43 protein-coding genes, 1 pseudogene and 1 riboswitch (1 of these 45 cut by a window edge) are annotated in these 47,097 nt (G+C 55.0%); of the genes and pseudogenes, 30 read left to right on the top strand and 14 right to left on the bottom strand.

The genetic code is table 11. From position 1 onward, the window contains the following. The 3 genes from GE107_RS14045 to GE107_RS14035 all read right to left on the bottom strand — a co-directional run. Positions 1 to 1,672: methyl-accepting chemotaxis protein (locus GE107_RS14045; protein WP_219640584.1), on the bottom strand; the 1,672-nt coding region annotated here is incomplete at its 3' end. Between the two features lie 281 nt (positions 1,673 to 1,953). Further along, a complete protein-coding gene (locus tag GE107_RS14040; RefSeq protein ID WP_219640583.1) occupies positions 1,954 to 3,681 on the bottom strand; it encodes a methyl-accepting chemotaxis protein in 1,728 nt (575 codons plus the stop codon). Positions 3,682 to 3,805: 124 nt separating this feature from the next. Further along, entirely contained in the window at positions 3,806 to 4,147 is a 342-nt protein-coding gene (locus tag GE107_RS14035; RefSeq protein ID WP_219640582.1) for a winged helix-turn-helix transcriptional regulator, read from the bottom strand. A gap of 169 nt (positions 4,148 to 4,316) precedes the next feature. Here GE107_RS14035 and GE107_RS14030 point away from each other — a divergent pair, with 169 nt between their 5' ends. Further along, entirely contained in the window at positions 4,317 to 5,267 is a 951-nt protein-coding gene (locus GE107_RS14030; RefSeq protein ID WP_219640581.1) for an aldo/keto reductase family protein, read from the top strand. A gap of 240 nt (positions 5,268 to 5,507) precedes the next feature. Here the strand turns inward: GE107_RS14030 and GE107_RS14025 are convergent, their stop codons facing one another. Continuing rightward, the gene (locus GE107_RS14025) at positions 5,508 to 6,695 is read right to left on the bottom strand and encodes a M20 family metallopeptidase (RefSeq protein WP_219640580.1); all 1,188 of its coding nucleotides are present in this window, start codon (positions 6,693 to 6,695) and stop codon (positions 5,508 to 5,510) included. A 289-nt stretch (positions 6,696 to 6,984) separates the two neighbouring features. Here GE107_RS14025 and GE107_RS14020 point away from each other — a divergent pair, with 289 nt between their 5' ends. The 7 genes from GE107_RS14020 to GE107_RS13990 all read left to right on the top strand — a co-directional run bounded on the left by GE107_RS14020 (position 6,985) and on the right by GE107_RS13990 (position 13,600). After that, the gene (locus GE107_RS14020) at positions 6,985 to 7,971 is read left to right on the top strand and encodes a Gfo/Idh/MocA family protein (protein ID WP_219640579.1); all 987 of its coding nucleotides are present in this window, start codon (positions 6,985 to 6,987) and stop codon (positions 7,969 to 7,971) included. Positions 7,972 to 8,025: 54 nt separating this feature from the next. Then, the gene (locus GE107_RS14015) at positions 8,026 to 9,066 is read left to right on the top strand and encodes a helix-turn-helix domain-containing protein (RefSeq protein ID WP_219640578.1); all 1,041 of its coding nucleotides are present in this window, start codon (positions 8,026 to 8,028) and stop codon (positions 9,064 to 9,066) included. Next, a complete protein-coding gene (locus GE107_RS14010) occupies positions 9,063 to 10,157 on the top strand; it encodes a Gfo/Idh/MocA family protein (protein ID WP_219640577.1) in 1,095 nt (364 codons plus the stop codon). Before GE107_RS14015 ends, GE107_RS14010 begins: the two co-directional genes overlap by 4 nt. 204 nt (positions 10,158 to 10,361) lie before the next feature. After that, positions 10,362 to 11,267, top strand: coding sequence for an AraC family transcriptional regulator (locus GE107_RS14005; protein WP_219640576.1), 906 nt, complete (start codon positions 10,362 to 10,364; stop codon positions 11,265 to 11,267). Between the two features lie 393 nt (positions 11,268 to 11,660). Next, positions 11,661 to 11,996, top strand: a complete 336-nt coding sequence (locus GE107_RS14000) for a hypothetical protein (protein WP_219640575.1) — start codon at positions 11,661 to 11,663, stop codon at positions 11,994 to 11,996. Positions 11,997 to 12,010: 14 nt separating this feature from the next. After that, on the top strand, positions 12,011 to 12,526 hold the full coding sequence (locus GE107_RS13995) for a DinB family protein (RefSeq protein ID WP_219640574.1): 516 nt from the start codon (positions 12,011 to 12,013) through the stop codon (positions 12,524 to 12,526). Positions 12,527 to 12,617: 91 nt separating this feature from the next. Beyond that, a riboswitch (ZMP/ZTP riboswitch) is annotated at positions 12,618 to 12,696 on the top strand. 58 nt (positions 12,697 to 12,754) lie between these two features. Then, on the top strand, positions 12,755 to 13,600 hold the full coding sequence (locus GE107_RS13990; RefSeq protein ID WP_219640573.1) for a bifunctional 5,10-methylenetetrahydrofolate dehydrogenase/5,10-methenyltetrahydrofolate cyclohydrolase: 846 nt from the start codon (positions 12,755 to 12,757) through the stop codon (positions 13,598 to 13,600). Positions 13,601 to 13,703: 103 nt separating this feature from the next. On the opposite strand, the gene GE107_RS13985 is transcribed toward GE107_RS13990, so the two are convergent. Continuing rightward, positions 13,704 to 14,117 (bottom strand): VOC family protein, encoded by a 414-nt coding sequence (locus tag GE107_RS13985; RefSeq protein WP_219640572.1) that lies wholly within the window; start codon positions 14,115 to 14,117, stop codon positions 13,704 to 13,706. Between the two features lie 397 nt (positions 14,118 to 14,514). Here GE107_RS13985 and GE107_RS13980 point away from each other — a divergent pair. The 6 genes and pseudogenes from GE107_RS13980 to GE107_RS13955 form a co-directional block, all read left to right on the top strand. Continuing rightward, positions 14,515 to 14,841: pseudogene (locus tag GE107_RS13980) on the top strand (class I SAM-dependent methyltransferase); the annotation flags it as partial. 109 nt (positions 14,842 to 14,950) lie between these two features. Then, positions 14,951 to 15,883: a phosphotransferase gene (locus tag GE107_RS13975; protein ID WP_219640571.1), complete on the top strand. Its 933-nt coding sequence runs from the start codon at positions 14,951 to 14,953 to the stop codon at positions 15,881 to 15,883. Positions 15,884 to 15,950: 67 nt separating this feature from the next. After that, positions 15,951 to 17,336, top strand: a complete 1,386-nt coding sequence (locus GE107_RS13970; protein WP_219640570.1) for a glycosyl hydrolase family 18 protein — start codon at positions 15,951 to 15,953, stop codon at positions 17,334 to 17,336. A gap of 312 nt (positions 17,337 to 17,648) precedes the next feature. Then, positions 17,649 to 18,044 carry a DUF1801 domain-containing protein gene (locus GE107_RS13965; RefSeq protein WP_255570460.1) on the top strand — a complete coding sequence of 132 codons (396 nt, stop codon included), beginning with the start codon at positions 17,649 to 17,651 and terminating at the stop codon, positions 18,042 to 18,044. 150 nt (positions 18,045 to 18,194) lie between these two features. Further along, positions 18,195 to 19,094 (top strand): RCC1 domain-containing protein, encoded by a 900-nt coding sequence (locus tag GE107_RS13960; RefSeq protein WP_219640568.1) that lies wholly within the window; start codon positions 18,195 to 18,197, stop codon positions 19,092 to 19,094. 372 nt (positions 19,095 to 19,466) lie between these two features. Next, positions 19,467 to 19,877: a DUF1801 domain-containing protein gene (locus GE107_RS13955; RefSeq protein ID WP_219640567.1), complete on the top strand. Its 411-nt coding sequence runs from the start codon at positions 19,467 to 19,469 to the stop codon at positions 19,875 to 19,877. 20 nt (positions 19,878 to 19,897) lie between these two features. On the opposite strand, the gene GE107_RS13950 is transcribed toward GE107_RS13955, so the two are convergent. Next, positions 19,898 to 20,293 (bottom strand): DUF2243 domain-containing protein, encoded by a 396-nt coding sequence (locus tag GE107_RS13950; protein ID WP_219640566.1) that lies wholly within the window; start codon positions 20,291 to 20,293, stop codon positions 19,898 to 19,900. A gap of 265 nt (positions 20,294 to 20,558) precedes the next feature. On the opposite strand from GE107_RS13950, the gene GE107_RS13945 reads away from it, so the two are divergent. The 4 genes from GE107_RS13945 (at position 20,559) to GE107_RS27150 (ending at position 22,534) form a co-directional block, all read left to right on the top strand. Further along, positions 20,559 to 20,909 (top strand): ArsR/SmtB family transcription factor, encoded by a 351-nt coding sequence (locus GE107_RS13945; protein WP_219640565.1) that lies wholly within the window; start codon positions 20,559 to 20,561, stop codon positions 20,907 to 20,909. Further along, positions 20,906 to 21,391 (top strand): SRPBCC family protein, encoded by a 486-nt coding sequence (locus GE107_RS13940; protein ID WP_219640564.1) that lies wholly within the window; start codon positions 20,906 to 20,908, stop codon positions 21,389 to 21,391. Before GE107_RS13945 ends, GE107_RS13940 begins: the two co-directional genes overlap by 4 nt. 49 nt (positions 21,392 to 21,440) lie before the next feature. After that, on the top strand, positions 21,441 to 22,238 hold the full coding sequence (locus GE107_RS13935) for an alpha/beta fold hydrolase (protein WP_219640563.1): 798 nt from the start codon (positions 21,441 to 21,443) through the stop codon (positions 22,236 to 22,238). A gap of 89 nt (positions 22,239 to 22,327) precedes the next feature. After that, positions 22,328 to 22,534 carry a DUF1905 domain-containing protein gene (locus tag GE107_RS27150; protein ID WP_219640562.1) on the top strand — a complete coding sequence of 69 codons (207 nt, stop codon included), beginning with the start codon at positions 22,328 to 22,330 and terminating at the stop codon, positions 22,532 to 22,534. A 47-nt stretch (positions 22,535 to 22,581) separates the two neighbouring features. Here the strand turns inward: GE107_RS27150 and GE107_RS13925 are convergent, their stop codons facing one another. Then, positions 22,582 to 24,513 carry an ABC-F family ATP-binding cassette domain-containing protein gene (locus GE107_RS13925; RefSeq protein ID WP_219640561.1) on the bottom strand — a complete coding sequence of 644 codons (1,932 nt, stop codon included), beginning with the start codon at positions 24,511 to 24,513 and terminating at the stop codon, positions 22,582 to 22,584. A 152-nt stretch (positions 24,514 to 24,665) separates the two neighbouring features. Then, positions 24,666 to 25,118, bottom strand: coding sequence for an SRPBCC domain-containing protein (locus GE107_RS13920; protein ID WP_219640560.1), 453 nt, complete (start codon positions 25,116 to 25,118; stop codon positions 24,666 to 24,668). Positions 25,119 to 25,242: 124 nt separating this feature from the next. Here GE107_RS13920 and GE107_RS13915 point away from each other — a divergent pair, with 124 nt between their 5' ends. Then, positions 25,243 to 26,058: a helix-turn-helix domain-containing protein gene (locus GE107_RS13915; RefSeq protein ID WP_219640559.1), complete on the top strand. Its 816-nt coding sequence runs from the start codon at positions 25,243 to 25,245 to the stop codon at positions 26,056 to 26,058. Between the two features lie 76 nt (positions 26,059 to 26,134). On the opposite strand, the gene GE107_RS13910 is transcribed toward GE107_RS13915, so the two are convergent. From GE107_RS13910 to GE107_RS13890, 5 genes are all read right to left on the bottom strand, one after another. Then, positions 26,135 to 27,280, bottom strand: a complete 1,146-nt coding sequence (locus tag GE107_RS13910) for an ABC transporter permease (RefSeq protein ID WP_219640558.1) — start codon at positions 27,278 to 27,280, stop codon at positions 26,135 to 26,137. 1 nt (position 27,281) lies between these two features. Further along, the gene (locus GE107_RS13905) at positions 27,282 to 28,406 is read right to left on the bottom strand and encodes an ABC transporter permease (RefSeq protein ID WP_219640557.1); all 1,125 of its coding nucleotides are present in this window, start codon (positions 28,404 to 28,406) and stop codon (positions 27,282 to 27,284) included. Positions 28,407 to 28,421: 15 nt separating this feature from the next. Further along, positions 28,422 to 29,357, bottom strand: coding sequence for an ABC transporter ATP-binding protein (locus GE107_RS13900; RefSeq protein ID WP_219640556.1), 936 nt, complete (start codon positions 29,355 to 29,357; stop codon positions 28,422 to 28,424). Positions 29,358 to 29,484: 127 nt separating this feature from the next. After that, positions 29,485 to 30,591, bottom strand: a complete 1,107-nt coding sequence (locus GE107_RS13895) for a sensor histidine kinase (RefSeq protein WP_219640555.1) — start codon at positions 30,589 to 30,591, stop codon at positions 29,485 to 29,487. Between the two features lie 14 nt (positions 30,592 to 30,605). After that, complete coding sequence (locus GE107_RS13890; RefSeq protein WP_219640554.1) at positions 30,606 to 31,322, bottom strand: response regulator transcription factor; 717 nt, start codon at positions 31,320 to 31,322, stop codon at positions 30,606 to 30,608. 223 nt (positions 31,323 to 31,545) lie between these two features. Here GE107_RS13890 and GE107_RS13885 point away from each other — a divergent pair, with 223 nt between their 5' ends. The 11 genes from GE107_RS13885 (at position 31,546) to GE107_RS13835 (ending at position 46,120) form a co-directional block, all read left to right on the top strand. Continuing rightward, positions 31,546 to 32,628, top strand: a complete 1,083-nt coding sequence (locus GE107_RS13885; RefSeq protein WP_219640553.1) for an outer membrane lipoprotein-sorting protein — start codon at positions 31,546 to 31,548, stop codon at positions 32,626 to 32,628. Positions 32,629 to 32,764: 136 nt separating this feature from the next. Next, positions 32,765 to 33,529 (top strand): tyrosine-protein phosphatase, encoded by a 765-nt coding sequence (locus GE107_RS13880; protein ID WP_219640552.1) that lies wholly within the window; start codon positions 32,765 to 32,767, stop codon positions 33,527 to 33,529. Between the two features lie 40 nt (positions 33,530 to 33,569). Then, a complete protein-coding gene (locus tag GE107_RS13875; protein ID WP_219640551.1) occupies positions 33,570 to 34,508 on the top strand; it encodes an LCP family glycopolymer transferase in 939 nt (312 codons plus the stop codon). Positions 34,509 to 34,522: 14 nt separating this feature from the next. Then, the gene (locus GE107_RS13870; protein ID WP_219640550.1) at positions 34,523 to 35,278 is read left to right on the top strand and encodes a YveK family protein; all 756 of its coding nucleotides are present in this window, start codon (positions 34,523 to 34,525) and stop codon (positions 35,276 to 35,278) included. After that, positions 35,262 to 35,972, top strand: a complete 711-nt coding sequence (locus GE107_RS13865; protein WP_219640549.1) for a CpsD/CapB family tyrosine-protein kinase — start codon at positions 35,262 to 35,264, stop codon at positions 35,970 to 35,972. Before GE107_RS13870 ends, GE107_RS13865 begins: the two co-directional genes overlap by 17 nt. Positions 35,973 to 35,976: 4 nt before the next feature. Continuing rightward, positions 35,977 to 37,464 carry a hypothetical protein gene (locus GE107_RS13860; protein WP_219640548.1) on the top strand — a complete coding sequence of 496 codons (1,488 nt, stop codon included), beginning with the start codon at positions 35,977 to 35,979 and terminating at the stop codon, positions 37,462 to 37,464. Beyond that, complete coding sequence (locus GE107_RS13855; protein ID WP_219640547.1) at positions 37,461 to 38,225, top strand: WecB/TagA/CpsF family glycosyltransferase; 765 nt, start codon at positions 37,461 to 37,463, stop codon at positions 38,223 to 38,225. The genes GE107_RS13860 and GE107_RS13855 overlap by 4 nt, the downstream gene beginning before the upstream one ends. A gap of 10 nt (positions 38,226 to 38,235) precedes the next feature. After that, positions 38,236 to 39,486: a polysaccharide pyruvyl transferase family protein gene (locus GE107_RS13850; RefSeq protein ID WP_219640546.1), complete on the top strand. Its 1,251-nt coding sequence runs from the start codon at positions 38,236 to 38,238 to the stop codon at positions 39,484 to 39,486. Continuing rightward, positions 39,483 to 41,048, top strand: coding sequence for a murein biosynthesis integral membrane protein MurJ (gene murJ / locus GE107_RS13845; protein ID WP_219640545.1), 1,566 nt, complete (start codon positions 39,483 to 39,485; stop codon positions 41,046 to 41,048). Before GE107_RS13850 ends, murJ begins: the two co-directional genes overlap by 4 nt. Further along, positions 41,032 to 43,026 (top strand): stalk domain-containing protein, encoded by a 1,995-nt coding sequence (locus tag GE107_RS13840; RefSeq protein WP_219640544.1) that lies wholly within the window; start codon positions 41,032 to 41,034, stop codon positions 43,024 to 43,026. The genes murJ and GE107_RS13840 overlap by 17 nt, the downstream gene beginning before the upstream one ends. A gap of 19 nt (positions 43,027 to 43,045) precedes the next feature. Next, the gene (locus GE107_RS13835; protein ID WP_219640543.1) at positions 43,046 to 46,120 is read left to right on the top strand and encodes a M4 family metallopeptidase; all 3,075 of its coding nucleotides are present in this window, start codon (positions 43,046 to 43,048) and stop codon (positions 46,118 to 46,120) included. 190 nt (positions 46,121 to 46,310) lie between these two features. Here the strand turns inward: GE107_RS13835 and GE107_RS13830 are convergent, their stop codons facing one another. Then, positions 46,311 to 47,097, bottom strand: the 3' end of a protein-coding gene (locus GE107_RS13830; protein ID WP_219640542.1) for a glycoside hydrolase family 88 protein. 956 nt of this gene lie beyond the right edge of the window; the window shows 787 of its 1,743 coding nt (coding positions 957–1,743); its start codon lies beyond the right edge, outside the window; its stop codon occupies positions 46,311 to 46,313.

Here is a 47,097-nt window from a genome sequence, read left to right as displayed (position 1 = left end):
CGGAGGCTTTGGCGATGTTCTCCGTAAGGGCGAGCTGCTGTTCCGTGGCGGACGCGACGTTCTGCGCCTTGCCTGAAATCTCCCGAGCCGAGGAAGACGCTTGCTCCATGCTGGCGAGAACTTCCTCGGAGCTGGCGGACATCTGTTCCGTGACCGCGGAATTGTCCTGGGTCTGCGCGGCGACCTGCCGGATCGAGAGCAGGATGGATTGGAAGCCTTGCGCCGCTTCTTCCATGACCGCGGATCCTTGCTCGGTTTGCCCAATCGTCCTCTGCATGTGTTCCGACGATTTCCCGATTTCTGCCCGCGTTTCATCGATCAGCGCGTTGATGACGCCGGCCGACTCCAGGGAACTGGCGGCGAGCTTGCGGATCTCCGCGGCGACGACGGCGAATCCCCGTCCGTGCTCGCCGGCCCGGGCCGCCTCGATGCCGGCATTAAGCGCCAGGATGTTCGTCTGGTTCGCGATGCCGGTGATCTTCTCGGTAATGCTGCCGATCCGCTCGGACTTCTCGGTCAACACGGCGATGGTATGGCTCAAGCTCTGAATGGAAAGCGCGATCTGCTCCATCTGCGATTTCAGCTTCAGCAGCTCTCCGTTGCCTGCCTCGGCTTGCCGGCTCGTATCCGCGGAATGGTCGGAGATCGCTGCCGTGCTCTCGGCGATCCGCTGCACTCCGATCGTCATTTCCGCGATCGCTTTACTCGATTCTTCCGCGATCGTCGTCTGAATATCGACCAGCGACGTCACTTCCTGGATATTGCGGGCTACGTGCTCGGCCGACGAGGCCGATTCGCGGGCGCCGACGGACAATTGTTCGGATGCCGAGGATACCGATTGGGTATGCTCTTTGATTCGACCGACCAGCGAGCGGATGTTCGCGGTCATGACGTCGACCGATTGCAGGATGTTGCCTAATTCGTCCTTCGGGTACCGGTTCTCCGCGGGGGTGCGCAGATCGCCTTCCGATACCCGGCGGGTTCTCAGGAGCACGGCCTGCACGATCTTGCTGATCTGGCGGATGATCCGATAGCCGAGCAGAATGAGGATGATCCAGGTAAAGGCAAGCGTTGTATAGGTATAGGCGCTCATGCGTTTCTGATCTTCCATCTGCTTTTCGATCTCGGATTGCGAGAAGCGGTCGATCGTCGTGCCGAATGTATCGATCTCCGAGCGGACTTTCGCGTATTTTTCAAGCAATTCGGCTCCCTTATTGTAGGGGAACGAATTATTGGCGATGTTCTCGGCTGCAATGTTTTCCCATTGATTGAAATGCTGCATCACCTGCGTAAGCGTTTCGCTCAGCGGCTTTCCGTCTTCGGAAACCAGTGATTTTTCCAAATGGCGGGATTCCAGAAGGTCGCTCGTCTTCTTCAGGCCGTCCTTAACCCTGGCGGTCCGCTCCCGGAACTCCTGGGCGGCGTCCTCTCTTTCTTTATCCGAGGAAGCCAGCCGGACGGATTGGTAGGAGGAGAGAGATTGGGAAATGTCGCGGTCGGCATTCAGGACATAAGTCGAAGCCGTATAAACCGTGTCATACAGAGTGTCGGAGATCCGGCTGATGTTGGAAGAGTTCGTTTGCAGCAAATACACCGACGTGCCGGCGAACAGAACGAGCGGAATCGTTAACAACAAGATCAATTTGGAACGGACGGAAAGACGGTTCAGCATTGTTCTCTCCTCATTTCTCGAATCGTCACGATTTCTACTGAAATAACGATAATATTACGACAAATTTATGAAGCTAGAATAAGGCTTCGGAAAGGATGAGGTAAATTTCGTCATCTTGCCCAATTGGCCGTCGATCATTTCGTCTTTTCGACAATTTGGTCAAGAACTTTCTCTTGAGAGTCAATGTATATTCCATCGTCACCGGAACGAACAGCACGACAAAAAGAACCGCAATCCTGCCGGGGATCCGGTTCTCCTTGTCGGGGCCATGAACATGTGGACTAAACTTTAAAAGAATTCATCGATTCGTTCAGCTCCGTTACGATTTCCGCGAGCTGTCCGGAGGCTTTGGCGATGTTCTCCGTAAGGGCGAGCTGCTGTTCCGTGGCGGACGCGACGTTCTGCGCCTTGCCTGAAATCTCCCGAGCCGAGGAAGACGCTTGCTCCATGCTGGCGAGAACTTCCTCGGAGCTGGCGGACATCTGTTCCGTGACCGCGGAATTGTCCTGGGTCTGCGCGGCGACCTGCCGGATCGAGAGCAGGATGGATTGGAAGCCTTGCGCCGCTTCTTCCATGACCGCGGATCCTTGCTCGGTTTGCCCAATCGTCCTCTGCATGTGTTCCGACGATTTCCCGATTTCTGCCCGCGTTTCATCGATCAGCGCGTTGATGACGCCGGCCGACTCCAGGGAACTGGCGGCGAGCTTGCGGATCTCCGCGGCGACGACGGCGAATCCCCGTCCGTGCTCGCCGGCCCGGGCCGCCTCGATGCCGGCATTAAGCGCCAGGATGTTCGTCTGGTTCGCGATGCCGGTGATCTTCTCGGTAATGCTGCCGATCCGCTCGGACTTCTCGGTCAACACGGCGATGGTATGGCTCAAGCTCTGAATGGAAAGCGCGATCTGCTCCATCTGCGATTTCAGCTTCAGCAGCTCTCCGTTGCCTGCCTCGGCTTGCCGGCTCGTATCCGCGGAATGGTCGGAGATCGCTGCCGTGCTCTCGGCGATCCGCTGCACTCCGATCGTCATTTCCGCGATCGCTTTACTCGATTCTTCCGCGATCGTCGTCTGAATATCGACCAGCGACGTCACTTCCTGGATATTGCGGGCTACGTGCTCGGCCGACGAGGCCGATTCGCGGGCGCCGACGGACAATTGTTCGGATGCCGAGGATACCGATTGGGTATGCTCTTTGATTCGACCGACCAGCGAGCGGATGTTCGCGGTCATGACGTCGACCGATTGCAGGATGTTGCCTAATTCGTCCTTCGGGTACCGGTTCTCCGCGGGGGTGCGCAGATCGCCTTCCGATACCCGGCGGGTTCTCAGGAGCACGGCCTGCACGATCTTGCTGATCTGGCGGATGATCCGATAGCCGGATAGAAGCACGACGATCCATATCGCGATTAAGGACAAGTAGGTGGACAGATTCGTTTGGTCCCGCTGCTGCCTGATTTCGTTGATTTGGCTTTGCGTATAGGCATCGATGATGTCGGTAAACTGATTGACCCCTTCGCGGGCCGTCAAAAACTTCGCCTGCAGTTCCTGCTCTTTCTCTTTGGGGAAATTGTTTTTCTGGATATTTTCTTTCGTCGCGAACGCCCACTGGTTGTAATTCAGCACGACCTGGGTCAGGACGTCCATGTAGGGCCGTCCATTCTCGCCTTTCAACTTTTCCTTAAGATTGTATTGGGTGATGAGAGCCGCCGCTTTCTTCAGACGATCGTTGACTTGCCCCACGTTTTCCTGATAATCCTTGAGGGCCGTTTCGCGGGCGCTGCCGGTATACAATTGGATCGCTTGATAGGCTGCCAACGATTGGTACATGTCCCGGTCGGCGTTCAAAACCAGGTCGGAGCTTTTGTAAGTCGTTTCGTAAAGCAGGATCGTCATTCGGTCGATGTTGGAAGAGTTCGTTTGGAGCAAATAAACGGCGGTCAGGGCGAACAGGAGGAGCGGAACCAGCAGCATAAGAAGCAGTTTCGTTCGAACGGACAGTCGGCTCACCATCGTTTTTCTCTCCTCGCGTTTTCGCTACGAATAGGGTAATGTCGTCTACCTTATCATATAGCGAGAATGCGAGAATTTACAGGGGAAAATCAGGAATTCAGGAAGATATTCGGGAATTTTGCCTTCATGCCCATTTGGCCGCCCACAATTTCATTTCTTTAACGATTTGGTGCAGATCTTCCCCTTTGGGAGTGAGCGTATATTCCACGGTTACCGGAACGGTCGGGTACACATGCCGGGTCAGCACGCCTTTCTCCTCCAGATGGCGCAGCGTGGTGGTCAAGGCCCGCGGGCTGACCGCCGGGATCCGGCGCTGCAGTTCCCCAAACCGGCGGGTGCCGCAGAACAGCTCGCGAAGGACGAGGAACGCCCATTTGCCTCCGAGCACATCCAGCGTTTTCTCGATGGAGCATTCGATGATCTCGGGAGTTCTCGGCACGGTAGATGATGGAGTGGTGGTAGTCATGGAGGACGCCTCCTAAAATAAAGTTAGTTCGTGTATTTCGTATAGTTAGCGGCATTTGCGTTCATGAAGTGAGAAACGTTTCACTTCTTCTCATTGTAAAGGCGGAAGCGTAAAATGTCATCTAGAACCGGTTGTCTGCAAGATGGCCGAAAGAAGAGGAGGAATTGCCGTGCAATATCGCAGAATGGGCCGATCCGGCCTGAAAGTGAGCGAGATCAGTCTGGGAAGCTGGCTGACGTACGGAGGTTACGTCGAGCAGGAGAGAGCCGCGAACGCGATCCGAAGGGCATACGACCTGGGGGTCAACCATTTCGATACCGCGAACGTCTACCACCGGGGCGAAGCCGAGAAGGTGATGGGGGCGGTGCTGAAGGAGTATCCCCGGGACAGCTACGTGCTCGCGACGAAAGTTTTCTGGCCGATGGGCGACGGTCCGAACGACCGCGGACTTTCCCGCAAGCACGTCACGGAGCAGCTCCACGCGAGCCTCAAGCGGCTGGGCACCGACTACGTCGATATCTACTATTGCCACCGGTTCGATCCGGAAACGCCCCTGGAAGAAACGTTGCGTGCCATGGACGATTTCGTCCGCCAAGGCAAAGTGCTGTACGTGGGCGTGAGCGAGTGGACAGCGGCCCAAATGGCGGAAGCGCTCGGTGTGGCCGACCGCTGGTTGCTGGACCGAATCGTTGTCAACCAGCCGCAATATAACCTGTTCGAGCGGTATATCGAGAAGGAAGTCATCCCGCTCGGCGAGGACAAAGGGATCGGGCAAATCGTCTGGTCGCCGCTGGCGCAAGGCTTGCTCGCCGGGAAATACGATTCGCTCGACCGGATTCCCGAGGATAGCCGCGCCGCGCAGCTGGAGTGGGTCCGTAAGAACTTAACGCAGGAGAAGCTGGATCAGGTGAAGCAGCTGGGCGCACTGGCGAGTGGGCTTGGGCTGACGACCGGTCAGCTCGCGCTGGCATGGATTCTTCGTCAGCGGAACGTGGCCAGCGCGCTCGTCGGAGCCAGCCGGCCGGAGCAGGTCGAAGAGAACGTCAAGGCTTCCGGCGTCGCGCTGACGGAAGATACGATCGCCGCCATCGAGCGCATCATGAGCGGCGGGCAGGCGTAATAAGGCTGCGATTAGCCAAGAAATCCCGGATCCGCCACGATGGGCGGCTTCCGGGATTTCTTCGTTCTAAGCGGAATGGACCACGCGTTCATGGTGACGGCGGGCAGGGGGCTCTCCTCGCTTTCCGGTCGTGACAGCAGGTATCCCCCTGACTCAGATTTTGCAAATGCTTGGTGACTGATGATGCACAGCCCAAGCGAAGGCGGGGAATAAAGGAACTTTCATCCGCGATTCCTGCATTTACTCCCGAACGCCGGGCACCGATCGGTCGAATTCCCGGCGGATGCGCAGTGCGAGGTCCGGATCGGTCAGTACGTCGGCGGCGGTGAACGCAAGCATCGTGGCGCCGAACACCATCGCGTCGTAGGCCCGGTCCAGTTGGGCGGCATCGCGGAATTCTTCCGTGTGGAGGTTATACGGCTGGTCCACCACCTGAACGAACGGGTGGATTGCCGGACAGCGCAGCGACACGTTGCCGAGATCGAGCGAGCCGTGGTCCTTGCTCTCGCGGATCGCCTCCGGCGCGATGCCCGCTTCGATCAGGTTGGCCGTGAAAACGTCGGACAGCGTTTCGTTCGTCCGCAACTCATCGTACGAGTATTCGAAGTTGCTTGTCACCAATCGGCAACCGGTCGCCAAGGCGGCCGCTTCCGCGCAGGCGGTCACCCGGCGGGTAAGCTCGTTCGTGTAATCGCGGTTCGCGGAACGGGTATAGAACTGGGCGACGGCGTAATCCGGAATGATGTTAGGCGCTTTTCCGCCTTCGGTAATGATCCCGTGGATCCGCGCATGGTCCGGTGTCTGCTGTCGAAGCGCGTTCACGGAGTTGAACAGTTGGATTACGGCGTCCAAGGCATTGATCCCGAGCTCGGGATTCGCGGCGGCATGCGCCGGCTTGCCGTGGAATTCGAATTGCAGCGCGTCCATCGCGAGCGACGTTCCCGATTTCTCGTAGGAGTGGTAGGGATGGGCCATGAGGGCGATGTCGCAGGAATCGAACAGGCCGGCGGCGGCCATGTCTACCTTGGCGCCTTTCGTTTCCTCGGCCGGGGTGCCGTACACCCGCACGGTACCGCCCGTCTCGTCGAGCACGGCGCGCAGGCCGGCCGCCGCGCCGAGCGCCATCGTACAGATGAGGTGATGGCCGCACGCATGGCCGATATCCGGCAGCGCGTCGTATTCCGCAAGCAAGGCCACGGTCGGTCCCGGTTTGCCGGAGCGGTATTCGGCGACGAACGCCGTCGCAAGGCCGAGCGTGCCTCTTTCCACCTCATACCCGAGTTTCTCCAATTCCCCGGACAGCCGGGCCGAAGCGAGCTTCTCTTCGTGTCCCAATTCGGGATGGGCCCCGATATAGACGGCGATTTCCTTCAAATTCGCTGCCTGGGCCGCGATCGCGGAGCGTATCTTCTGTTTGATCGGGTTCATCATGCGTTCTCCTTGTTCAAGGTTATCCCCATCGTATCGTTCGGCAAGGGAGGAATCAAGAGCCGTCAATGAAGCGAACGACGAACCGGCCTTCATGGCCCCCAATCCGTATAGAAATCACATACTGGTCCAGTAGAGTGAAATCCACGCCAGTGACGAATGTCGAAGCTGCATCCTCATTGTATGTCGTAAATCTATAGTTCGATTGGCACTAAAGTGCATTATTTTAAAGGAGACATCTATGCTATCTTCTGATCATGTCGTATATTTACAGTAAAGGGTGAGGCTGTTGATACGGATAGGGAAGATCAGCTACTGGCATGTCCATGCGGAAGATTATACGAAGCAAGTGCTGGAGCACTCGGAGACCGAGCTCGCCGCGATATGGGACGAGGAACCGGCGCGCGGGCGCGGGAAAGCGGAGAAATACGGCGTGCCATACTTCGAGTCGTTGGATGAAATGCTGAGCCAAGGGGATATCGACGCCGTGGTGGTGGATGCCCCGACGAACCTGCATCGCGACGTTATGTTGAAGGCGGCGAACGCCGGCAAGCATATTTTCACCGAAAAGGTCGTGGCGGCGACATACCGTGAAGTCCGCGACATTCTTCAGGCGGTGGAGGAAGCGGGCGTCAAATTAACCGTATCGTTGCCGCGCCTGTATGACGGTTACGCGGCAGCCGTGGAACGGGTACTGGCGGAGGGGCTTCTCGGCAAACTGACGATGGCCCGGGCACGGCTGTCTCACAACGGCGCGACCGCGGGCTGGCTTCCGCCGCATTTCTTCTCGCTGGAGCAGTGCCGCGGCGGTGCGCTGATCGACCTCGGCTGCCATCCGATGTACTTGGTCCGCCGTTTTCTCGGCGTTCCCGATTCGGTGAGCGCGACCTACGGTTACGTAACCGGCAAGGAAGTGGAAGACAACGCGGTCGCCGTGCTCCAATACGGGAACGGAGCCGTCGGCATCGTCGAAGCCGGCTTCGTCAACAGCCATTCCCCGTTCAGCATCGAGCTGCACGGGACGGACGGCACGCTGCTGTACGGATTCCCGGACGACCGGATGCTGCTTCGAAGCAGTCTGCTCGGGAACGGCTGGGACGCCGTGCCGCTTCCGGCGGGCCGGCCGACGGCGTTCAGCCAGTGGATCGACCATATCCGCCAAGGAACGGTTGCCGAAGATAACGTGACGATGGCGGTCGATTTGACGAGGTTGATGGAGGCGGCGAACCGCTCCGCCCTGGAAAACCGGCCGATCAAGCTGAGCGAATTGGCCTGACGGGCTGGCGCCTGAAGCCGGAAGAACGCCACAGAGAACAAGGAGCCGAGGAGCATGAACCGGAGAACGGAAACGGCGGCGGAAGACAAAGCACGTGGAGAACGCAAGTCAGGACCGGCGCCGTTTCCGTTTGCCCGGATGCTGGGCAAGTGGGACGCGCTGGACCGGCTGGATCTCCGTTTCCGCTGGGGCGGATACGGCATCCGCGTGCTGAGATGCCATCTGACCGTGTTTCAGCCGGGGCAGATCATCTCTTTCCACAAACATTCCGAGTACGAGTTCCATTTCATTCCCAAAGGCAAAGGCAAGGTCATCCTCGAGGATCAGCTTTTCGATTTGCACGAAGGCCTCTTCTATTTGACCGGTCCGGACGTCGTCCATTACCAGGAGTCGGATCCGGACGATCCGATGCATGAGCTCTGTCTCCATTGCGAAATCGTCCCGCTCCATCGCCCGCCCGGCTCAGAGCCCGACGCCGAGTTCGGGGGAGATCTGGAGCGGAACGAAGCGGAAGCGTGCATGGAGACGCTGCGGCGTTTCCCCCTGGAACCGGTATGGGACACTTACAACGCGATGGGCATGTTCTTGGAAGCTTATCGGCTGTGGGAAGAGGAGGCGCCGGGTTTCCATACGCTCCTCAAAATGGCCGTCACGCAAATCCTGCTTCGGTCCACCCGATTATACGCCCATAAAAGCCGGGTGCCCTCGATTCCCATGCGGGACATGAACGACCACCGTTTTCAGCTGGCGTCCCAATTCATCCAGGATAACGAAAGTCTCCCGATTTCGCTGGAAGAGGTCGCGGAACGGGTGAACGTCAGTCCCCGGCAGCTGCAGCGGATTTTCCGGACCGAGGGCCAGACGACGTTCCGCGAATACGTGGAACATGTCCGGTTAGGCGGCGTCTGCGCCGACCTGGTCGGATCGGACCGGCCGATCGAGGAAATCGCGCTCGCGCACGGGTATGCCACCCCGAACTATTTGTTTCCGGTATTCAAAAACAAATTCGGCATGACGCCGACCGCGTACCGGCGGGCTTACGGAGCCTCCGGCCGGCCGGCTGCTGCCCCCATACGAAAGGAAGAACGGTCATGAGCAGGAAACTTGCGATCGGCATCATCGGAACGGGAGGCATCGCGCGGTATCACGCGGAAGCCTACCGCAAACTGGATTACGTCGAAGTCGTCGCCGTGGCGGACGTGGTGCCGGGACGAGCCCGGCAATTCGCGGATTCGCTCGGCTTGCGGGACGCACAGGCTTTCGACGGCCACGAGGAGCTGCTGAAGCTGGATTTGGACGGCGTCAGCATTTGCACCCCGAACGTATCGCATCACCGCACTTCCGTGGACGCCTTGCGCGCCGGCAAGAACGTGCTGCTGGAGAAACCGATGTCGGTCACGCTGGACCAGGCGATCGACATGGCACAGGCTTCTCGGCAATCCGGCCGGATGCTGACGATCGGCTTCCAGCCCCGGTACGACCCGAACATGAAAAAATTGCAGGAGATCGTGCAGTCCGGACGTCTCGGCAACGTTTATTACGTGGAGACCGGCGGGGGCAGACGGCGGGGCATGCCGGGCGGCACGTTCATCCGCAAGGACCTGGCCGGTGCCGGGGCGATGGCCGACATCGGCTGCTATTCGCTCGATTTGGCGCTCAACACGCTGGGACACCCAAGACCGCTGACCGTCTCGGCGTTCACGTCGAACCGGTTCGGCACGAACAAGCTTTACCATCCGGAGGCCGAGCGGTTCGAGGTGGAAGATTTCGGGGTTGCGCTGGTGCGGTTCGAAAACGATCTGGTGCTCCAGTTTAAAATCTCTTGGGCCATGCACATGGATACGCTCGGTCCGACGCTCTTCCTGGGCAGCGACGCGGGGCTGAAGGTTACCCCGGCCGGAACCGGACCTTGGTCGGGCGTATGGGACGGCAGCATCGGCTCGATGACGATGTACTACGACGATTTCGGCGGGCATACGGAGACGCGGGTGCCGCTGATCGAGCATAAGATCAACCTGTTCGACGCGAAGGTCCACGATTTCGCGGAAGCCTTGCGGGACGGCCGTCCCGCGCCGATTCCAGGGCATCAGATCCTGATCCAGCAGGCGATCATCGACGGTGTGCTGCGCTCGGCGGAGCAGCGCAGGGAAGTGTCGGTCGAACTGCCGGCTTCCCTTACGGAATAAAATCTCCCATCCATCCGGCTTGCCCGTTTCTCCTCAAGAGGTGAGAATTTGACTTTGTTGTCAAACTCCCTATTTGAGGAGGAGCGGGTATTTCTTTTGCAGTGATTCATAGCAAAAAACGTCAAAATCGGAGATCCGGTCCGTGCTATATTGGTTGCAGAACGAGTGGCGAGATTTTGACTTCGTCAAACGGGAGGACGCAGCATGGGTTACCATCGCCGTATTCAGAAGACCATCGACCATATCGAGGCGCGTTTGGACGAACCGCTGACTTTGCGCGGCCTGGCGGAAACCGCCGGTTTTTCCGACTTCCATTTTCACCGGGTGTTCCAATCCATGGTCGGGGATTCCGTGATGGAGTACGTGCGGAAAAGAAGGCTGGCGAGGGCGGCGGGCGATCTCTCGGATCCGGACCGGAGAATCGTCGACATCGCGCTGGATTACGGCTTTCAGACCCATGAAACGTTCACCCGCGCGTTCAAGAAAATGTTCGGCATGACGCCGGGGGAGTACCGCAAGCGGAACATCCGCACGGCGCCTTACCCGCAAGCCAACGTGCTTCGGCGCATGTACAATCCTTATTTGGGAGGCATCCGAATGGAATACCGAATCGTCGAGAAGCCGGCTTTCAAGGTGATCGGATACGGACTGCAAACGACGAACATAGAAGGGAGAAATTTGAAAGAAGTACCTGCGTTCTGGTCGGATTATTTGGAAAATCGGAAGTGGAGCCGCATTCCGAACGTCATCCCCCGGGACAACCCCGTCGAGCTCGGCTTGTGCGCGGATTTCGATCCGGAAGCCGACACGTTTACGTACATCATCGGGATGGAGGCCGAGCATTTCGACAACGTGCCGGAAGATATGGTTTGCCGGGAGTTCCCCGCCGGGACGTACGCCGTGTTCACGACGCCGAAATCTTCGCCGGAGGATTTCTCGCCTACCATCCAAGCCTCCTGGAAATCGATATGGGAAGAGTGGTTCCCGCACTCCGGCTACGAACATGCAGGCACGGTCGAGTTCGAATGGTATGACGAGAGGTGCCACCGGGACAAGAACGAGCTTCTGCAGATGGACATTTACATCCCCGTGAAACCGAAGAACGCGTGACGATTGGCATCGACTTGCAAAACCGGATATCGCCGAAGCGGGCCTTCTCGGACCATAAGGCTCCCTTCTCCGGCCACCGTTATAGATTGGCTGCGCGCTGGTCGTGCTCAGCCGACTTGAGCGAGCACGGAATCTCTTATTCGCTGGGCGCACCGTGCCGGAACCAATACAAGGAATACGCGCTTAACGATCCAAAGGGATCGCCAATCTGGCGGTCTCTTTCGTTTTTGGCTCCGGGTTCCGTTTACAAGTCGATTCCATCACATTTTGAAAACTTGTGTCCGGGTACGGTTGACCTTATCATACGGACGTGCAGATTTGTGAAACGATCGTTGCAACTTTACTTCGGCAAGAACGTCAATTAAGCAGCCTAATATAAGGAGCTGCTCAACCATGAAATTCATCAAGATTGCGGCTTTCGTTTCTTTTACTGCATTATTAGTTGCTGGATGTTCAACAGTGATAGGACAATCGTCTTCGTGCGAAAATCCACCTATGACGCTGGAGTGGGAAGGGAAACAGTATCGCTTGAAAGAAACAAATACGTCAGCAGAGCCGGTAATGAAATTTGGTTATATCACTTGCGAAGAAGGTAAATTCAAGATGGGCGACGACGACGGTTTAAGCAGTATAGTTTATAGTCACGGTGACCCTAAAACAAAAAAAGACATCATCTTCGGCGGAAAATGGGGTCTTGCGTTATATGAAACGAATCCTGATTCACATTAGGAGGAGGAGCTAGGATGTTCTATGATTTAAAAGGCGAAGCCAATATGTCACCCATGGTGGGAATCTTATACTCCGCTGTAAAAGAGAACAGCGAGCGGCTGCGATTCATCACGGATGGCATGTCGCAAGAAAAACTGGATTACAAGGGACCCGATCACAATTCCAATAGTACAGCTCAGCTTATCAAACATATCACGTATGTTGATCTGAATTGGGTTTATAGAATCAAGGGGCAGCCGCTTCCTCAGTCATTAATAGAAGAATATGGTCCCATGATCGATGAAAATAATCGGCTTCCGATGGTCAAAGGGATGTCGCTGAACACGCTTATGTCTAAATATGAAGGTGTATTAAGTATGTTGAAAGATTCCTGTTCACAATTAACGGATGGTGATCTGGATCAGGTTGTCACCTTTGGACATGAAAATGAAAAGCAAGCAACCCTGCGTTGGGGCTTATGGCATATGGCCGACCATAGCCGCTATCATCAAGCACATATCAATCAGCTAAGAAAGTGGTATCGTTCTTGATGAGGCTTATTCAAGGTCAGCGGCGTTCAGCTAACTGAAAGTAATTGCAACATTGTCTTTTCGCATATTTCTGCTAAAATAAAGTAAAATCTTCAGTATGTGTAACTGGCGAAACGTGGAGTACCACGGGGGAGCACATACTCATATGGCCGATCGCCTGGGCAGAGGTAAGGGGAGTTCCCCCTTGCCTCCTTCTGTTTTTTAAACAAGGTGAAAGGGATGATAAGAATGACAGCCAATCCGCTAATTTTAGATGGGAATAGGGTCGCAGCGGACATCAAGGACCAATTAGCAGGTCGCATATCAAGGCTCGCAGAGAAAGGAATTACTCCTTGTCTGGCGACGATCCTGGTCGGTGATGAACCGGCTTCGGCAACCTACGTACGGATGAAGGGAAATGCCTGTAATCGAGTCGGCATTCGTTCTGTCCGCATTGACCTGCCTAGGGATACAACAACGGAGAAATTGATCGCCGTTATCCAACAGCTGAACGAGGATCCGGGGGTTCATGGCATTCTATTGCAGCACCCTGTACCGCATCATATTGATGAACGAGCGGCATTCGACGCCATCTCCATGGAGAAAGACGTTGACGGGGTGACGACACTAGGCTTCGCGCAAAACGCATTTGGTTTCGCATCGTTCCCCTCTTGTACGCCGGCAGCCATTATGGCGATCTTGGAATATTATCAACTGCAAATCTCAGGCAAGCACGCGGTGGTCATCGGCAGAAGTCCCATTCTCGGCAAACCCGTATCCGCGATGCTTCTGAACAAAGATGCAACGGTCACAACGTGCCATTCCAAGACGACCGAGTTGGAACATTTCGTACGCTCGGCTGATATTGTCGTTGCTGCGGTCGGGAAGCCTAAGTTCGTTCAGGGCAATTGGATCAAGCCAGGCGCTGTGGTGCTGGATGCCGGGTACAATCCGGGGAATATCGGGGATGTGGACTTTGAGTCATGTCTTCCCTTTGCTTCCGCCATAACTCCTGTGCCTGCTGGCGTAGGTCCTGTGACGATCGCTAAGTTATTAAAACATACAGTCGATGCCGCTGAGAAGAATCTCGATTAAGAACAATCACGACGAAATGAGCGTAATTCTATAAGAGTAGTGGAATACCCAAAATAATAAAAAGCCCCTTTGCCGTTTTCGGCATAAGGGGCTCACTGCAAAGTTAGTGTTGCTTTGCAGTGAAAATTTGAAAGGTTACACCGAACTTGTCCGTTACCATTCCATAAGCCGGGCTAAAATAAACTTCTTGCAACGGCATGTTCACCTGACCGCCTTGTTTTAAAGATTCATATATTTTTTTTGATTTTTCAATTTCGGTAGTCGTAATACAGATGCTTAGCCGGTTTCCTGGTTGATTGTCTTGACCGGGTACAGTATCGGCTACAAACATCTCAGCTTCACCAACCTTTAATACGGAGTGAGCCACCCTGTCCTTTGCATCTTCCGGTATACTTTCGGGTCCTTCTCCAAAGGTTTGCTTAAACATGACTTTGGCATCTAATGATTTTTCGTAAAATTCAATCGCTTCATTCGCGTTTCCGTCCAGCATAACATAAGGCATAAATTGTATCGTCATTTCTAAACAGCTCCTTAGGCTCTATTTTGATAATGAGGTGACTTCCTTGCATTATTTAAGCCGATCCCTTATATATACCCCCCCTTTTCGTTCATATTGTAGCTGACAATAGTGACAAGTGTTGTCATGAATAGGATAAAAGATCAATCGTTCAAGCTGAAGCCGTGATCTTGCAGGCTGTTCAATTAGCGGGTAGATTAGTGGAGCACTCCGAGAATATATGGCAACATTCTTGAGGAGGATGGCGACATGGACAAGAATTCTGTTTATAGAACAAACATTATAGGCGGTAGTGAGGTTGGCGCCATCTCGGTCGAAATGGATAAGAGTGTTGTTCATGAAACAAACAGCTTATTTTGGAGTACAAAAGGAAATGATGTTTGGGCAGCAACCTCTTGCTTACCTAAAGAAAGACGGCGTATTTATTTTCAGCTGGTCTCACCCTATACACAAATGTGTTGCTGCAGAAGATAATAGGCTTGTTTTTAAAAAATGTTATTTCGATGAATCTTGGTATTCGGTATCTCTTGACGAAAGTACGTTAACATTATCGGACCGTAAACTATCAACCTATGTGAATGCGTTGGCAAAAGCGGGATTTGTAATTGAGCAAATGATTGAGGAGTCCGATGATGAAATGATCCAATCGCGGGCTAACAGTACTTTTGCAAAAAAAGCAAAGATGCTTCCTGTTACTTTTGTAGTCAAAGCAAGAAAACGATAAGAGCACGGTGTGCAATCGGCCGCCATCTTACCGGATTGAACAAAGAGGGTCTTTATAGAAATTCCGGAGAGATTTACAAAGCCAAAATTCAAGGAGCGGTCGGAAACTCATGGACTTTGTTAAGCAAGCGGAACGAATTGCAGGCGATTTTCTGCGAGAACAAACTAAAACATCTTACCCAATCATAGGTAAAGGTATCACGAATCAGGTTTGCGTTGTCGAAACTAAGAGTCATAAGGTCGTTGTCCGAATGAACGATAAAGATACATATCCAAGCTTTATCAAAGAAAAATGGTGTATCGAGCAAGCAGCCGCAGTCGGCATTCCCGGACCTGAGGTGCTGTCTATCGGTATGGTTGATGAAACCGCCTATATGATTCAAGCCTTTGTTGAGGGAGACAACGGGTTAGACAGTACTCTTCCCAAGTCCGATGTTTGGAGGAAACTGGGCGAATATGCCAGGCTAATTCACTCTATTCAAGTGAAAGGATATGGAGGAAATCTGATTGATCCGGTCCATGGGGAGTTTCGGTCACCTTCTCATGCCGGATCAGACGGCAGTTGGCATGGGTATGTGCAGTATAATATCAATAGTTTGACTGACAATGATCGCTTGATTGAGCTTGGAGTCATCACTCAGAAGGAATCGCGGAGAGTAAGAGAACTGTTTGAAAATTTGAAGCGTGAACCTTTCCGCTTCGGTTTGGACCATGGAGATCTCTCTATAAAGAATGCGATTGTCAATCAGGCAAACCAAGTGATTTTGCTGGATTGGAATGCAGAAGTAAACGTGATACCGCATGCAACTGTTGCTCGGTTGATGCATTACCAAATCCTGGGAGTAGAAGAATGCCCAAATGATGAGGAATTCAAAGCGTTTATGGCGGGGTACGGAATAAGTGAAAAAGACCTTTCTGTCACGAGGCATTTTCTGCTATTAAGGGCTTTCGATAACCTTAGGTGGGCTATTGATCGAAGCCCTGATCTGATCGAACCCTATGCTGCGTTCGCGAAACAAGTTGTTGACATGATTATGGATTAGTTAGCAGAAAGAGTGCGATGTTTTGAACCAAGGGTGAAGAAAATGATAGAGCTAATGGAGGTATTCGATGATGAAGAGAAAGATTTTGACAGCCTTCCTGGTTGTTATCCTCGCAGCGTCCCTCTTTCCTCGGCAAATTAGTTTTGGCAAGGAAAACGGCAATTTTAAAGTCATGGGATACTTTAGCGAATCTCCCTATTTGAATGATCCCATCGATGAAGCGGTACAATTTGACGGACTGACTCACCTGATATACGGGTTTTTGAAGCCCGCTTCGGACGGCTCTCTTTATCCGATCGGCCAGCCCGACAGATTAAAGGAACTGGTTAATAAAAGTCATGCGCATGGGGTGAAGGTTGTCATTGCCGTCGGAGGGGTGTTCTACGGGAAAGAACCGCTGTCAGGCCATTTTAAAGCTCTTGCCGGCAATGACGAAGCCATTCGGCGGTTTGTCCGGGAAGTGCGGGGTTTCGTAGAGACCTACAACCTGGATGGCGTGGAGATCGACTGGGAATACCCCGACGCCGAATCTTCCGCGGAGTATGAACGTCTTATATTAGCGCTGAAAGAAGTTTTGACCCCCATGGGCAAAACCTTGAGCGCGGCCGTGGCAGCAGCGGGCTCGGTGAATACGAAAGCCGAATCGGTACAATCCGTGACGGATATGGCCCTTGAGAACTTGGACTGGATAAATATTATGGCTTACGATTTGGCGGGAGGGCAGCACAGTCCCTATTGGTTGGCGGATGTATCCATTCAGTACTGGAAGAAAAGGGGGGCGTCCGAAGACCGTATCGTTGTGGGCATACCCTTGTATGCCAGGCCAAGCTGGAAGCCGTACAGGAATTTGGTGGCATTGGATAAAGCGAATGCTTATCTCGATTTTGTTCCCGGAGATAAATTAGACTCCTATTATAACGGTCTCAACACCATCCGCCAGAAAACCAGGCTCGCTTTGAATAAAGGCGGCGGCATCATGTTTTTCGACATACAGGAAGACACCCGAGATGAAACCAGCGGGCTGAAAGCAGCATTGGATATGATACAAAGGTACGAACAATATCATCTCGACGATTATTTTATTGTGGTGGACAATCGCGAGTTGCTGTACGCGCCGGAAGAGAAATTGGGAATGCCTTATAAGGACGCTCAGAATCGCATTCAGATCCCGGTAAGGAAAGCGCTGGAAACCATTGGAGCCAAGATCGATTACGATCATGCCTCTCGTACGGTCACTGCAACTCGTGGAGATACCACGGTTAAGATCCAAATCGGAAGTGATATGCTGGAAGTAAACGGTAATAAAATGACCATGGACACCCAAGCCGCGGTACAAGACGGGCTTACTTATTTGCCCTTGCGCTGGGTATATGAAAGCTTCGGCTACAAGGTGTCCTGGTACGAAAGCAGCAAAACCATTCTGGTGAGTAAACACTCAAGCAATATCGAATAAAAGCGCAACAAGACAACAACAGGCTGCCGACAAACGGCAGCCTGTTCAACAAAGGTAGTGCGTTCAACGAATGAGTTGGATCGAAGAATCGCGGGTCAATTGGACGAACACCTCATCGGACGTAAGAACACTCGCGATCGGATCCGCAACTTTGGCGCCCGGCGACCAAGCCGCCTCAAAACCCGAATAATCAACCGATCATTAGAATTCATTGATAAATGCTCGATATCCTAAAAGTTAGCAATCGAGAAGAAAACTCGTAATCGTTAATAAAATATGCTTGTTACGATGAAACGAAGGAGAGTGGTTATCATGACGAAACTTTCAGGCCAGCAACAAGTCGAACAATTCCTTGAGAAACTTGAACATCCATTGAAGAGGGAGATCGAGGAAGTTCGTAGAATCGTCTTCGGCATTGATAGTGAGCTTTCCGAACATGTGAAATGGAATGCACCAAGCTTCCTATTTCGCAATGACGACAGAGTAACATTTAACCTTCATGGCAACGGATTTTTTAGACTTGTACTTCACCGCGGAGCCAAAGCAAAAGAAAGCGTAAACTTGAACCCTAATTTCGAAGATGTGCAAGGGTTTATGGAGTGGGTAGCAAATGACAGAGCCACAATAAAATTTACCGGCATCAAAGATGTCGAAGCAAAAAGGGAGTTACTCAAAGAAGTGGTCAAGAGGTGGGTAGATGTAACGTGACTCGGCCTGGGTTTTAGTTTCATACCCGGCAACGCCGCCTCATTAACTGATCATTATGATTTGACCTCCTCGAGTATTTAGCTTCAGGCAACGAGGAAAGGATGACATGAAGTAAAATCGAATGTTACGGGTATTTCGGGGAGGTAAACTATGGATTTCATTTCGCCGAAAGAAGCGGTGTTAAAGGTGAAACGGTGGCCCAAAAAGACCATAGCGGCGGGTCGTCGTCATACCGTTGGGCTTAAATCTGACGGCACGGTGACGGCTGTGGGTGATAATAAATGCGGCCAATGTGATGTAAGCGGCTGGCGCGATGTTGTGGCGGTCGCGGCGGGTAATGTTCATATGGCGACGAACACGGGTAATGCCCATACCATCGGTCTTAAATCTGACAGTACAGTGGCGGCTGTGGGTTGGAATAAGTATGACCAATGCGATGTAAACGACTGGCGCGATATTGTATCGGTTGCGGCGGGTTGGCATCGCACCATTGGTCTTAAAGCGGATGGCACGGTGGTCGCAGTGGGCCGAAACAATGAAGGTGCATGCAATGTGAGCGGTTGGCATGATATTGTGGAGGTCGCGGCGGGTGACTGGCACACCATAGGTCTTAAATTGGACGGCACGGTGACGGCTGTGGGTAATAATCGGTATCGCCAATGCAATGTAAGCGGATGGCATGATATTGTAGAGGTCGCGGCGGGATATCTTCATACCATCGGTCTTAAATCGGACGGTACGGTGACGGCTGTGGGTTTGAATAATTATGACCAATGCAATGTAAGCGGTTGGCACGGTATTGTGGCGATAGCGGTGGGCAGTAATCATACCATCGGCCTTAAATCGGACGGTACGGTAGCGGCTGTCGGTTGGAATGGGTATGGCCAATGTAATGTAAGTGATTGGCGCGATATTGTGGCGATTGCGGCGGGTTGTGCCCATACCGTAGGGCTTAAATCGGACGGCACGGCGGTTGCTGTGGGTGATAATGAATATGGCCAATGCGATGTAAGCGGCTGGCGCGGCATCAAACTGCCTGAGTCGGTTTAAAAATGATTCGTTCCGATCGGTAAAACTTCAAATCGAGAACGAAGTTCTCGTACTTGGGAATCGGACATTACATCCTAATAAATTGAAGACTGTCGCGTTCTCTTCTAAGCAGCGGTCAATCTGGTTCCATCTAAATGGATGGAGTTACCTGAATTATCGAGTTGGCGGGGATGAATCGGACGAAGAAATGTCGCTTGCGCTTCGGGCGTGGGCCTATCTTCATCGAATCCAAGTAAAGGGATTTGAATAACGGACACGAAATTGGAAGAGCACCCGCAGCATTAAATGTATTTGTTTTCCCATCATCGATTACGTGATCGAGCGAGATGGCGAGCAGCTTACGATCGGTTATCCGCTGAGGGAGGTCATGTGATGGACAGGGTGCCGGACCCGGCCACAGCAGAAGCGCGAACCGTTGAGAAGCTTATTGAAAGCTTCCCAACCCAGATTAGGGAAATCATCGAAACATTGCGGGCGGTCGCCAAAAACAACATGCCGGGAACATATGAATTTGTGTATCATGACGCCATCAACTATAAATTGCCTGATTCGCCGGGTACGTGGATCTGCTACATCGCAGCTCAAAGGAACTATGTGAGATTGGGTTTTTACTTCGGGGTAAATCTTCATGACCCGGAGGAACTTTTAGAAGGGACCGGGAAGCGTATGCGTCACATCAAAGTAAAGACAGCGGGGGATGCAGGCACGAATGAATTGGCGGAACTGATTCGACAGGCTTGGGCCCATGCAACCAACGCTGCTGCCAGCAGTTCATTCGATTAACAGGACGGTAACCGTATTCACTACATAGGAAGGGAAGACTTCTTCCTATTGTTTATCGGAGATCTTTCCTGCTTTACGCCATAAATGACGAAAACGATACCCGTGATAACAAATAGAGGTTCTAACCAATTCGCTTCCGGTCCATTTGTTATACGGTGAAGTTGAAACATCCAGTGAAAAACGACAATATCAAAACTGAGGAATAAGCCTGTCGATACTGTAAAACCATTATAAAACGACCGTGAAAAAAATTTGCGGAATACCGCCATAAGAATCATAAGAACGGTGATGCCAAAGAAAACGGCTCCGATACGTTCTGCGGGTGTATCTGCTTTGATCCCGGCGGCAAAAGCATCCATGATATGAAAGCAAAATTCGGTTGCGAGAAAGCCTATGAATGCCCCAATATATTTCACTCAAAGAACTCCCTTTGCTTTATCGTATACTGATTATATCCAACTTTGCTTGCTCGTACGATAGTTGTAACGGCGGTTGCTGGGGCAACCGTTTTTTTGTTTTCTTCAATAACCGTATAATGCCGGTGGTGTAGGAGTTTGCAAGACGCGACCGGTATGTTAATGATGCGGATAAAGAAGAATATCTATATTTTATTTAACTATTTATTTAATTAAACAATTGGTTTATAATAATTTCAACAAAACGTTCCGGAGGTGAGTCAACTTGACCATTGACGTCTTTTCCGCGCTTTCCGATCCAACAAGACGCAGTATCGTGGAGATGCTATCCAGTACTGAACATTTAACCGCTTCGGAAATTTATGAGAACTTTCAAGTCAGCCCTCAAGCCATCTCGAAACATCTGAAAATACTTCGGGAATCAAATATTGTCCATGTGGAGAAAAAGGCGCAACAACGACTGTACAGCATTAACGCAGATACACTGCGCCAGGTGGAAGACTGGGTACGGAACGTCAGTCATCGCTGGTCGAGGAGACTGGATGCTTTGGACTCGGTATTAAAGTCGGAAAGGAAAAGGAAGGAACATGCAGAGAGTGGAGGGAATTTCGAATGAGCGTAAAGGATGATTCGGTACAGGAAGTGACCATTATACGCATTTACGACGAGCCTCGCGAGTTGGTGTTTCAGGCTTGGACAAATCCAGAATTGCTGGCGCGTTGGTGGGGGCCCGATGATTTTATCACCCCGGTTTGCGAGTTGGACGTTCGTCCGGGCGGCAACATCCTCATCCACATGCAGGGCCCCGACGGTATCGTTATGCCGGTCAGAGGAAAGTATCATGAAGTCGTGGAACCGGAACGATTGGTGTTTACAACCGGTGTTTTTTTCAATGAGGAAGGGATCGCACAGGTCGAAGAGAGGAAGACGGTCGAATTTATTGAGCATCGCAATCGGACGAAACTCGTGCTGCATGTGAAGGTCACCAAGTGCGGTCCCGCCTTCCTGGAAGCGCTGAACGGGATGGAGCCCGGTTGGGATCAGAGCTTAACCCGTATGGAGAAAGAAATGAGAAAGCTTTCTTCGTCAGGGGGGTGACGAAGAATGGCGGAAACCATGCTAAGAAACCGATCATTCGGAGGCCAATATGAACAAAGTGATATCCAAAGACGGTACACCGATTGTATTCGATAAAAAAGGAAATGGCCCCATCGTAATCCTAGTGGACGGTGCAGGCGGGAATCGGGCATTTGGACCGAATGTGACACTGGCTCCGCTTTTGGCTGAAAAGCATACCGTGATTACTTATGATCGCCGCGGCCGGGGGGAAAGCGGTGATACACGGCCCTATGACCTTTCACGCGAGATTGATGACATAGAGGCCTTAATTCAACATACAGGCGAATCCGCTTTTGTATACGGCATTTCGTCCGGCGGCGCTCTCGCGCTGGAGGCTGCAAGCCGACTTCCGGCAATCAGAAAGCTGGCGATATACGAAGTTCCGTTCATCGTGGATAACAGCCGTGCACCGCTGCCTCCGGATTATTTGGCGAAGCTTGCCGAACTGGTGGATTCCGGTCAACGTGGAGCTGCCCTTAAACACTTTATGAAAACGGGAGTGGGTCTGCCCGCTATTCTGGTCGCCATGATGCCGCTTATGCCGGGTTGGTCGAAAATGAAATCGATCGCGCATACTTTGATCCAGGATACGACCTTTATGGTTGACCTGCAGAAAGGCAACCCGTTGCCTGCCGATCGTTGGTCTTCCGTTACCATGCCTGCTCTTATCCTCGATGGCGGAAAAAGTCCGTTGTGGGTGCGGAACGCAGCCAAGTCTCTTGCAAACATTTTGCCAAACGCTGCATATCAAACGTTGGAAGGCCAAACCCATATCGTAAAACCGGCAGCGCTAGCTCCTGTACTGATGAACTTCTTCAAGGAATAATGCGGCAGGCGACCGGCACCGATTGACGGAACACACATTAAGGAGCTGATCCCGATGAAATTTGAAACGGTTATCGGTCTTTCGCGACGATGGGCGGCCAGTTCTTGCTCCCCATAAACGCGGAACATAGAAAAGGAGCCGGTGTTTTCGAAGGAGATCTTGTGGATGTAAAGGTGGTTCTCGATCTGGAGCCCCGCGCGATTGAAAATCCTTCCGACTTCGCCGCTTCGTTAGAGCAGGCTGCGGATGCACGAAGACCCGGAATCGGCGTATCGAAAAAGCGATCAGTCTATTAAGCGAAGGTCGTATTCCGTAATTCACCAGCCAAGAGCGCTCCGCCGATTTACCCTTTCTTCTGCGCTTCGATCCGCTCCGCCAACTCGTTCAGCTCGGTCCAGCGCTCGAGCAGCCCGTTCAGCTTCTCCTCGAGCCCGCTCTGGCGCTGGAGCAATTCCTGCAGCCGCACGGAGTCGCTGCCGGCGCTCTCCATCTCCGTGGCGACGGCGGCCAGCTGCCCTTCGCATTCCGCGATCCAGCCGTCGATCTGCTCGAAATCCTTCTGATCCCTGTAAGACATCCGAAGCGGCCGTTGCTTGCTTTCGCCGGAGGCCGCGTCCGCCGGGGACGGCGATTCGGCGGCGGAAGGGGCAGCGGCAGCTTCCGATTGCGAAGCTTCCCGTCGCTCCCGGTGCGCCTCGTAATCCGAATAGCCGCCGGTATGCAGCGCAATCCGGCCGTCGCCCTCGAATGCGAATATCCGCTCGGCGACGCGGTCGAGGAAATAACGGTCGTGGGACACCGCGAACACGACGCCGGGGAAGGAATCCAAGTAGTCTTCCAGCACGGTAAGCGTCGCGATGTCCAGATCGTTCGTCGGCTCGTCCAGCAGCAGCACGTTCGGCGCTTCCATGAGCACGCGCAGAAGCTGCAGCCGCCGTTTCTCGCCGCCCGAGAGCTTGCCGATCGCCGTCCACTGCGCTTCAGGCGGAAACAGGAAACGCTCCAGCATTTGGCCCGCCGACAAGACGCTTCCGTCGTCCGTCCGGACCTGCTCCGCTCCTTCACGGATATATTCGATCACGCGAAGCGATTCGTCCATCTCCTGGAATTCCTGCGAGAACCAGCCCAGCTTCACGGTCGGTCCAAGCGTGACGGTTCCTTCATCCGGCTGCAGCCGGCCCGCGATGAGCTTGAGGAGCGTCGATTTGCCGCTGCCGTTCGGGCCGACGATGCCCACGCGGTCTTCCGGCACCGCGATGTAGCTGAAGTCCCGGATGACCGTCCGGTCCCCGAACCGTTTGCCTACCGCTTCGAGCTCCACGATTTTCTTGCCCAGCCGGGCTGAAGCGACGGAGACGTCCAGCTTGCCCGCAGCGGCTTTGGGCGCTTGGTCGCGCAGCGCTTCGAACCGCTCGATGCGGGCCTTCTGCTTCGTCGAGCGGGCTTGGGCGCCACGGCGGATCCAGGCCAGTTCGTTCCGCAGCAGGTTTTGCCGCTTGGCTTCCGACGCCGCTTCCCGCTCTTCGCGTTCGAGCTTGAGCTCCAGGAAGCGGGTGTAATTCGCTTCATAGAAATAGGCGCGGCCGCGGTCCAGCTCGAGGATCCGGTTGCTCACCCGGTCGAGGAAATACCGGTCGTGCGTGATCATGATCAGAGCGCCCTTGCGTTTCTGCAGCATCCCTTCGAGCCAGGCGACCGATTCGTTATCGATATGGTTGGTGGGCTCGTCGAGGATCAGCACATCGGACGGCTGCAGCAGCGCGGCGGCCATCGCCACCCGTTTGCGCTGCCCGCCGGAGAGCGTATCAATCGCGGCTTCGAAGTCTCGGATGCCGAGCTTCGACAGAGCCGTCTTCGCGTCGCTCTCGAGCTGCCACGCGCCCAGCTCTTCCATGCGCTGGCTCGCGGCCGCCAGCCGCCGCTGCAGATCGGCATCGCCGGGGCTCCGCCCCAGCGCCGCAAGCGCTGCGGCGTAATCGCGAGCGGCGCGCAGATCCGGCGAATCCCCGCCCAGCACATGCTCCAGCGCCGTTTCGCCGGGACGGAATGCCGGGTCCTGCGCCAGCATCGCGATCCGCACGCGGCTTCCCGCCGTTACCTTGCCGGAATCCGCCGTCTCCCGGCCCGCGATGACCTTGAGCAGCGTCGATTTGCCCGTGCCGTTCACGCCGATGATGCCGATTTTGTCGCCGTCCTCCACGCCGAACGTCACGTTTTCGAACAGCGTTTTATCTCCGTAGCTTTTGGTCAGTTGCTCCGCCGATAGTAAATGCACGATTCTCAACCCGCTTTTCGTTCGAATCCGATATTATCGTTTCGCTATCATACCATAAATCCCGGATCCGCGCAGACGCGAACAAGCCGCCCATGGAGGGCGGCGGCTCAAGTAGATCGCGTTTAGCGCGGGATTCGAAGCAAGAGGCAGGCTTACCAGCCGAAATCGAGCGTTCGTCCCGTTTCAGCGTAAGTCTTGATGTTGCTGAGGATCATCGGCCAGCTGGTTTTGGTGTTCTCGTAGGAAGGGTGGTTGTCCGGCCAGCGATCATTGACCAGCGTCAGCTTCGTGCAGCCTCCGACCGTTTCGAACGTCATCGTGATTCGTGTTTCCAGCTCGGCGTGGTTCTCGCGGTAGGACGGACCGGCGTGTTCCGTGTAACTCATGATTTTGCAAGGCTCGAATTCCAAGATCGTACCGTAGACGTGCATGGTCTCATTCCCGTCGTTTCCCAGGCCGACATAGGCGTACGGCGCGCCGGCTTCGAACGTCGACTGCAGCACGGAACCGAAGAAGATCGCTTTCGTTCCTTCCGGGGAAACGAGAATGTTCCAGATATGCTCCGGCGTTGCGCCGACGTAAATTTCGTACTTGAGATCTTCCATGGGCAAGTCCTCCGCTCGCATAGGGTTTCGGATGTCCAATCCGCTTACACCCATCGTATAATAGACTTGGTTATCGATATTGTAAAAACGCGACAACGAGACTTGACCCGAACGGAGGAGCGGCATGAAACCATCCGAGCAGTCATCCGATAAGGGGATTCTGAGTGCGGAAGCCGGCAGGCGGAGCTTCTTCCTGGAGCGGTTCGAGCCTTCCGAGGATCTCGCGGCATTCGTGGAGTTTTACCGGTCGGTGAGATGGGATTTGACGGGACAAGCCCCTTACCGCCAGACCGTGCTGTCCTATCCGAACGTGCACCTGGTTTTCGAGAAAGACAGCTCGGGAATCCATACGCTTGTCTACGGTGTCCCTAAACGCACCTATACGCGCGAATTGAAGGATAAGGGTCTCGTTTTCGGCATCAAATTCAAACCAGGCGGCTTCCATCCATTCTGGAAGCGGCCCGTTTCGCGGCTCGCGGGGCTCAGCGTCGGTGCCGGAGAACTGCTCGGCGTCGACATCGGACCGGCGGAGGAACGGGTTTTCGCGGAAGAGAACGGGGGTGGCATGATAGCGGGCGTCGAAGATTTTCTTCGTGAACGCGCCCCCCTCCAAGACCCGAATGCGGAAATCGCGGCTCAGTTCGTTGAAGCCGTCATGTCCGATCGGGACATCGCGAAAGTGGAAGACCTGGCCGATCGATTCGGCATGAACGCGAGAGCCTTGCAGCGTTTGTTCAGCCGATATGTCGGCGCAAGCCCGAAGTGGGTGATCCAGCGCTTCCGCTTGCAGGAAGCGGCCCACAGGATCCAAAAAGGAGACGTACCCAACTGGTCGCAGCTCTCGCACGAATTAGGCTACGATCAAGCCCATTTCATCAAGGATTTCAAAGCGATGATCGGCAAATCCCCGGAGAAGTACGCGAAGGCGAGCCGGCTCTAGGTGCGAAACACGAACAGGGGGCCGCTCCCGAGCCAAGTCCTGGCTTTCGGAGCAGCCCCGCCTCATCGGCGATGGATCACACGAACATTCTCGTATCGTTGTTGCGGCCGAACCGGTAAACGGCGATCAACGTGAAGGCGGCCGTGAAGGCGAGCAGGATGCCGAGGTTCAGATACAGGCTTCCGAAGGAGCTGCCGTTCTGAAGCTTGTCGATCGTATCCAGCAGCCAATGCTGCGGGATGAAGTTCGCCACCTTGCGGACCGAATCCGGCATGAAGGCGGCGGGGAAATAACATCCCGCGAGCAGGCAAGTGGGCGTAATGATCAGATTCTGCAGCGCGTTCGCCATCGGGCTGCTCTTCGCGAAGGCGACGATGAGGAGCGAGAGGCCGATGGAGGCCAGCGCGAACAGCAGAAGCGACGCGATCATGGAGCCGTAGGGAATGCCGGAATCGATGCCGAGGATCGTTTTCATGAAGATCAGGGTCACGACGATCTGCACCGTCAGGATGATAAAGTTCAAGGTGACGTTGGCAAGCACGTAAGTCCTGGCCCTGACGGGCGAAGACAGCAGGCGCAGGAACGTACGGTTCTCCTTCTCCTTCAGGATCAGCTCCGACATGTTGACGGCGGAGAACATCATGAACGCGATCAGGTAACCCATCGACTGGGTGGTTACGTCTTTGCGGTTGGACGTGTCCTCCAGCGTCTCCGTCTTCATCCGGAAGCCTCCCTCGCGGTAAGCCGCATAGATCCGGTCGAAAGCGGCCGCGTCGCCGTCCGTTGCGGAACCGATCGATGCGGCGTTGCCGACGAAGCTGTTCAGCATCGCCCGGACATACGCCGTCACCTGGGCACCCTTGACGGAGAGGATGTCGAGGCGTTCCGGTTTTCCTTCCCGCACGGAGGCGGCGAAACCTTGCCCGAAGACGATCCCGCTGTCCAGCTTGCCCTCCGAGATGTCTTTTTTCAAAGTTTCTTCGTCCGTCATGACGACTTTCACCCGGTCCAGCCCTTCGACGAACGCGACAGCATCCCGGGTGACCGCTTCATCGCCGTCCCGGTTGACGATGCCGACGCGCAGGTCCATTCCGTTCGAAGAACCGTAGATGAGCATGGACAGCAGCACGCCGGCGATCGGAAGCACGAGGAACAGGAGCCCGGCTTTCTTGCGGAGCATGCTGACCGACATCTTTCTCATGAGCCACAACAGGTCTTTCATGTTACAGCGCCTCCCTCTTGCGCATGGCGATCACGGCCAGGATCAGGAAGGCGGCGGCGACGGCCGCGTTCAATCCGATCGCCGGCAGGGCTGCCAACGCGTCGTTCTCGTAGATGACTTTCATCAGGGCCGTGTTGGCCCACATCAGCGGATTGAGGTTCAACAGAAGATGGATGACGCCTTCCGTTTCGCCGAACGGGAAGTAGGCGCCTCCGGCGAAAGAAGCGATTTGCAGGAAGATCATGAGAACCGACCGCGATCCTTCTCCTTTGAGCAGGTAACCGAGGGCGAGGCCCAGGGAGATCGCGAGCAGCACTTCGGTCGCGAGGACGGCCAGCACGATGCCGAAGCGGCTGCCCCAATCGGCGTCGAATGCGAGCTTGCTGAACAGGACGACCGCCAGCAGGATCAGAAAGTTGTAGAACGTGCATCCGACGATCTTGCCCGCGAACACTTCCGCCCGGCTGACCGGCGCGGCCGACAAGCGGATCGCCGTTTTCCTGGCATGCTCGCCTTGGATCAAGTAAGTGGCGGAAAAAGCGGCATACAGGGCAAACATCGTCGTCATGGCCATCGCGTAATAATCGATGGAGCCCGGTTGGCGCTTGGGATCGACCGAAGCCTCACGGACATAATCGCCGGCGTCCGTCCAGGCGGCGACGATGCCGGGTACGGCCGCCGGATTTTCCTTCACGGCCGCCGCAACCAAGTTATAGCGGTCGGCGAACACGGTGAGCATCCCTTGAAGGATGTTGGTCTCGATGGAGACCTTGCTGCTGCCGTAAAACCGGATGCCGTTATCGCCCAGCTCGGCGTACGCGGTGTACCGGTTATCCCGCACGGCTTTGCGGCCGTCCGCGCCGGCTTCGGCCGCAACCGCCCGGATGCCCTGGCTTTCCGCCGCTTTCAGAAAACCGTTCCAATATTCCGCGAGCTGCGGACTCGTGACTTCGCTGCGGTACAGCAACTTCATGTCGCCCACCTTGACCGAGGTCGAGAAAGCGCCCGACAGCGCCGTGCCGAGAATGAGGATCAGGACGATCGGGAAAGCGAGCATGAGCAGGAACGTTTTCGTGTCCCGCAAGCCCGTCTTGATTTCTTTCCACGCGATATTCAGAACGTTCAACGTACTTCCCCCTCCTTAGTCCCGCAAATTCCGGCCGGTCAGCGTCAGGAACACGGCTTCCAGGTTCGGCGCCTGTTCTTCCACGGAGCGGATTTCCGCCTGGTCTTTGATCAATTGTTGGATGATCCGGTTCAGGTTGCCGACTTCGGCTTTGGAGCTTACCATGACCGTCTGCTCCTCAACGCGGACCGATAGGACGCCCGGAATCGCTTTAAGCGCCTCGACCTGCACCGGTTCGGCCGACCGCACGCCGATCCAGATTTCCTTCGTATCGGTGATGATCGATTTCAGCTGCTCCTTCGTCCCGTCCGCGATGATTTTGCCGTGGTCGACGATGGCGATGCGGGTGCAGATTTCCTCGACTTCTTCCATGTAATGGCTCGTGTAGATGATCGTGGAGCCCATTTCGTTCAGCTTCTTGACGGAATTCAAAATATAGTTGCGCGATTGCGGATCGATGCCGACCGTCGGTTCGTCCATGATGATCAGCTTCGGCCGGTGGGCGATGGCGCAGGCGATGTTGAGCCGCCGCTTCATGCCGCCCGAGAAGTTCTTGGGGTAGCTCTTGTGCTTGTCGCCCAGGCCGACGAACTCGAGAGCCTCCGCCGTCCTCTCCTTCAGCGTTTCTCCCCGGAGGCCGTACAGGCCCGCGAAAAAGCGGACGTTCTCGTAAGCGGTCATGTCTTCGTAAATGGCGATGTCCTGGGGCACGATGCCGATGTTCGACTTGGCGAACCTTGCGTTCGCGGAGATGCTGCGGCCGAGCAGATCGATTTCGCCTTTGGTGCTCCGCAGCAGGGAGGCGATCATATTGATCGTCGTGCTTTTGCCCGCGCCGTTGGCGCCCAGGAATCCGAAAATTTCTCCTTCGCGGACGCTGAGCGTCATATTGTCGACCGCGGCGAAATCGCCGAATTTTTTGGTCAGATTGCGGATTTCGAGTACGTTCATCCGTTCTTCACTCCCATGGAATCGGTTCGTTCTGATGGCATTGTAATAAAAAAGGACGCCCTTATGTCAGTGCATAAGTTCATCCTTGGCGCATGAGAATCTTCATGACGGCGGGGCATGAGAAAACTCATTCCCCGACGGGAAGGAGCGTCGTGACGCTGAAGCCCCGGGATCCGTCGACGATGACCATGCCGCCGGCGGAGGCCGCCCTCTCCTCCATGCCGACGATGCCGAGACCTTTCACGATTTTGCCGGCGCCTTGCCCGTTGTCGGATACGACCGCTTTCACGAATTTGTTCAGCACGCGGATTTCGATATGGATGGCCGTCGCTTTCGCGTACTTGAGCGTATTGGTGACGGCTTCGGTCGCGTTCTCCTGGATCACCTTCCATTGGATCGGCGTAATGACGTCGATGTCCCCCTCGTAGCTAAGCGTCGCGGGGATGTTCCGTTTCGCCGACAGCTCGTCCGCGAACAGCCGCAGCCGGTTGATGCCGATCTCTTCCGCTTTCGGCTTTAAGTCCTTGAGCGTCAGCCGGATGCGCTCCAGCCCCTCTTTGGAAATCGAAATCGCGTTGCCCAGCAGTTCGGCCGCCTTGTCCCGGTCCGATGCCAGCATCCGCCGCGAGGCTTCCATCTGGATCAGCGCCCCGGCCATGGAGTGGCCGAGCTCGTCGTGAATTTGCTGGGACAGCCGGTTCCGTTCCTCCAGCTTGATCGTGTATTCGGACTGGCGGATGTATTCGTCGTTCTCGCTCAGCGTCTTGGCCAGCTTCTGCAAATCTACCCGGTTCTTCTCCCGCTCCGCTTCCAGAGCCGCCAGTCTGCCCGCGTAATGGCCGGCACAGGCGAGCAGCAGGAAGCTGAGGCAAGCGCAGGTCAAATACAGGGCAATCAGCGGATGCGGCAGGAACGGCACGGGCAGCAGCACGGTCAGAAAGGCCTGCCACCCGCTTCTCTTCGAGGCGGCGGCCAGCTCGTACAGATTGACGGGCAGAACGAGCACGAAGAGCGGATCGAGCCGCCAAGCGCAGGCGATGGCGAGCACGGCCGACAACGCGGCAAGCGCCAGCTGCGGTCCCGTCCTCCGGAACAGCGGAATCGCGATATTCAGGCTCAGGTACAGCAAGAATGCCAGAATGAGCCAAGCGTCGTGCGGATAGCCGCGATAATGCGCGGACAGGGCGATAAAGCCCAGCAAAACCGCCTTGTTTCCGATCGGCCAAACGTCCATGCGCCTTTCCGCTCCTATTCTTCGGACGTCGGCACTTCGCCCGTCAAATAATAGATCGCGATTTGCGTGCGGTGCTCGAGGCCCGTCTTGTTCAGGATGGAAGTAATGTAGTTGGCGGTCGTCCCTTCGGAGAGGAACAGCTTCTTCGAAATTTCCTTGTTGGACAGCCCTCTCGCGATTTGCGCCATGACCTCGAGCTCTCGCTCCGTGAACAAGCTCCGGTCGATCTTCCCGGACATGACGGAACGGACGGGCTCGGAGGCCGATCGGGCAGGCGGCTCGGCCGCTGCCGTCTCCGGCGGTTTGGATCCGCCGGCCAGGAGATTCGATTTGATTTTGTCCAGCACGACGTCCTGCAGCACGTGATGGTCGTTGTACACGCTCTTGATGGCGTCGCGGATCCTTTCGGGATCGTTGTTTTTGAGCAAATAGCCCTTCACCCCGGCTTTGACGGCTTCCAAAACGAATTCGTCGTCGTCGAAGGTGGTGAGGATGAGCGGCTTGACCTTCGTACGCTCCATCAGCAGGCGAGCCGCCTCGACGCCGTTCATGTTCGGCATCCGCACGTCCAGCAGCGCCACGTCGACCTCATTGTTCTCGCAGAACGCCACCGCTTCCGCTCCGTCACAGACCGTGCCGGACACCTCGAAATCCCCGAAGCTGGACAGGATGATTTTCATGCCCTCCCGAATGAACGAGTTGTCGTCCGCGATGAGCACTTTGATGGTCATGGGATGAGAGCCTCCTGCCGCAGAACAACCTGCGGATTTCCTGTTACAAGAATATACCAGGCGGCGAAGTTCGCGCCATCCTTAATTGCTCCGGGTCGGTCTATCCGCCCTTCGGCCCGGGTTTGCCGTGCTTGTCAGGCTCGTCATGCTAGTCTGCATAATCGGCCAAGTCCCCTCATAGACATGAACCATGGATTAACCAATGTGATGAGGGGTGGAGCGAATGCGTCGACGGATCCCATGGATCGTTGCCGTTGTCTTGGCGTTGACCGCTATCCTGTCCGGATGCGGGAGCAAAGACGCGACTTCGATCGTCAAGGACCTGGACAAAGTGATGGACAAAATGGAAAGCTACCAAGCCAGCGGCACGATGACCCTGCATACCGGGCAGCAGCCGCTGAACTACAAGGTGGAAGTGTGGTACCAGAAGCCGAAGTTTTACCGGATCGCGCTCACGAACGAGAAACGCGACATTACCCAGATCGTGCTCCGCAACGACGACGGCGTGTTCGTCCTGACGCCGAGCTTGAACAAGAGCTACCGGTTCCAGAGCGACTGGCCGGACAACCAAGGCCAGGTCTACCTGTACCAGACGCTCGTGCAGAGCATCAAGGTGGACAATTCGCGGCAATTCACGAAGGATAAGGATGCCTACGTGTTCGATGTCATGGCCGGCAATTACCAGAACGGTTCGTTCGCCCGGCAGAAGATCTGGCTCGCCAAGGACAACTACGCGCCGAAGCAAGTCCAGGTCACGGACACGAACAACAATCTGATGGTCGAGGTCAATTTCGACAGCTTCGATTTCGGAAAGAAATTCGACGGCAAAGCGTTCGATATGGCCAGCAACATGGGGCAAACGACCGGCTCCGATTCGCCTCAAGCCGGCAAGGACGAGACGGGGGAAGCTTCCGCCGCTCCGAAAGACGAAGGCGCGGCCGCTCCGGCTCCAGACGCCGGGGAATTGCCTGCCGTGATCGAGCCGGATCCCGATGCTCTGCCTCAAGGCGTCACGTACGTCGACCAGAAGGACGTGCAGCTCGGGGATACGATGGGCGTCATGATCCGCTACACCGGCACGTACGACTTCACGATTACGGAGCGGGTCGCCAAAGCGCAAGCGGCTTCGGCCAGCGAAGGCATCGTGCTGGATCTCGGGTTCACGGTCGGGCTGCTCTCCGGCGACGGGACGCAGACGTTGACCTGGAGCTACGACGGGGTCGAATACCGGCTCACGACGGCGGATTTGCCGCAGGAAGACATGGTCCGGGTGGCGCAATCCATGGTTGAGTCTACGGGTAAATAGGAACAGGGAAGAGCCGGCCGGCGAAGGCCGGCTCTTCGTCCATCAAATCGATTTGCAAGCTACAAAAGAAGCATAAACCACAAGAATGTTTGATACATATTGTATCAGACGTTCGATTGGAGTGACCGGAGAGACCATGATCGATATTCACTGCCATCTGCTTCCCGGATTGGACGACGGAGCGGCAACGCCGGAGGAATCTCTCGCCTTGGCGAAACAAGCGGCGGAGCAAGGCGTGACGGCCGTCATCGCGACGCCTCATCACCGGAACGGGCATGATTTGCAATCCGCAACGCGGGTTATTGAAACGGTGGAAGCCGCGAATGCGCGAATCCGGGAAGCCGGACTTTCCCTTCAAGTGCTGCCCGGACTCGAGATTCGCGTTACGAAACGGTTGATCGACGAATGGGACGCCGGCGAGCTGCTGACGCTGGCTTCCACCCGGTATATGCTGATCGAGCTTTCCGCCGATTCGAATCCAAGCGAGCTGCGGGAGTTGTTCCATGAACTGAAGATCCGCGGTCTGGTTCCCGTCATCGCGCATCCCGAGCGGCATCCGGATTTCATCGTTCATCCCGATCGGCTAGCGGCCATGACGGAATGCGGAGCGCTTGGTCAAGTGACCGGCCATTCGCTTCGGGGAAAATTCGGCCCCCTGGTCAAACGAACCGCGCTGCGCATGTGCCGTGACGGTTCGATACATCTGATGGCTTCGGACGCCCATCATCCGGAGCGGCGCGGCTGCGATTTGAAAGCCGCTTACCAATCCGCCGCGGAGGAAATCGGCAAGGGATTCGCGGAGTCGCTGAAGGAGAACGCGGACAGATTGCTGCATAACTTGCCGATCCGGGAAACAGCTTCCGCTCGCCGCGGAAATCGGAAATGGCGGATTTTTTCCTGAAAGGCATTCCCGGATCGACCAGTGGAGAGGGTTAACCGTCATGAAAAAATGGGTTTGGATTAGCGCCGGTTTGGCGGCTTTGCTCCTGCTGGGGATGGCCGGTCTTGGAGGATACTCCTATTTCTCCTTAAAGCATACGGCGAAGCAAGTATATGCGCCTCTTCCCGACAAACCGAAGTATAGGAGCCAGGATAAAGAAGTGCAGAGTTTGCCGGAGAAGATCGACACGGGCCGGCTAAGTCCGTTTACGGTGATGCTGCTTGGCGTGGATGAACGGCGGGGGGACAGGGGACGCTCCGATACGATTCTGATCGTGACCGTGAATCCGAAGCTGGAGAAGGTACTGATGTTCAATATTCCCCGAGATACGAGAACCGAAATCGCCAGCATAGGCAGGCAGGACAAAATCAACCATGCTTACGCTTACGACGGGATCGAAGGGTCGATGGAGACGGTGGAGCATTTCCTGGACATGCCGATCGATTATTACGTGGAAGTGAACATGGAAGGGTTCAAGACCGTGATCGACGACCTGGAGGGAGTAGAAGTCGACAATCAGTTCCCGTTCTCCTATGAGGGATTCTTCTTCCCGGAAGGAAGGCAGCATCTCAACGGGGAACAGGCGCTGAAGTATTCCCGGATGCGTTATGACGATCCCCGCGGCGATTTCGGCCGCAACGAGCGGCAGAGGCAAATCGTGGCCGATGTCCTCCGCCGGGCCAAACAGTGGGATCGCCTATGGCAGCTGCCTGACTTGCTGAAAAACGTCGAGAATCATGTCCGAACCAACCTCACGTTCGATCAAATGCAAGATTTGATCATGAAGTACCGAACCCGGATTTCCGAAATCGAAAGCACCGAAATCAAAGGCCGCGGAACGATGATCAACGGCGTGTATTACTTTCTGGTGAGCGATCAGGAGCGCGAACGAATCCATGACGAAATCAAGCGGTTATTGATCGAATCTTCATCTTCATGACAGGAGGGTAACGGGTGGAATTAAAACACTACCTGGATTTGATAAGAAACAAACTAGGGCTGCTGCTTGGAATCGTCGCGATCGCGACGGCCGGAACGGGCATTTGCACCGCGCTGTTGATTTCTCCGTCCTATGAAGCCTCGACGAAGCTGATCGTGAACCAATCCCGCGCTTACGGAGACGGAATTCAAACGATCGACTGGAACTCGGTCAATACGAACGTCATGTTGATCAATTCCTATAAGGAAATCATTAAATCGACCGCGATCATGGAGAAAGTCGCCAGCCGATTCCCGAATCTCGGGGTGACGGCCGACGAGTTGATCGACAGCGTAACCGTCAGTTCGGCAAACGATTCGCAAGTGATGACGTTGTCCGTCGTGGAAGATTCCTACGTCAAGGCCGCCCGATTGGCGAATACCATTTCCACCGTGTTCAAAGAAGAAATTCCGAAAATCATGAACGTCGATAACGTGACGATTTTGAACGAAGCGAAGGTCGACGGCGACAAAGGCCCCATATCGCCCAATCTGTTCCTGAACGTATCCATCAGCTTGGTCATCTCTTTGATTTTCGGTGTGGGCCTCATCTGGCTCTTGGATTATCTGAATGATTCCATTGCGGATGAAGCGCAAGTCGAGCAAGTGCTGAAGCTGCCGACCTTGGCCGTCATCGGCCGAATACGCGAAGGGGATCCGAAGTCCAACCTATACGTGACGCCCAAACCATCCCTGCTGGCAGGTGAAAAATCCTATGTTGAGGCGAAATAAGCGCAGGTCAAGATCGGCTGGGAGCGGGAATCGGCTGATTACGCATGCGAACCCGACTTCCCCGATCTCGAAGGCTTACCGCACGCTGCGCACCAATATCCAGTTCACCTCGATCGACAATCAGAACCGCGTCATCATGGTGACTTCTTCCCAAGCCGGGGACGGCAAAACGACGACGATCTCCAATCTGGCCGTGGCCTACGCGCAAGATGGCAAGAAAGTCCTGCTGATCGATTGCGATTTGCGCAAGCCGAGCTTGCACCATCTGTTCCATCTTTCCAACCGCGTCGGCGTGTCCAGCGTCGTGTCCGGCCAGAAAGAGTGGAACGAAGCCATCCATCCCACGTTTGTCGATCGTCTCTCCGTCCTGACTTCAGGTCCCATACCGCCGAATCCTTCGGAAATCGCCGGCTCCAATAAGATGCGAGACCTCATCAAAGAGTTGCTGAACCACTTCGATTACCTTTTTATCGATACCCCGCCTCTGCTCGTCGTGCCGGACGGCATCATCATTTCCTCGTATTGCGACGGGGTTGTCCTTGTCGTCCGCGCGGAGAAAACGAAACAACAAACCGCCTTGAAGGCGAAAAACAGCTTGGATTACGTAAAGTCGAAAATTCTCGGCGTTGTCATCAACGACAAGAAGCGCGATCCGAACAACTACTATTACGAATATTACGGCGCGGAGGAATAAGGGATTGGAACACCGGCTGCAAACGGGTTCCGGTCATCACGCGATGGTCATCTTCGTCTTCTCGGCCATGGCGCTGATGTCCTTGCTGCTCCTGTCGCAGGCTTTATCGAGTTCCCTTGTTTATCTGGGCATCGTTTCGTTCGCGGTCATGGTTCTTTGCTGTACGTTTACGTTCTCCCTCAACTACCCCTTCTTGAACGTCTTGCTCCTCATTTTCGTCGTCATGGTTCAATATTTCGTGATCGGAGTCGGAGGCAACTGGGTCCATTCCGAACATAGCGTGAATGAATTGCTGCTTCTGCTGACCAAGGAGCTTGTGTCGGGAATCGCGTTCGCGTTTCTCCTCCTCAAAAAAGGAAACGCGGTGAAGCTTTCTTTATCCGGAATCGCCATGCACGAATGGGTAATCTTGTTTTTTTTAGGGTGGGTCCTCGTGAGCTTTGTCCTGACGGATGCCCCGCTCAATGTTTCCTTAGCGTACATAAGAAACTTCGTCATGCTGTTTGTCTTGTACGGGATCGGCAGAATCGTCGACCTGAGGCCGGGGAACTTCAAGCACTATTTTTACTTCCTGACGGCCGCCATGTGCGCCTTATCGTTCTTCGGCCTGATTGAGCTGACGTTCTTCACCAACCGTTTCTGGGAAGAAGTTTTTCACGTAAGCCGGCTTTATATGGAGAAGACCGGCGAGCGGTATCACGAACTGGTTCGGAACGGCCTGCCGCTCATGTGGTATACCGTGCTGGGGCATTTCCAGCCGCGGAGATTAGTGTCCTTCTACATGGAACCGGTGAATCTGAGCTATTTCTACGTGATTCCCGCAAGCCTGCTGTTTGTGAAAACGTGGATGTCCGCTTCCAAAAAACCGCTGCTGGCGGCACTGCTCGTCTTCAATGCGGGAGCTTTCCTCCTTACGTTCGGCAAGGGCGGCATTCTCGCATTCGCGATCACATGCTGCGCCACGGTGGTCTTCCTCCGGTTTCCAGACAAGGCGTATTGGAAAACATGCGGAGTTGCCGCCTTTCTCGTTTTCCTTGCCTACAGAGGGACGAAAAGCTTCATTTCGGGTTCCGCGGATAATCATTTCGTCGCCATCGCCTCCGTGTTCTCGAATGTATTCGATTACCCGCTCGGCAATGGAATCGGCGTGGGAGGGAACTATTCGAGGGTACTCGGAGGCTCCGGGGTCGACTGGCTCGGTTCGGGTGGCGAAAGCGCGCTCGCGAGCATGACCTATCAACTGGGAATTCCCGGTTTGCTTCTGATGACTTTGTTTTTCATGGGCGTGAGCTTTTCTTTATACAAGAAGGCGGGAAGGGTATCCGATCCGCTCCAAAGGGCTTTCGCGTATATGATGAGCGCTGCCGCTTTCAGCTTGTTCATCGGCTCGATTTTTCAAGAAAACGCGTTTACTCCGCATGCCAACGTACTCTTCATGCTGTCGGCCGGTCTCGCCGTGAATTTGGTGAACAGGGAAGGAGAGAGGGCATGAGGAATGCGCTCTGCAACCTTTACGCAATCGACTTCTTAACCTCGACCCGGGACGAAACGCTGGCTCTCGTTTACGACACCGTAAGGAGATCGGAGAAAAAAGTTTTTCATACCGTCAATGTCGACCATCTGGTCATCGCGAGTCGGAATCCGCTTTTCGAACAAGCGTTGACCGAATCGGACTACAAAGTAGCCGACGGTTTCCCGATCGTGCTGACCTCCAAGTGGAAAAAGGGGGTTCCCCCGATCGCGGAACGGGTGACCGGCGCGGATTTAACGGTTGAGATTCTGAGGCGAAGCCGGGAGAAGCAAACGAGCGTGTACATTCTGGGTTGTCAGCCGGGCGTGGTGGAGACCGCTCTCAGGAAAGTACGGGAGTTATGGGGGGAAGCCCTTATCGCGGGATACCATTCTCCTTCCCCTTCCGAGTTGGAAAGCCCGGAGCGAAACCGGATCATCGTCGATAACATCAACCGCGCGCAGCCGCACATTTTGCTGGTCGCTCTGGGTGCTCCCAAGCAAGAGCTATGGATATTCAAGCATAAAAACGAATTGAACGTGAACGTGATGATGGGGGTCGGCGGAGCGATCGACTATATTGCCGGCGTTCAGAAGAGGGCTCCCTTGCTGCTGCAGAAAGCGAATCTCGAGTGGTTTTACCGGCTGATCATGGATCCCAAGCGGATGTTCCGGCGTTACGTGATCAACGACAGCAAGTTCTTGCTGATGTTTTTGAAAGAGATTTCCAGACCGGAAGGATAGGAGATGGGTGATGATTCGGATTCTCGTTTCCGGAGAGCCTCTGACGTTCAATAAAGGATGCATGGGTATGGTCATCGGCTTGCATCAAGGGTTGAAAGAGCAATTTCCCGGTCCCTATGAGATCACGGTTCTCTCCTCGAAGTTCTATGCCTCGGATAAAGCGATGTACGAGCGATACGACGGAATCAAAGTCGACAGGCTTCCTTGGATGGCGCCGAACATTCGGAAGCGGCATTATGCGAAGGAGCTGCTTTTGCTTGCCATGAGCCTGCTGGGGTTCAAGACGCCCTACGATAAGGCTTTCCAATCCTACGATGCGATCGTCGATCTCAACGGGGACAGCCTGACGGAAGATTATGGATTGTTTCAGCTTCTCAGGAGGCTGCTGCCGCTTCAGATCGGCATCCGCAACCGGATTCCGGTATTCGTATGCGCCCAGACGCTGGGTCCGTTCAAGAGCCCGCTCGGCAGGGCGCTTGCCCGGTATGTTCTGAAACGCGTGGATAAGCTGGCGGCCAGGGAAGATATTTCCTCTGCCTATTGCGAGTCGATCGGGATCGGGAACGTGATCCGGACGGGAGATATGGCCCTTCTGCAACGAAGCCGCCCGGTTGACGATGCCGGTCTCCGTGCGCATCTGGAATGGATGACCCGGCATCCGACGATCGGGCTGTCCGTCAGCTCGTTGATGAAATCGTGGGCGGCCTCCAGCATGACGAAGTCCTACATCGAGTGCATGGCCGAAATCGCCGAACATTTAACGGTCGAGCACGGCTACCACATCATCACGATCCCTCATGTGATCCGGCCCTATCAAGACGACCGGTCGGCCGCGAGGGAGATGATGTCCCTCCTTTCTCCCGAGGCTCGCGGGAAGGTGAAACTTCTGGAGGAAGATTTGCCTTCGGACCAGCTCAAGTTTCTCATCTCCCGCTGCCGCGTGTTGATCGCGAGCCGGATGCATGCCGCCATTGCCGGCATGACGCAGCAAGTGCCGACGATTTGCATCGCGACCGGAAACAAGTTTCACGGGCTCGTGGGCAAACGGCTGAAGCAGGAGGATTGCATTCTCGATTTCAAACGGATGACCTATGAACAAATCGTCAACGAGTGCGTTCGGAAAGCCGTCATGATGGAGCGGAACAAGGAGCAGATCGGCCGGCAATTGGAGCGGGAGGTGCACCGGGAAAGGCTCCGCGCGCTGGAAAACATCCGGTTCCTGCTTCAGATGACCAGGCAGAAGGAAGCTGTCTCGCCATGAGCGGCGCCCAAAGCCTCGTACGGGCAAGCGCGCTTGTTTTCGCTGGGATGACCTTGACGAAACTGATCGGCTTCGTCAGCCAAATGTTTACCGCAGGGTATTACGGACTTAGCAAAACGGTCGACGCTTTTTTCATAGCCAGCACGATTCCTTGGATGATCTTCAACGTCATCAGCACGGCCATCATCAGCACGACCGTCGTCACCAAAACCAAATTCGATCATCTGCAGCCGCGGATAGTCAATCAAACCCTTTTTACGCTCATCGCGGTCTTTTCGCTTGCCGTCTCGTCCCTGCTTCTGCTTCTCAATCCTTATTTGGTTCGGCTCCTGGCTCCGGGATTCGATCCCGACACGTACCGATTGGCCGTGCAGTTGTCCGATTGGCTGCTCCCTATGATTATTTTCATGGCCCTTGCGGGTTATCTGACGGGCCTGCTCCATTACGGGAACCGTTTTTTATTGCCCGCTCTCACCGGCATTCCTTATAATCTCTCGATCATTCTGATGATCGTGCTGCTCTACCCCAGCTTCGGCATCTATGCGCTTGTCGCCGGCACCGTACTGGGAGCCGTTACCCAGGCGTTCATTCAGCTTCCCGGTTTCAGAGGACAAATCAAGCCGGCCTCTTGGACGCTGTCTTTCAACAAAGAGGTCGCCGGCTATTTTGCCTTGACCATCCTGCCGATCGTGATCGGAAGCTCGGTGACGCAAATCAACGTGATCGTAGACCGCATCCTCGCATCCGGTCTTCAGGAAGGCGCCATTTCCGCGCTGAATTTCGCGACCCGCATCAACCATTTGCCTACGCAAATGTTGGCTGCATCCGTCGCGGGCGTACTCCTTCCTACGCTAAGCCTGATGGCCAAACATGACGGACGTCGAGAATTTGCCGCGCTCTTGCATAACGCCAAATCCGTCATGATCTTCATCCTGTCGCCGCTTGTCATCTTTACTTTCGTCTATGCCGAAGACCTCGTCCGGATTCTTTTCGAGCGAGGCCAATTTACGGCGCAAGATACGGCGGTTACGGGCAGCGTTCTGCGGTTTTTCTCCTTGGCCATGATGGGAATCGCGCTCCGGGAAATTTACAACCGCGCTTTCATTTCCATGGGTTTAACCAAAGTTTCGATGTACGCGGCATTTTTCACGGTCGGTCTCAATATCCTCTTCAGTGTCGTTCTGGTTCGACAGTTCGGCATCATCGGAATCGCCATCGGAACTTCCGTTGCCCATGTGGTTTCCTCCTTCCTCTTGGACTACTTGATCCGCCGGAAGCTCGGGCTCGGAGCCGCCGGCCGCCGGTTTGAGACCTCCAAGCTCATCGCCGCGCTGATCCTCACGGCTTCCATTCTGTATTTCTGCCGCGATGTCATACAGGTGAGCGGCTTTGCCGGTGCCGATGGGGTCAGCTTCGTGCTGAAAGCGGCCGTCATGATGGTCTTGTTTCTGGCGATCTGCATGCTGCTGAAGGTTCAAACGCTATCCCTCGTTCTGGAGCAATGGAAAAAAGCGAGGTTAAAGCTGGCGGGAAGGAGAGTTTCCGTTGAAACCGTCGATTAACCTGCTTCTCGCGATCGCCATGCTCTTGTCGCTGGTTCATCCGATGGCTTCGGTTAAAGCCCGGGATCCGACTCGGATCGTTCTGGATGGAATCCCGTTGGCCAGCGAGGTCGAACCCCAAATCCTCAAAAACCGCGTGTTCGTTCCCCTCCGTCTCGTTTCGGAGGCGATCAAGCAGGAGGTCATCTGGAACGCGCGAGCCAAGACGGTCGAAATCAAGGGGGAGCATCATATCCTCCTTCCTTTGCAGAGCACCGCGATCCTCGTGGACGGAAAGCACGCATCCATCGAAGCGGGGGCTTACCTGCATGGGCAGTCGGTCATGGTCCCCGTAAGGTTCATGGCCGAAATGTTCGGCTTGGACGTGAAATGGAGAAACAACACCGTTTATTTGAGCAGTCCTCCGCTTCCGAAGGTGAAGCTGAATGCCATTCTGAATCGGAGCAAAACCCTGCTGCTGAATGGCGATCGAAGCGCATCGATCCGGCAATCCAAACCTGATGCACCCGGGAATGACCTATACAACCTCAAATTGGAATCGAAAGAAGGGGATAGGAAGAAAGGTTTGCTGCATTTCGATCTTGCCGCCTTGGAAGGGAAACAAGTTTACAAAGCCTATTTGCGACTGGTGAACAGTACCTCCGCCGAGATCAACGCGTACAGAACGCTCTATGTGTACGAAGCCGGAAAACCCTGGACGCCGGACGCCACGTGGGATACCTTCGACGGAGCGCGCCGCTGGGAACGGCCTGGGGCAAGCGGAGACCGCGATGCGAGATTCCTTGCTTCCCAAACCGTGTTCCGCATCAACAGCTGGGAGCCGGTCTGGTTTCTGGATGTCACGGATACCGTCCGGGCCTGGCTCCGTAAAAGCACGGTTAATAACGGCTTTATGCTGGCCTCAGACATGGCGATGTCGCTGTTTAACCCGCCCCGAAGCGGTACGCAGCCGTCTCTGGTCGTCGTGATGCAGCCCGATTTATCCATCGAGGAGAAATGGGCCGCGGCGCTGGACGCGTTGGGGTCGAGATTTACGCTGGGGCCATGGTCGGACCCTCATTCGGGCATCATCAACGCACAGATGAACGCAGCCAAGCTGGGTCTCGGAAACGAATTTATCGAAGCGATAGAGAACCACTTCGATTATTACATTGCGCACGATGGGACCTTGATCCGGTTCGCGGCGAAATTGGATAGCTATTACAAAGCGGTATTCGGCAGTTCGTTGATCTATTTGTACGACAAGACGGGCAACGAAAAGTTCATGAAGGCGGCCGTGAAGCTGCGCGGGATGTTCGATTCATTGCGTCAGCGGGACGGAATTTTCACGGATGGTCCTTACGGCGCGATCCAGTCGGAGCTCTCCTATCTGGGTCTTGCCTTTCTGGCCGTATACGGCGATCGCTTTCACGACGAAGCCTCTACCCGTCTGGCAATGGATCAAATATTGAAGCTCTATGATCTTCTGATGAAGGACCAGACCGACGGCATTCCTTATACCCTGATCGACGAGTACACGAAAACAGGCAAAGGCTGGGCCAGGGGGATCGGGTATTTGTTCGGGGGCATGGGGAAGTTGGTCGATTCCAAAGGCATCCGCGGCGACGAACGGTACGGAGAGTTGGCCGCGCGATACGTTCGGCTGGCAGCGTCTTTAAAGCAATATCAAACGGAAAGAGGATTGTGGAGGAACCTGATCCACGACCCGAACTCGCCTTTGGAATCGTCCGGAACCTCGCTGATCGCGACCGGTTTTCAGTACGGAATCGCCGCCGGCTTATTGCCGCCCTCGGATCAATTCGTTGTGGATCGTGCGCTTCGCGGAGTCACGGATCTGTCGATGACGGGGGCCGATCTGGGAGAAGCCTACCCTGGCAATCAAGATCTCGTGTACACGTATGAGGATCTATCGATGACCCAGCACGCTTTCGGCTTCTGGATGGAACTGTTGACGGCAAGGGAACGGCTGGCGAACTAATGACATGGGAGGCTCTTCAATGGGGAAACGGAGAGGGAAGCGGAAATGGAAAGTTGTATTCGGAGTCCTGCTTGTCCTCAGTCTTGTGCAAGCCAGCTTGGCATTCGCATCGGGCAATCCAGGCCGATCTTCCGGTGCCGGCTCGATGGCTGACCGTACTTCATTCTCGCAAGGGATCTTGTCCGACGTGCTGGCGACCGATCAAGACGTCATTCGGTTCGCCGAAGGAAGAACGACGCCGATCGCCAGTCTCGCAGGCACCCCAACGCAGTCTTTTCAGATCAACAAAATCGTCAGCGGCACCGGAGGGAAATCGCACTATTTTCTCCAGCAAACGATCGACGGGATCCCCGTTTACGGGAAGTACATGCAACTGAATTTGAACGCCTCGCGAGTGGTCTATGCCATCCAAGATAAAACCTCCGAGGGACCGGAGACGGGAGCGGTCGATACGACACCGGATCTTACGGGGGAAGAAGCGATAGCGGCGCTCCAATCGGATCTGGAAAAAGACTTGGGAGCGAAAATCGAGCTGGAGACGAAGCTGGGCCCGGTTCAGTATCCGAAACCGACGAGCGAGCTGTTCCTCTATCCGGACGGGGATCGTTACGTGCTTGCCTATCAAGTCCGATTGAACTTCATGGTTCCCGAATTCGGCAATTGGACGGGATACGTGGATGCCCATACCGGGGAAATCGTTTATAAATTCAATACCTTGAACTTTGCCGCTCCGGCAACCGGTACGGGATATGGTTACAACGGCACGGCGAAGCCCATCCAAATCACGGAATATTCCTCTTCGAACTACAGGTTGGAAGATTACACGGATGCGGGTGTCGTCGCGACGTTCGATATCAATGAGTGCAATGAACAATATTGCTATACCGTGGGCAGCAATAGCAAGACCTTCAAGGACAGCAATCCCGCGAATACGTATCCCGAAAACTATTACCGGGCAGCGGTAGACGCGCATGACTATGCCGGGAAAGTCTATGATTTCTATAAATCCAACTATGGCAGGGAAAGCATAGACGGAAACGGCATGGAAGTGTTCAGCTTCGTCCATGTCTATTATTCGAACGGCGATCCCTACGATAACGCGTTTTGGTCCGGGCAGGCGATGTACTACGGTGACGGATCGGGCAGCGCCAATGGAGGGTTCGACTGCTTGGCCTGCGGCTTCGATGTGATTGCTCATGAATTGACGCATGGCGTAACGCAATATGACAGCGGGTTGGAGTATCATGATCAGCCGGGGGCCCTGAACGAATCGATCTCGGATATTATGGCGGCCGTGATCGATTCGGATGATTGGCTCATCGGGGAAGATACCGGATATACGCTCCGAAGCTTGGAAAACCCCGAATGGTATGATCAACCGGCACATATGGACGATTTCGTTGAGTTGCCCAACGATGCAGCCCACGATTACGGCGGCGTTCACATTAACAGCGGAATTCCGAATCATGCCGCATACTTGATCGCGACGAAGATCGATGCGGCAGGCATTGGCCTGAACGGAAGGTCCATTCTCGGAAAAGTGACTTATGCGGCCAATAAAAACTACCTGCTTCCGACTTCGAATTTCGAAGATGCCAGAAACGGCTTCCTCTTATCGGTGGACGATTTGACCGGAATCACGGAAAGCCAGCGATCCGTCATCGCGTCCAAAGTGGCGGAAGCTTGGGCAGAGGTCGGCATCGGCGGGTCGGCGGCTCCGATTGCGGACTTGGCGGTCTACTCGAAGACCTCGACCGCGGTGACGCTGAAATGGACGGCGGCATCGGGAGCGACCGGCATCAAGCTGCTCAAATCGACGAACGGCGGCACGACGTGGACCGCGATCGCCTCGATTCCGCCCTCGGCATCGACGGTAACGCTAACGGACCTCACGCCGAGCACAGCCTATCAATTCAAGCTGGAGGTCACCGGCGGAGCCAATGCGGGTTCGTCGAATGTGGTGAGCGTGACGACCAACGCGGCCAACATTCCGATCTCGACGCTGGCGGTCAGTTCGAAAACTTCGACATCGGTGACTTTCAGCTGGACGGCGGCATCGGGAGCAAGCAGCATCAAGCTGCTGAAATCGACGGACGGCGGCGCGACGTGGAGCTCTGCGATCGCTTCGATCCCGCCGGCGGCAACGACCGCGACGGCGACCGGCCTCACGCCGAACACGGCGTACAAATTCAAGCTGTACGTAACCGGCGGATCGAATGCGGGTTCGTCGAATGTGGTGAGCGTGACGACCAGCGCGGCTAACGCTCCGGTTTCGACGCTTGCGGTGAGTTCGAAGACCTCGACGGCCGTGACCTTCCATTGGACGTCGGCATCGGGCGCATCCAGCATCAAGCTGCTGAAATCGACGGACGGCGGTGCGACATGGAGCACGGCGATCGCTTCGATCCCGCCGTCGGCATCCACGGCAACCGCAACGGGACTGACGCCGAACACGGCGTACAAGTTCAAGCTGTACGTCACCGGCGGCTTGAATGCGGGAAGCTCGAATGTGGTCAGCGTGACGACAGTCGCGGCTTCCGGCAGCCAGATCTCGACGCTTGCGGTGAGTTCGAAGACCTCGACATCCGTGACGTTCGGCTGGACCGCGGCATCGGGAGCGACCGGCATCAAGCTGCTGAAATCGACGGACGGCGGCGCGACCTGGACCTCTGCGATCGCTTCGATCCCGCCTTCGGCCACGACCGCGACGGCGACGGGGCTGACGCCGAACACGGCGTACAAATTCAAGCTGTACGTGACCGGCGGAGCGAATGCGGGCAGCTCGAATGTGGTCAGCGTAACGACGGCCGCGGCTTCCGGCAGCCAGATCTCGACGCTTGCGGTAAGCTCGAAGACCTCGACATCCGTCACGTTCAGCTGGACCGCGGCATCGGGAGCGACCGGCATCAAGCTGCTGAAATCGACGGACGGCGGCGCGACGTGGAGCTCTGCGATCGCTTCGATCCCGCCGGCGTCCTCAATCGCGACGGCGACGGGCCTTACGCCGAACACCGAGTACAAATTCAAGCTGTATGTCACCGGCGGCACGAATGCGGGCAGCTCGAACATCGTAAGCGCGACGACGAATCCTTGATCCTCTAGCATAAGCGAAAAGCCCCTCTGCTTCATTTTGGAGCAGAGGGGCTTATTTTTTCTGCGGCTGTCGACACATTCTTCGAACACCTTCATTTGTGGGCCGTGTAGCAAATCTGTCGGCAGCGTTGGTTCGATGTGCTCGATTCTTTCGAGCCATTCGACGGGGGGAGCATCGTCGTTTTATCGATCTATCGTCCGGCGACTAACGTAATGAGCTCGAGCCAGTATCCCAAGGCATGGCGCGTGGCACCGAAATTCGTCGTGCGATACGTCAGATCCTGGTTGGGAGGGAACGATTGCCCCAAATCCAGTCCGGTTTTGGAGTAGTTCGTGATCGCATCCAACGCTTCATCTACGATGCGATACGATTCGGGCTTCAGAATCCCGTTCCGCACGCCGTACTCGTATCCGATCGCCAGTAGAGACGAGCCTGAAGTATCGGCAGGACTCGTCTGGAGCTGCAGGAGTCCGCGCCACATCCCGCCGGTACGGTACTTAAAGAGCGTGGAAGCAAGCTGTTTATATGAATTCTCCAAGTCGGAATAGCGGGGATGCTCCTTGACTTCCTCGTAGCTGAGCAATTTGCCCAATCCGGCGAATAAATATCCAACTCCTCGCGCCCATCCTTTTCCAATGCCCCCCTTTTCATAGACATAGGTATTCGGCAAGAAATCCGCCTCTTTCCAGGTCGTCGTTTCCAACAATTTCAGCATCTGATCGACCGCAAGATTGAGCGATTGCCGATCACGGAAAGAAATGCCGTATTCCGCAAGAAAGGGGATGGCAAACATGGCGAGCTCGGTTTGAACCGATTGATGCTTTTCCTCGATGAACAGACCGTTTTTCATTTTTTCGGGAGTGAGCAACTGGCGAAGCGTACGGACCGCGGCGGCATATTTTTCTTTTCCGGTTTTTTCATATAAATAAAGCAGGCTCGGTCCGAATCCGGCGACATAGTAATTTTTGAACTGGAAT

The sequence above is a fragment of the Cohnella sp. CFH 77786 genome (assembly GCF_019400745.1).
GTDB lineage: Bacteria > Bacillota > Bacilli > Paenibacillales > Paenibacillaceae > Cohnella.
The sequence above is the reverse complement of the archived record's forward strand: the minus strand, read 5'-3'. Positions and strand labels throughout refer to the sequence as shown.

Coding starts and splice junctions, on each gene's coding strand:
- GE107_RS14040 (WP_219640583.1), bottom strand. CDS start 3,681: ATGGTGAGCCGACTGTCCGTTCGAACGAAACTGCTTCTTATGCTGCTG.
- GE107_RS14035 (WP_219640582.1), bottom strand. CDS start 4,147: ATGACTACCACCACTCCATCATCTACCGTGCCGAGAACTCCCGAGATC.
- GE107_RS14025 (WP_219640580.1), bottom strand. CDS start 6,695: ATGAACCCGATCAAACAGAAGATACGCTCCGCGATCGCGGCCCAGGCA.
- GE107_RS14015 (WP_219640578.1), top strand. CDS start 8,026: ATGAACCGGAGAACGGAAACGGCGGCGGAAGACAAAGCACGTGGAGAA.
- GE107_RS14010 (WP_219640577.1), top strand. CDS start 9,063: ATGAGCAGGAAACTTGCGATCGGCATCATCGGAACGGGAGGCATCGCG.
- GE107_RS14005 (WP_219640576.1), top strand. CDS start 10,362: ATGGGTTACCATCGCCGTATTCAGAAGACCATCGACCATATCGAGGCG.
- GE107_RS14000 (WP_219640575.1), top strand. CDS start 11,661: ATGAAATTCATCAAGATTGCGGCTTTCGTTTCTTTTACTGCATTATTA.
- GE107_RS13995 (WP_219640574.1), top strand. CDS start 12,011: ATGTTCTATGATTTAAAAGGCGAAGCCAATATGTCACCCATGGTGGGA.
- GE107_RS13990 (WP_219640573.1), top strand. CDS start 12,755: ATGACAGCCAATCCGCTAATTTTAGATGGGAATAGGGTCGCAGCGGAC.
- GE107_RS13985 (WP_219640572.1), bottom strand. CDS start 14,117: ATGACGATACAATTTATGCCTTATGTTATGCTGGACGGAAACGCGAAT.
- GE107_RS13975 (WP_219640571.1), top strand. CDS start 14,951: ATGGACTTTGTTAAGCAAGCGGAACGAATTGCAGGCGATTTTCTGCGA.
- GE107_RS13970 (WP_219640570.1), top strand. CDS start 15,951: ATGATGAAGAGAAAGATTTTGACAGCCTTCCTGGTTGTTATCCTCGCA.
- GE107_RS13965 (WP_255570460.1), top strand. CDS start 17,649: ATGACGAAACTTTCAGGCCAGCAACAAGTCGAACAATTCCTTGAGAAA.
- GE107_RS13960 (WP_219640568.1), top strand. CDS start 18,195: ATGGATTTCATTTCGCCGAAAGAAGCGGTGTTAAAGGTGAAACGGTGG.
- GE107_RS13955 (WP_219640567.1), top strand. CDS start 19,467: ATGGACAGGGTGCCGGACCCGGCCACAGCAGAAGCGCGAACCGTTGAG.
- GE107_RS13940 (WP_219640564.1), top strand. CDS start 20,906: ATGAGCGTAAAGGATGATTCGGTACAGGAAGTGACCATTATACGCATT.
- GE107_RS13935 (WP_219640563.1), top strand. CDS start 21,441: ATGAACAAAGTGATATCCAAAGACGGTACACCGATTGTATTCGATAAA.
- GE107_RS27150 (WP_219640562.1), top strand. CDS start 22,328: ATGGGCGGCCAGTTCTTGCTCCCCATAAACGCGGAACATAGAAAAGGA.
- GE107_RS13920 (WP_219640560.1), bottom strand. CDS start 25,118: ATGGAAGATCTCAAGTACGAAATTTACGTCGGCGCAACGCCGGAGCAT.
- GE107_RS13915 (WP_219640559.1), top strand. CDS start 25,243: ATGAAACCATCCGAGCAGTCATCCGATAAGGGGATTCTGAGTGCGGAA.
- GE107_RS13910 (WP_219640558.1), bottom strand. CDS start 27,280: ATGAAAGACCTGTTGTGGCTCATGAGAAAGATGTCGGTCAGCATGCTC.
- GE107_RS13900 (WP_219640556.1), bottom strand. CDS start 29,357: ATGAACGTACTCGAAATCCGCAATCTGACCAAAAAATTCGGCGATTTC.
- GE107_RS13895 (WP_219640555.1), bottom strand. CDS start 30,591: ATGGACGTTTGGCCGATCGGAAACAAGGCGGTTTTGCTGGGCTTTATC.
- GE107_RS13890 (WP_219640554.1), bottom strand. CDS start 31,322: ATGACCATCAAAGTGCTCATCGCGGACGACAACTCGTTCATTCGGGAG.
- GE107_RS13885 (WP_219640553.1), top strand. CDS start 31,546: ATGCGTCGACGGATCCCATGGATCGTTGCCGTTGTCTTGGCGTTGACC.
- GE107_RS13880 (WP_219640552.1), top strand. CDS start 32,765: ATGATCGATATTCACTGCCATCTGCTTCCCGGATTGGACGACGGAGCG.
- GE107_RS13875 (WP_219640551.1), top strand. CDS start 33,570: ATGAAAAAATGGGTTTGGATTAGCGCCGGTTTGGCGGCTTTGCTCCTG.
- GE107_RS13865 (WP_219640549.1), top strand. CDS start 35,262: ATGTTGAGGCGAAATAAGCGCAGGTCAAGATCGGCTGGGAGCGGGAAT.
- GE107_RS13855 (WP_219640547.1), top strand. CDS start 37,461: ATGAGGAATGCGCTCTGCAACCTTTACGCAATCGACTTCTTAACCTCG.
- GE107_RS13850 (WP_219640546.1), top strand. CDS start 38,236: ATGATTCGGATTCTCGTTTCCGGAGAGCCTCTGACGTTCAATAAAGGA.
- murJ (WP_219640545.1), top strand. CDS start 39,483: ATGAGCGGCGCCCAAAGCCTCGTACGGGCAAGCGCGCTTGTTTTCGCT.
- GE107_RS13835 (WP_219640543.1), top strand. CDS start 43,046: ATGGGGAAACGGAGAGGGAAGCGGAAATGGAAAGTTGTATTCGGAGTC.